This is a genomic window from Streptomyces blattellae, from assembly GCF_009709555.1.
Taxonomy (GTDB): Bacteria; Actinomycetota; Actinomycetes; order Streptomycetales; family Streptomycetaceae; genus Streptomyces; species Streptomyces blattellae.
In genome coordinates this window covers 169,931-227,057 of the sequence record NZ_WJBG01000106.1, presented here as the reverse complement: position 1 = coordinate 227,057, position 57,127 = coordinate 169,931, and the positions used below count along the sequence as shown (strand labels likewise).

49 protein-coding genes and 3 pseudogenes (1 of these 52 only partly in view) are annotated in these 57,127 nt (G+C 71.1%); 28 read left to right on the top strand and 24 right to left on the bottom strand.

The features are described from left to right. The 4 genes and pseudogenes from glgC to GFH49_RS03760 form a co-directional block, all read left to right on the top strand. Positions 1–459 carry the final stretch of a glucose-1-phosphate adenylyltransferase gene (gene glgC / locus GFH49_RS03775; RefSeq protein WP_155054294.1) on the top strand. The gene continues 762 nt to the left of window position 1, outside the view, so the window shows 459 of its 1,221 coding nt (coding positions 763–1,221); its start codon lies beyond the left edge, outside the window; the stop codon is at positions 457–459. Then, positions 455–679, top strand: a pseudogene (locus GFH49_RS41375) (zinc ribbon domain-containing protein); the annotation flags it as partial. The gene glgC and the pseudogene GFH49_RS41375, both read left to right, overlap by 5 nt. A 492-nt stretch (positions 680–1,171) precedes the next feature. Continuing rightward, positions 1,172–2,515, top strand: a complete 1,344-nt coding sequence (locus GFH49_RS03765) for a wax ester/triacylglycerol synthase family O-acyltransferase (RefSeq protein WP_155054293.1) — start codon at positions 1,172–1,174, stop codon at positions 2,513–2,515. Between the two features lie 583 nt (positions 2,516–3,098). Beyond that, positions 3,099–4,592, top strand: coding sequence for an SDR family NAD(P)-dependent oxidoreductase (locus tag GFH49_RS03760; RefSeq protein ID WP_155054292.1), 1,494 nt, complete (start codon positions 3,099–3,101; stop codon positions 4,590–4,592). 24 nt (positions 4,593–4,616) lie between these two features. Here GFH49_RS03760 and GFH49_RS03755 read toward each other — a convergent pair whose 3' ends face one another. Next, positions 4,617–5,066: a hypothetical protein gene (locus GFH49_RS03755; RefSeq protein ID WP_155054291.1), complete on the bottom strand. Its 450-nt coding sequence runs from the start codon at positions 5,064–5,066 to the stop codon at positions 4,617–4,619. Positions 5,067–5,496: 430 nt separating this feature from the next. Here GFH49_RS03755 and GFH49_RS03750 point away from each other — a divergent pair, with 430 nt between their 5' ends. Continuing rightward, positions 5,497–5,670 carry a hypothetical protein gene (locus tag GFH49_RS03750; protein WP_107472678.1) on the top strand — a complete coding sequence of 58 codons (174 nt, stop codon included), beginning with the start codon at positions 5,497–5,499 and terminating at the stop codon, positions 5,668–5,670. A gap of 88 nt (positions 5,671–5,758) precedes the next feature. Here GFH49_RS03750 and GFH49_RS03745 read toward each other — a convergent pair whose 3' ends face one another. Beyond that, positions 5,759–7,102: an amidase gene (locus tag GFH49_RS03745; protein WP_155054290.1), complete on the bottom strand. Its 1,344-nt coding sequence runs from the start codon at positions 7,100–7,102 to the stop codon at positions 5,759–5,761. A 316-nt stretch (positions 7,103–7,418) separates the two neighbouring features. Between GFH49_RS03745 and GFH49_RS03740 the strand changes: the two genes are divergently transcribed. Continuing rightward, positions 7,419–9,257 (top strand): glycoside hydrolase family 20 protein, encoded by a 1,839-nt coding sequence (locus tag GFH49_RS03740; protein WP_155054289.1) that lies wholly within the window; start codon positions 7,419–7,421, stop codon positions 9,255–9,257. 65 nt (positions 9,258–9,322) lie between these two features. On the opposite strand, the gene GFH49_RS03735 is transcribed toward GFH49_RS03740, so the two are convergent. Together GFH49_RS03735 and GFH49_RS03730 are read right to left on the bottom strand one after the other, a co-directional pair. After that, positions 9,323–10,348: an alpha/beta hydrolase family protein gene (locus GFH49_RS03735; protein WP_155054288.1), complete on the bottom strand. Its 1,026-nt coding sequence runs from the start codon at positions 10,346–10,348 to the stop codon at positions 9,323–9,325. Between the two features lie 43 nt (positions 10,349–10,391). Continuing rightward, positions 10,392–10,559: pseudogene (locus GFH49_RS03730) on the bottom strand (LacI family transcriptional regulator); the annotation flags it as partial. Positions 10,560–10,764: 205 nt separating this feature from the next. On the opposite strand from GFH49_RS03730, the pseudogene GFH49_RS03725 reads away from it, so the two are divergent. Further along, positions 10,765–11,083 (top strand): annotated as a pseudogene (locus GFH49_RS03725) (glycosyl hydrolase-related protein); the annotation flags it as partial. Between the two features lie 15 nt (positions 11,084–11,098). Here GFH49_RS03725 and GFH49_RS03720 read toward each other — a convergent pair. Beyond that, complete coding sequence (locus GFH49_RS03720; RefSeq protein ID WP_155054287.1) at positions 11,099–11,800, bottom strand: FadR/GntR family transcriptional regulator; 702 nt, start codon at positions 11,798–11,800, stop codon at positions 11,099–11,101. 222 nt (positions 11,801–12,022) lie between these two features. Between GFH49_RS03720 and GFH49_RS03715 the strand changes: the two genes are divergently transcribed. The 8 genes from GFH49_RS03715 to GFH49_RS03680 are packed head-to-tail and all read left to right on the top strand — an operon-like array spanning position 12,023 to position 19,939. Further along, complete coding sequence (locus GFH49_RS03715; RefSeq protein ID WP_230396143.1) at positions 12,023–13,075, top strand: sugar ABC transporter substrate-binding protein; 1,053 nt, start codon at positions 12,023–12,025, stop codon at positions 13,073–13,075. Next, positions 13,072–14,676, top strand: coding sequence for a sugar ABC transporter ATP-binding protein (locus GFH49_RS03710; protein WP_155054285.1), 1,605 nt, complete (start codon positions 13,072–13,074; stop codon positions 14,674–14,676). Before GFH49_RS03715 ends, GFH49_RS03710 begins: the two co-directional genes overlap by 4 nt. Then, complete coding sequence (locus tag GFH49_RS03705) at positions 14,669–15,694, top strand: ABC transporter permease (RefSeq protein ID WP_155054284.1); 1,026 nt, start codon at positions 14,669–14,671, stop codon at positions 15,692–15,694. Before GFH49_RS03710 ends, GFH49_RS03705 begins: the two co-directional genes overlap by 8 nt. Before the next feature lie 37 nt (positions 15,695–15,731). Next, the gene (locus tag GFH49_RS03700) at positions 15,732–17,084 is read left to right on the top strand and encodes an L-fuconate dehydratase (RefSeq protein ID WP_155054283.1); all 1,353 of its coding nucleotides are present in this window, start codon (positions 15,732–15,734) and stop codon (positions 17,082–17,084) included. Further along, entirely contained in the window at positions 17,081–17,836 is a 756-nt protein-coding gene (locus tag GFH49_RS03695; protein ID WP_155054282.1) for an SDR family NAD(P)-dependent oxidoreductase, read from the top strand. The genes GFH49_RS03700 and GFH49_RS03695 overlap by 4 nt, the downstream gene beginning before the upstream one ends. Beyond that, positions 17,833–18,801, top strand: a complete 969-nt coding sequence (locus GFH49_RS03690; protein ID WP_155054281.1) for an aldo/keto reductase — start codon at positions 17,833–17,835, stop codon at positions 18,799–18,801. The genes GFH49_RS03695 and GFH49_RS03690 overlap by 4 nt, the downstream gene beginning before the upstream one ends. Continuing rightward, positions 18,798–19,112 carry an L-rhamnose mutarotase gene (locus tag GFH49_RS03685; RefSeq protein ID WP_155054280.1) on the top strand — a complete coding sequence of 105 codons (315 nt, stop codon included), beginning with the start codon at positions 18,798–18,800 and terminating at the stop codon, positions 19,110–19,112. Before GFH49_RS03690 ends, GFH49_RS03685 begins: the two co-directional genes overlap by 4 nt. After that, the gene (locus GFH49_RS03680) at positions 19,109–19,939 is read left to right on the top strand and encodes an amidohydrolase family protein (RefSeq protein WP_155054279.1); all 831 of its coding nucleotides are present in this window, start codon (positions 19,109–19,111) and stop codon (positions 19,937–19,939) included. Before GFH49_RS03685 ends, GFH49_RS03680 begins: the two co-directional genes overlap by 4 nt. Here GFH49_RS03680 and GFH49_RS03675 read toward each other — a convergent pair. Further along, a complete protein-coding gene (locus GFH49_RS03675; RefSeq protein ID WP_155054278.1) occupies positions 19,927–21,348 on the bottom strand; it encodes a lipase maturation factor family protein in 1,422 nt (473 codons plus the stop codon). The two genes, GFH49_RS03680 and GFH49_RS03675, sit on opposite strands and share 13 nt — an antisense overlap. 207 nt (positions 21,349–21,555) lie before the next feature. Here GFH49_RS03675 and GFH49_RS03670 point away from each other — a divergent pair, with 207 nt between their 5' ends. Together GFH49_RS03670 and GFH49_RS03665 are read left to right on the top strand one after the other, a co-directional pair. Next, positions 21,556–23,631: a SpoIIE family protein phosphatase gene (locus GFH49_RS03670; protein ID WP_155054277.1), complete on the top strand. Its 2,076-nt coding sequence runs from the start codon at positions 21,556–21,558 to the stop codon at positions 23,629–23,631. A gap of 31 nt (positions 23,632–23,662) precedes the next feature. Further along, complete coding sequence (locus tag GFH49_RS03665) at positions 23,663–24,526, top strand: Fpg/Nei family DNA glycosylase (RefSeq protein ID WP_155054276.1); 864 nt, start codon at positions 23,663–23,665, stop codon at positions 24,524–24,526. Positions 24,527–24,568: 42 nt separating this feature from the next. Here the strand turns inward: GFH49_RS03665 and GFH49_RS03660 are convergent, their stop codons facing one another. From GFH49_RS03660 to GFH49_RS03650, 3 genes are all read right to left on the bottom strand, one after another. Next, the gene (locus GFH49_RS03660) at positions 24,569–25,219 is read right to left on the bottom strand and encodes a zf-HC2 domain-containing protein (protein ID WP_155054275.1); all 651 of its coding nucleotides are present in this window, start codon (positions 25,217–25,219) and stop codon (positions 24,569–24,571) included. Between the two features lie 151 nt (positions 25,220–25,370). Then, positions 25,371–25,886, bottom strand: coding sequence for a hypothetical protein (locus GFH49_RS03655; RefSeq protein WP_155054274.1), 516 nt, complete (start codon positions 25,884–25,886; stop codon positions 25,371–25,373). A 148-nt stretch (positions 25,887–26,034) separates the two neighbouring features. Further along, positions 26,035–26,583, bottom strand: coding sequence for a sigma-70 family RNA polymerase sigma factor (locus GFH49_RS03650; protein ID WP_155054273.1), 549 nt, complete (start codon positions 26,581–26,583; stop codon positions 26,035–26,037). A 211-nt stretch (positions 26,584–26,794) separates the two neighbouring features. Between GFH49_RS03650 and GFH49_RS03645 the strand changes: the two genes are divergently transcribed. Beyond that, complete coding sequence (locus tag GFH49_RS03645; RefSeq protein WP_155054272.1) at positions 26,795–27,946, top strand: CapA family protein; 1,152 nt, start codon at positions 26,795–26,797, stop codon at positions 27,944–27,946. 243 nt (positions 27,947–28,189) lie between these two features. Beyond that, complete coding sequence (locus GFH49_RS03640; RefSeq protein WP_155054271.1) at positions 28,190–29,026, top strand: polysaccharide deacetylase family protein; 837 nt, start codon at positions 28,190–28,192, stop codon at positions 29,024–29,026. 28 nt (positions 29,027–29,054) lie between these two features. Here the strand turns inward: GFH49_RS03640 and GFH49_RS03635 are convergent, their stop codons facing one another. Beyond that, on the bottom strand, positions 29,055–29,717 hold the full coding sequence (locus tag GFH49_RS03635) for a class F sortase (RefSeq protein ID WP_155054270.1): 663 nt from the start codon (positions 29,715–29,717) through the stop codon (positions 29,055–29,057). A 334-nt stretch (positions 29,718–30,051) separates the two neighbouring features. Between GFH49_RS03635 and GFH49_RS41370 the strand changes: the two genes are divergently transcribed. Next, positions 30,052–30,828 (top strand): hypothetical protein, encoded by a 777-nt coding sequence (locus GFH49_RS41370; protein WP_155054316.1) that lies wholly within the window; start codon positions 30,052–30,054, stop codon positions 30,826–30,828. 94 nt (positions 30,829–30,922) lie between these two features. On the opposite strand, the gene GFH49_RS03625 is transcribed toward GFH49_RS41370, so the two are convergent. The 3 genes from GFH49_RS03625 to GFH49_RS39825 form a co-directional block, all read right to left on the bottom strand. Further along, positions 30,923–31,426 (bottom strand): hypothetical protein, encoded by a 504-nt coding sequence (locus GFH49_RS03625; RefSeq protein ID WP_155054269.1) that lies wholly within the window; start codon positions 31,424–31,426, stop codon positions 30,923–30,925. 220 nt (positions 31,427–31,646) lie between these two features. Beyond that, complete coding sequence (locus GFH49_RS03620) at positions 31,647–32,411, bottom strand: bestrophin-like domain (protein ID WP_155054268.1); 765 nt, start codon at positions 32,409–32,411, stop codon at positions 31,647–31,649. A 16-nt stretch (positions 32,412–32,427) separates the two neighbouring features. Then, entirely contained in the window at positions 32,428–32,565 is a 138-nt protein-coding gene (locus tag GFH49_RS39825) for a hypothetical protein (RefSeq protein ID WP_230396139.1), read from the bottom strand. Between the two features lie 776 nt (positions 32,566–33,341). Between GFH49_RS39825 and GFH49_RS03610 the strand changes: the two genes are divergently transcribed. The 3 genes from GFH49_RS03610 to GFH49_RS03600 all read left to right on the top strand — a co-directional run bounded on the left by GFH49_RS03610 (position 33,342) and on the right by GFH49_RS03600 (position 37,601). Further along, on the top strand, positions 33,342–34,334 hold the full coding sequence (locus GFH49_RS03610; RefSeq protein WP_155054315.1) for an SCO0930 family lipoprotein: 993 nt from the start codon (positions 33,342–33,344) through the stop codon (positions 34,332–34,334). Between the two features lie 313 nt (positions 34,335–34,647). Continuing rightward, positions 34,648–35,460, top strand: coding sequence for an SAM-dependent methyltransferase (locus GFH49_RS03605; protein ID WP_155054266.1), 813 nt, complete (start codon positions 34,648–34,650; stop codon positions 35,458–35,460). After that, positions 35,457–37,601, top strand: a complete 2,145-nt coding sequence (locus GFH49_RS03600; RefSeq protein ID WP_155054265.1) for a putative bifunctional diguanylate cyclase/phosphodiesterase — start codon at positions 35,457–35,459, stop codon at positions 37,599–37,601. Before GFH49_RS03605 ends, GFH49_RS03600 begins: the two co-directional genes overlap by 4 nt. Before the next feature lie 204 nt (positions 37,602–37,805). Here GFH49_RS03600 and GFH49_RS03595 read toward each other — a convergent pair whose 3' ends face one another. Then, on the bottom strand, positions 37,806–38,690 hold the full coding sequence (locus GFH49_RS03595; RefSeq protein ID WP_155054264.1) for a LysR family transcriptional regulator: 885 nt from the start codon (positions 38,688–38,690) through the stop codon (positions 37,806–37,808). Between the two features lie 120 nt (positions 38,691–38,810). Here GFH49_RS03595 and GFH49_RS03590 point away from each other — a divergent pair, with 120 nt between their 5' ends. The 4 genes from GFH49_RS03590 (at position 38,811) to GFH49_RS03575 (ending at position 46,063) form a co-directional block, all read left to right on the top strand. Then, positions 38,811–39,482 (top strand): succinate dehydrogenase, encoded by a 672-nt coding sequence (locus GFH49_RS03590; RefSeq protein WP_155054263.1) that lies wholly within the window; start codon positions 38,811–38,813, stop codon positions 39,480–39,482. Beyond that, positions 39,482–41,428, top strand: a complete 1,947-nt coding sequence (locus GFH49_RS03585; RefSeq protein WP_155054262.1) for a fumarate reductase/succinate dehydrogenase flavoprotein subunit — start codon at positions 39,482–39,484, stop codon at positions 41,426–41,428. Before GFH49_RS03590 ends, GFH49_RS03585 begins: the two co-directional genes overlap by 1 nt. After that, positions 41,425–42,174 carry a succinate dehydrogenase/fumarate reductase iron-sulfur subunit gene (locus GFH49_RS03580; protein ID WP_155054261.1) on the top strand — a complete coding sequence of 250 codons (750 nt, stop codon included), beginning with the start codon at positions 41,425–41,427 and terminating at the stop codon, positions 42,172–42,174. The genes GFH49_RS03585 and GFH49_RS03580 overlap by 4 nt, the downstream gene beginning before the upstream one ends. Before the next feature lie 406 nt (positions 42,175–42,580). Beyond that, positions 42,581–46,063, top strand: coding sequence for a S8 family peptidase (locus GFH49_RS03575; protein WP_155054260.1), 3,483 nt, complete (start codon positions 42,581–42,583; stop codon positions 46,061–46,063). Between the two features lie 66 nt (positions 46,064–46,129). Here GFH49_RS03575 and GFH49_RS03570 read toward each other — a convergent pair whose 3' ends face one another. From GFH49_RS03570 to egtA, 6 genes are all read right to left on the bottom strand, one after another. Continuing rightward, a complete protein-coding gene (locus tag GFH49_RS03570) occupies positions 46,130–47,137 on the bottom strand; it encodes an LLM class flavin-dependent oxidoreductase (protein ID WP_155054259.1) in 1,008 nt (335 codons plus the stop codon). 64 nt (positions 47,138–47,201) lie between these two features. Continuing rightward, positions 47,202–47,417, bottom strand: a complete 216-nt coding sequence (locus GFH49_RS03565) for a dodecin (RefSeq protein ID WP_155054258.1) — start codon at positions 47,415–47,417, stop codon at positions 47,202–47,204. A gap of 83 nt (positions 47,418–47,500) precedes the next feature. Next, on the bottom strand, positions 47,501–48,463 hold the full coding sequence (gene egtD / locus GFH49_RS03560) for an L-histidine N(alpha)-methyltransferase (protein WP_155054257.1): 963 nt from the start codon (positions 48,461–48,463) through the stop codon (positions 47,501–47,503). Beyond that, positions 48,460–49,245, bottom strand: coding sequence for an ergothioneine biosynthesis protein EgtC (gene egtC / locus GFH49_RS03555; RefSeq protein WP_155054256.1), 786 nt, complete (start codon positions 49,243–49,245; stop codon positions 48,460–48,462). The genes egtD and egtC overlap by 4 nt, the downstream gene beginning before the upstream one ends. Continuing rightward, positions 49,245–50,555 carry an ergothioneine biosynthesis protein EgtB gene (gene egtB, locus GFH49_RS03550; RefSeq protein WP_155054255.1) on the bottom strand — a complete coding sequence of 437 codons (1,311 nt, stop codon included), beginning with the start codon at positions 50,553–50,555 and terminating at the stop codon, positions 49,245–49,247. The genes egtC and egtB overlap by 1 nt, the downstream gene beginning before the upstream one ends. Next, complete coding sequence (egtA, locus tag GFH49_RS03545; RefSeq protein WP_155054254.1) at positions 50,552–51,865, bottom strand: ergothioneine biosynthesis glutamate--cysteine ligase EgtA; 1,314 nt, start codon at positions 51,863–51,865, stop codon at positions 50,552–50,554. The genes egtB and egtA overlap by 4 nt, the downstream gene beginning before the upstream one ends. A 279-nt stretch (positions 51,866–52,144) precedes the next feature. On the opposite strand from egtA, the gene GFH49_RS03540 reads away from it, so the two are divergent. Beyond that, positions 52,145–52,948 carry a TIGR02452 family protein gene (locus tag GFH49_RS03540; protein WP_196217835.1) on the top strand — a complete coding sequence of 268 codons (804 nt, stop codon included), beginning with the start codon at positions 52,145–52,147 and terminating at the stop codon, positions 52,946–52,948. Between the two features lie 72 nt (positions 52,949–53,020). On the opposite strand, the gene GFH49_RS03535 is transcribed toward GFH49_RS03540, so the two are convergent. From GFH49_RS03535 to GFH49_RS03520, 4 genes are all read right to left on the bottom strand, one after another. Further along, positions 53,021–53,467 (bottom strand): type II toxin-antitoxin system PemK/MazF family toxin, encoded by a 447-nt coding sequence (locus GFH49_RS03535; protein WP_155054252.1) that lies wholly within the window; start codon positions 53,465–53,467, stop codon positions 53,021–53,023. A 130-nt stretch (positions 53,468–53,597) separates the two neighbouring features. After that, positions 53,598–54,992, bottom strand: coding sequence for a flotillin family protein (locus tag GFH49_RS03530; RefSeq protein ID WP_155054251.1), 1,395 nt, complete (start codon positions 54,990–54,992; stop codon positions 53,598–53,600). A 160-nt stretch (positions 54,993–55,152) separates the two neighbouring features. After that, positions 55,153–55,371 (bottom strand): NfeD C-terminal domain-containing protein, encoded by a 219-nt coding sequence (locus GFH49_RS03525; protein WP_216869437.1) that lies wholly within the window; start codon positions 55,369–55,371, stop codon positions 55,153–55,155. A 142-nt stretch (positions 55,372–55,513) separates the two neighbouring features. Further along, complete coding sequence (locus GFH49_RS03520; protein WP_155054250.1) at positions 55,514–56,938, bottom strand: amidase; 1,425 nt, start codon at positions 56,936–56,938, stop codon at positions 55,514–55,516. Positions 56,939–57,127: the final 189 nt, after the last annotated feature.

The following is a 57,127-nucleotide window of genomic DNA, read 5'->3' as shown; positions in this document are numbered from 1 at the left end:
ACCACCCGCGACCAGGGCTACTGGCGTGACGTCGGCACCCTCGACGCCTACTACGACGCCCACATGGACCTCATCGCCGAGCGCCCCGCCTTCAACCTCTACAACCGGCAGTGGCCCATATACACCCACTCCGGCCAGCTCTCCCCGGCCCGCTTCAACGCGGGCGGCATCGCGGGGGAGTCCATCATCAGCGCCGGGTGCCTGATCCGCGGTCAGGTCACGCGGTCCGTGCTGTCGCCGGGCGTCGTGGTCGATCCGGGAGCGGTCGTCCAGGGCTCGGTGCTGCACGACAACGTGCACATCGGCCGGGGCGCGGTCGTGCGGGGCGCCGTGCTGGACAAGAACGTCGAGGTACCGCCGGGCGCGACGATCGGCGTCAACCCGGACCGGGACGCGGAGCTGTACACGGTGTCCAAGGGCGGGGTGATCGCGCTGGGGAAGGGGCAGCACGTCTCGTAGGGCCCGGGACATGGCGATCTCGGTGATCAAGATCGACGAGGAGAGCGGCTGGCTGCCCAAGTGGGGCTACGGCACCGTCGAGACGAACATCATGACCGGCGACCCGGTGACGCGCCGCTGCTCGGTCTGCGGCCATGTGGACGGACCCAAACCCCTCCACGTCAGGCGGTGGAACTGCCCGGCCTGCGGCACGCACCTGGACCGTGACGTGAACGCCGCAGTGAACGTGGAGAACGCCGCTGGGCGAGCGGTGCACGCCTGTGGAGCACCCGGAAGACCATGTCCGAAGGCCATGGCGGGGTGCGAAGAAGCAGGAAGCCAAGGAATCCATGCCGAAGCCCACGCCGCGTAGCGGCGCAGACTCCGGACCGGAAGGCCAGAATCCTCTCCCTCCAGGGAGAGGTTGCACGTCAAATCCAGTCGGCCCGGACGGACGGGGCGGACTACGGGCGGACGTATCTGACCACCGCCGATCTGCGGTCCCTGCGGTCGCTCGATTTCACGGTCGGCTCGCGCCCGTCTGAGTGGGGAACGTCGGCGGAGGCGGCGCCGCCCGCACTGAAGTAAACCCAGACACCTCATGAGTCCCGCCGCTTTCACGAGCGGCGGGACTTAATCTCTTGTTAACTGTGCGTAGCCTGATCGTACTTGACCGTAATTGGTTGGGGGCGGTTGACTGCAGACTCACCCATCGTCGACGCGAGGCAAGCCATTGACTTCTGACCTGCTCGCACCTCTCGACCTGGCGTTCTGGAACATCGAGTCCGACCGGAACCCCATGCACCTGGGCGCGCTCGGCGTCTTCGCCGCGAACTCGCCCACCGCCGGTGCCCACGCGGCCGATCTGCTCGCCGCCCGGGCCGCCGCCGTGCCCGGACTGCGGATGCGGATCCGGGACGTCTGGCAGCCGCTCACGTTCCCGCCGACGCCCGCGTCCGCCTTCGGTGGCGCCGCCCGTGTGCCCGTCGCCGACTTCGACCCCCTGGACCACATCCGGCTGCATGCCCCGGCCGCGGACTTCCACGAGGTGGCGGGGCGGCTCATGGAGCGCCCGCTGGACCGCTGCCGCCCGCCGTGGGAGGCGCATGTGCTGCCGGGGGAGGACGGCGTCTCGTTCGCGGTGCTGTTCAAGTTCCACCACGCGCTGGCCGACGGGCTGCGGGCGCTGACGCTCGCCGCCGCGGTCCTCGACCCGATCGACATGCCCGAGCGCCGGCCGCGCCCCGAACCGCCCAGGCGCGGCCCGCTCCCGGACGTGCGCAGGCTGCCGGAGCTGCTGCGGGGCGCCCTGTCCGATGTGGGCCGGGCCCTCGACATCGGCGCCTCCGTCGCCCTGTCCAACCTGGGCGTGAGTTCCTCGCCCGCGCTCACCACCGAGCCCAGCGGCACCCGCAGCACCGCCGGTGCCGTCGTCGACATCGACGATGTGCACATCGTCCGCAAGGCCGTCGGCGGCACCGTCAACGACGTGCTGATCGCCGTCGTCGCCGGCGCCCTGCGCCGCTGGCTCGACGAGCGTGGCGACGGCAGCGAGGGCGTCGCGCCCCGTGCCCTGATCCCCGTCTCCAAACGCCGTCCGCGTACCGCCCACCCGCAGGGCAACCGGCTCTCCGGGTACCTGATGAGGCTCCCCGTCGGCGACCCCGACCCGCTCGGCCGGCTCGGTACGGTCCGCGCGGCCATGGACCGCAAGAAGGACGCCGGACCGGGCCGCGGCGCCGGTGCGGTCGCGCTGCTCGCCGACCACGTCCCGGCGCTCGCCCACCGGCTCGGGGGACCCCTGGTCAGCCAGGGTGCGCGCCTCTGGTTCGACATCCTCGTCACCAGCGTCCCCCTGCCCGGCCTCGGCCTCAAGCTCGGCGGACACACCCTCACCGAGGTCTACCCGTTCGCCCCCCTGGCCCGAGGCCAGTCCCTCGCCGTCGCCATCTCCACCTACCGCGGCCGAGTCCACTACGGCCTCGTCGCCGACGCCCAAGCCGTCCCGGACCTCGACCGCCTCGCCACCGCCCTGACCGAGGAGGTAAAGACCCTGATCACCGCTTGCGCGCCGTGACCGGCGGGAGTGGGGGCTGCTTGCGCGCTGTGGCCGGTGGGAGTGGGGGGCTGCTTGCGCGCTGTGGCCGGTGGGAGTGGGGGCTGCTTGCGCGCTGTGGCCGGTGGGAGTGGGGGGCTGCTTGCGCGCTGTGGCCGGTGGGAGTGGGGGGTGCTTGCGCGCTGTGGCCGGTGGGAGTGAGGGGACTGCTTGCGCGCCGTGGCCGGTGGGGGATCGTCGCATGCGGTCTGTGGCGGGGGCGGGTGTGGTCGTTGTCTGTGCGTCGTGGCGGCGTGGACGTGATCGTCCTGTGGTTCCTGACCGGCGGGGGTGGGATTGCCGTTCCTGTGCCGTGTACCGGGCTGTGTGATCGTCGTCCGTGCGCCGTGTCCCCGGCGATGTGGTCGCCGTCCGCGCGTCGTGCACCGAGGTGGGTGCGAGCGTTGCCCGTGGTTCCTGGGTGCCGCGGATGCGATCACCGGTCGCCGGGCGGAAGCCGTGATCAGCGCAGGTTTGGCGTGCGGGCCGGTGCTCCGTAAAATTCCTCGTTCGAAAGCGGACTCGACCGGAGCGCCGCGCGGTGGATCAGGAAACGGCAGCGGCGATGACGGTGACAGAGGACGGCGCGGCGACCACGGACGAGGTCGTGTACGGGCCCGGCATCGACCCTGAGCGGCTGGCCGTCTGCCTCGGCGTGCTGGAGGAACTCGACAAGCTGGAGGTCGACCACCCCGACGCGATCGCCGTGCGGCGGGCCACCGCGGGCATCTACCGCACGGTCAAGCAGCGCCGCCGCCAAGAGCGCCGGGCCGCCAAGACCGCGCACGACAAGACGGTCACGGAGGCCACGGCGACCGGTTCCGCCGAGCGGATCGACGACGAGACCGAGGGCCTCCTGCCGTCCTCGCGGACCGAGGAGGGCAGGATCGCGGGGATACTCCAGCGCCCGCGCTCCTGCTACACCTGCAAGACCCGGTACGTCGAGGTCGACTACTTCTACCACCAGCTCTGTCAGAAGTGCGCCGCCGAGAACCGGGCCCACCGCGACTCCCGCGCCGACCTCACCGGCAGGCGTGCTCTGCTCACCGGCGGCCGCGCCAAGATCGGCATGTACATCGCGCTGCGGCTGCTGCGGGACGGCGCGCACACCACGATCACCACGCGGTTCCCGAAGGACGCCATCCGCCGCTTCAAGGCCATGGACGACTCGGCGGACTGGATCCACCGCCTGGAGGTCGTCGGCATCGACCTGCGCGACCCCGCCCAGGCCGTGGCCCTGGCCGACCAGATCGCCGGGCAGGGCCCGTTGGACATCCTGATCAACAACGCCACCCAGACGGTACGCCGCCTGCCCTCCGCGTACGCCGCGCTGGTCGAGGGAGAGAGCGCCCCGCTGCCCGCCGGTGAACTGCCCGCCCACCACGTCATCGGCGCCTTCGGCTCCGGCGCCGTCGACGGCCTCGCCGCACTCCCCGTCGGCGTCACCGGCCTCGATGCGCAGAAGGTGGCCGATCTCGCCCTGGTCGCCGGCAACGCCAGTGTGGAGCGGCACCGCGACGGCACCGCCATCGACGCGGGCGGCCTGGTCCCCGACGTCGTCGACTCCAACACCTGGGTCCAGTCCATCGAGCAGATCTCGCCGGTGGAGCTGCTGGAGACGCAGCTGTGCAACTACACGGCGCCGTTCATCCTGATCAGCAAGCTGCGGCCGGTGCTGGCCGACGCCGCGCGCAAGGCGCCCAGCAAGCGCGCGTACGTCGTCAACGTCTCGGCGATGGAGGGCGTGTTCGGCCGGGGCTACAAGGGCGCGGGCCACCCGAACACCAACGCCGCCAAGGCCGCGATGAACATGGTGACGCGGACCAGCGCCCAGGAGATGTTCCAGACCGACGGCATCCTGATGACCTCCGTCGACACCGGCTGGATCACCGACGAGCGCCCGCACTACGACAAGCTGCGCCTGGCCGAGGCCGGCTTCCACGCGCCCCTCGACCTGATCGACGGTGCGGCCCGCGTCTACCACCCGATCGTCAGCGGCGAGCAGGGCGAGGACCTGTACGGCGTCTTCCTGAAGGACTACGCGCCGGGCAAGTGGTGAGGCCGGCGGACGAGGAAGGGGCCGTCAGTCGACGGCCCCCAGGGGTGAGTTGCGCGCGGCCACCAGCTCCAGCACCGTGCGCCAGTCCTCCAGCACCCCGGCGTCGAACCCCGCGCCGCGGCCCTCCTCCTCGGCCTGACGCAGGCTGACCAGGTCGTCGTCCGCGGGAGTGCCGAGCCGGGAGTGGCGGCGTATGAGGCGGGAGACCCGTTCACCGAGCAGGCCCCGCACCGCGTCGGCCGTACGGTCGTCGTGCCCGGCCGTGTCACCGGGCCACAGCAGCTGCCCGACGGGCTGCACCAGGCCCGCTACTTGGAGTTCCTTGTCGGCGGGGCGGCTGCGGCGCAGCAACGCGGCGGTCCGCAGGGCGTGATCGTGCAGATCGACGCGGTCACCGGCGCGCTGCCGGGTGTCCCATGCGCCCCGGCACGCATACAGCAGATCCATCAGCTCCTCGACGCTGCGCAGTTCCATGCGTCAGTCCTCCCGCGAGACAGCCGTATTCTCACGGGAGCAGATCATGGCGAGCTTTCGGCACAGCCAACGGGACTTGAACTGCGCGACGACTGACACGGCTGTCTCGAATACGTCCTCACCGTTGTAGGCCGAACGAGTGATATTCGCGCAGGGCATCTCATGGCAAAACAGGGCATATCATTACCCAATGAACACGGGTGACTTGTGACGGTTACGCCAAGCTTTCAGCCCCATCGAGCGGACCCCCGCTCATTTGGTTACTCTGGTGGGGACGGGCAGCAGTACGGGGTCCTACCCACACCCATCGTCCGTTGCCGGCGCCACCGCGTCCGAACTGATCTCGACCCAGACCCGAGCGGGCGTCAGGCGCACAGCAGCAGAGTGGCCGGCACGCCCCGAGGGTGACCCGACACATGAGGAGTGCGCGGTGACACCGGAGAAGACGAATCGCGAACAGCGCCCCAAGGAACGCCCGGAGCGCGCGGGCCGGCGGCCCGGAGAGATCGGCAGTCTCGACGTGTGGGCCCGTTCGGCCCCCATCCGCCTGGCCGGCTACGAGGACGACCTCGCCGAGCCCCACATCCTGCCCAGCGTCGACTGACGACCCGAGCCAGGCCCCTTCGCGATCGCAGCCGCAGGGGGCGCGTGAATCCCGCGCCCCCTGAACTCCGCGCCCCCTGAAACCCGCCCTAGTCGAGGGGAGCCGTCCGCCGCCACGGACGCAGCTTCTCCATCTGCTCCGCCAGTTCCAGCAGCACCGCCTCCGTGCCTGGGGGTCCCGCGAGTTGTACGGCGCAGGGGGCGCCCGAGGGCAGGGAGCCGAACGGGACGGCCAGCGCGGGCCAGCCGGTGAGGTTCCACGGCGGAGTCAGCGGGGAGTAGTTGGTGTCGGCGAGCACGTTGCGCAGCCAGCCCCGCTCGTGCCAGGCCACGGCCTTGGGGGAGCGGCGGGCCAGCGCCGGGGTGAGCACCACGTCGTGCTCGGCGAAGAACGGCTCCAGCCTCCTGCGCAACTGCTCCCTGCCGTCACCGGAGGTGACCCGGCCCACGAAGCGCCGCCCCACGGCGGCGTGCACCCGGGTGCGCCGGGTCAGCTGACGCGGATCAAAATCCCTGGCGTCCACCGCCGTTCCCGCCGTCCAGTGCGCGAGCGAGGTGAAGCCCAGCGACAGGGGGTACGGCGGGTCCGCGCGCCGGACCTGGTGACCCGCCTTGGCCAGTACCCCGGCGGCCTCCCGGGTCGCCTCCGCATACGGCTTGCTGATGGTGACGCCGGCGAGCGGGCTGCGCAGGGACACGGCGACCTTGCGTGAGGCCGGCTCGTGCGGTCGTACGGCATCGGTGTCGGCGAGGACCGACAGCATCAGACGGGCGTCCGCGACGGTCGTCGCGAGCGGACCGTTCTCGGACATGCCGAACCAGTCGCCCTCGCCGATCCCCGCGGGCACCACGCCGTGGCCCGGCTTGATGGTGACGAGGCCGCAGTTGGCCGCCGGGATGCGCAGCGAGCCCATGCCGTCGTTGCCGAGGGCGATCGGCACCAGCCCGGCGGCGACCGCGGCGGCGCTGCCGCCCGAGGAGCCGCCCGCCGAGCGCGTCGTGTCCCACGGGTTGCGGGCCGTGCCGTGGACGCCCTCGCTGGTGCCGAAGACACACAACTCCGGCACGTTGGTCAGACCCACCACCACCGCGCCGGCCGCCCGCAGCCGGGCCACGGTGACATGGTCGTGGTCGGCGGGGGTGTCCGGGGTCGCGGCCGAGCCGTTGCGGTTCGACTCGCCCCGCACGGCGAGGTTGTCCTTGACGGCCACCGGCACACCGGCGAGCGGCAGTTCGGCCAGGTCCCCGCGCGCCGCCACCTCCTCGGCCTCGGCGAGCGCCGCCTGAGCGCGCACCACACGGAACGCCCCGACACGGCCGTCGAGCCGCTCGATCCGGGCCAGGTGCTCGGCCACCACCTCCCGGGGGGTGGCCCGCTTCTCCCGTACGGCGGCGGCGATCTCGACGGCGGTCCTGCCGGTCCAGTCGGTCACGTGCGCTCCTTCACAGTGCGTGTACCGGCGAATATGTAGGGAGAACTGTGCCCGGGACCGGGCGGCTCGTCGAGAGGGGGCGTGGCTCGGACATTCGGGCGGAGGTTCCTGGACTTTTCGTGCCGGTGTGCCCAGGAGTCCCCCGCTGAACAGCATGTCCTCCGATCAATCCCTCAACTATCCTGCCGTTCCGCCCCATTGACAGGGTCCGGGGCCCGCTCAATCATCGGACATCCGATGAATGGGAGCCGCTCACGGGTACGTATCCACGCACACCGACGATCAGTGGCTTTCTCGGTTTTCAGGGTGGAGTGGAATGGCTGAGCGAAGGAAGAGACGGTTCGCACTGACCGGCCTTGCCGCCGTGCTGATGCTCTTCGGAGTACCGGCGCAGGCGACGGCGCAGCAGCAGGCGGCGCCCCCGGTCACCGTGCCCGCGCTGACCAACTGGACGGCGGAGGCGGGCAGTTATGACTACGGGGACGGGACTCGTCTGGTCGCCGACTCCGAGGCCGAGCGCCGGGTCGCCCAGACCCTCGCCGACGACCTGAGGGACGCCGGACACGGCACGGTTCCCGTCGTGGGCGACGGGGCGCGTGCCGGTGACATCGTTATCGGCGTACAGTCCGGCAGGACCTCGCTGGGCAGCGAGGGCTACGAGCTCCACGCCGGCCAGCGGCTGTCGGTGACCGGAGCGACCGAGACCGGCGCCTTCTACGGCACCCGGACCGTCCTGCAACTCCTCGCGCAGGGCGACCAGATCCCCGCCGGACGCACGATCGACATACCGCGCTATCCGGAGCGGGGCGTCGGCGTGTGCGCCTGCTACATCCACGTCTCGATGCCCTGGCTGGAGAACCTCGTCCGCGAGATGGCGTACAACAAGGTCAACCAGCTCCTCCTCGAACTGAAGGTGCAGAGCGACGCCCACCCCGAGGCCAACACCTGGGGCTACTACACCAAGGACGAGATACGCGACCTCGTCGCCCTCGGCGCCAAGTACCACGTCGAGATCATCCCCGAGATCAACTCCCCGGGCCATATGGACCCGTGGATAGAGAACCGCCCCGACCTGCAACTCACCGACACCGACGGCAACAAGCAGCCCTCGCGACTCGACATCACCCGGCCCGAGGCCTTCGACTACTACACGAGCCTGATCGACGAATACGCGCAGGTCTTCACGTCCACGTCCTGGCACATGGGCGCCGACGAGTACATGCTCGGCTCCGACTTCGCCAGGTACCCGCACATCGTTCAGTACGCGCGGGAGAAGTACGGCCCCGGCGCCACACCCCAGGACGCGTTCGTCGACTTCGTCAACCGCGTCCAGGCCTACGCGGGCGCCCAGGGCAAGGAGCTGCGCATCTGGAACGACGGGCTCACCGGCGCCAACACCGTGCCCGTGGCGGCCGGCACCACGGTCGAGCACTGGCTGAACGTGGCCGTGAAGCCGAGTCAACTCATCGCGCAGGGCTACCCGGTGATGAACGCGGCGTACGCCCTGTACCTGGTCCGCGGCGGTTTCCACTCCGACACCCGGGGCCTGTACGAGCAGAGCTGGGATCCCCGCAGCTTCGAGGGCGAGAAACTCACCTCGGCCGACGGCATCACCGGCGCGAAGATCAGCCTCTGGCCCGACAACGGCCGCGGGGAGACCGAGAACGAGGTCGCCGAGCGGCTGTGGCCCGCGCTGCGCCATATCGCCCAGGCCACCTGGGGTGATCCGCAACCCGACGCCACATACGCCGAGTTCACCGCGCGCGGCACCGCTGTGGGGCACGCGCCCGGGTGGCGGGATCTGACGCGCACGCCGGTGGCCGACGGGACGTACACCTTCCGGACGGACGGGCTGTCGTTCACGGCCCAGGTGCAGCGCACGGCCGACGGCTATGTGACCCTGCGGACCGCGGACGGCTGCCTGGAGGTGCGCGGCGGCAAGCTGACGCTCAACGTGCCGCTCCAGCCGGGCGTCGCGGCGACCGCGCAGGCCTGCGCCGCCGCGAACACCCTGCAGCGCTGGCAGTTGGAGCCGGACGCCGGCGGCTACCGGCTCGTCAACGCCATCACCCAGATGACCCTGAGCCCGGACGACGGCCGGCTCGTGCAGTACCCGCCCGACCGGCTTCCGTCCGCCGTCTGGCATGTGAGCTGAGGCACGTGAGCTGAGGAGGAGGCTCACCGTGGCCACCAGGGCATCGGCGACCTGGTGGCCACCGCTCAGCGCAGGTTCTCCTCGAAGAAGTCCATGGTGGTCTCCATCGAGCGCGGCCACTGCCCGTAGAAGGTGTGGCCCTCGCCGCGGTAGGTGCGCAGCTCCACGTCCTTGCCCGCCTTCTCGAACGCGTCCACGGCGTTCCGGGTCCAGGAGATGGGGCAGGTCTCGTCCTCGGTGCCGTGGTGGATCAGCAGCGGCTCGGTGACCCGGTCGACGTAGGTGAGCGGCGAGAGCCCGTTCCAGAACTCCGGGTTCTCCTCGGGTGTGCCGTGCTCGGCCTCGACCTCGGCGCCGGCTGACTCCTGTCCGGGCAGCCGGAACTGGTCGAAGTTCTCATCCGGGCGCGGGCTGACCGGAGCGAAGGCGACAGCGGCGTCGAACAGGCCCGGGGCCACTGCCAGGACGTTGTAGACGACACCGCCGCCCAGCGACCGGCCCATCAGCCCGATGCGGTCGGCGTCGATCTCCGGCCGCCCGGACGCCTTCAGCGCCTTCGCCGCGCCGATGACGTCCTCGGTGTAGCCGAGCCGCAGGTTGCCGTTGTCGTCCGGGTCCTTGTCCGACCCGGCGTGGTTGCGGTAGTCGGTGTGCAGGACGACATACCCGTTGCGGGCGAGGCGGTCCTGTTCGCGGGCGAATCCCCTGCCGGTGGTGTAGACCTCCGGGTCGATATAGCCGTGCGCCAGGACCAGCGCCGGGAACGGCCCCTCGCCTTCGGGGATGTTCATGAGCCCCGAGATCGTCAGCCCGTTCGACTCGTACGTCACCTCGTAGCTGGTGTAGGCGTCGTTGCGGTCCACGACGGTGCCGAGCTTCAGGTCGGAGCCGGTGTACTCGCGCTGGATCAGGGCGGGGAGCGACACGGGCTCGACCGGGCTCGGGGAAGACGATGGCGTGGGATCCGCGGCGCGGGTCGTCGACGGTGGGCTGGTGCGCGCCGAGTCGTCGTCGCTGTCGCTCGACGTGCAGCCCACGGCGGCCGACAGCGCAAGGGCGAGCACGACACGGACTGTTCCCTTGAACCACATGGGACCATTGTGCCCATTGGGGCTCACCCTGTCCCCGCCGGGGTCATTCTCGCCCCGCGCCCGTACGGTCCCGCACGATCAACCGCGGCACCGGCACCCGCACGGTGCGCGCCGGGCCGCCGTCCGGCAGGGCGGTCGGTTCCGTCGCCGCCGTGCGCCCGAACTCCACGCTGTCCCGGGACAGGGCGGACAGCCACGGCCTGACCATGCGCACCCGGCGGGCCCAGGGGAGTGCTTCGAAAGTCCCGCCTGCCGCGCGGCGTCAGGCACGCACGCTCGCGGGGTTGCCGGAGCCCGCCCTTCGGGCGGACGGCGGCACTTTCGAAACACACCGTGCTTCGTCGGCGGCCTGCCGCCCGAGCAGAGCGAGCAGGCCGCGCGGTTCGAAGTGGGTGCCATGGGGGAGCTCTACACCTCGTCGGCACCTGCCCGAGCGGCGGATCACCGGCGGGTCCGAAGTGGCGCCGCTGGTGAGCGTGGACCGGGACGCGGTGGTCGTCACCGCGGTCAAGCTCGCCGACGACGGCAGCGGTGACGTGGTGGTCCGGTTCCACGAAGCCCACGGCGGTCGCGCCCGCGCGACGCTCACCGCGGGGTTCGAGGTCGAGGACGTCGCGGTGACGGACCTGCTGGAACGGCCGCTGCGGGAGACCTCGCCGCAGCGTGACGGCACCGGGATCACCGTACGGCTGGGGGCCGTTCCAGCTGATGACCCTGAGGTTGCAGCGGGCCTGACCTGACGGTGCGGGCTCAGCCGGCCAGCTGGGCCCGCAGCCACTCCTCCACCTCTCCCACATGCGCGGCCGCCGCCGCCCGTGCCGCCTCCGGGTCGCGGGCGGCGAGGGCGCGGTGGATCGCGGCGTGTTCGCGGCGGGTGCGCGCGAAGGCGCCCTCCTCCTGGTAGCCGCGCCAGACGCGGGCGCGGAAGGTGCGGGAGGAGAGGCCCTCCAGGATGGCGGCCATGGTGTCGTTGCCGGCGGCGACGGCGATCTCGCGGTGGAAGGCGAGGTCGTGGGCGAGGATCTCGTCGGGGTCGTCGGTCGCGTTCATCGCCGTCAGGTGCTTCTCCACCTCGGCGAGCTGGTCCGCGGTGATGCGCGCGGCGGCCAGCGCGGTCGCCGTGGACTCCAGGATGCGGCGGACCTCCAGCAACTCCACGAGGCGCGGCCCGCGGGACAGGTCGGCGACCACACCGAAGGTCTCCAGCAGGTCGCCGGCCTGGAGCTGGGTGACGTAGATACCGGAGCCGTGCCGCGCCTCCAGGACGCCGAGCACCGTGAGCGCGCGGATCGCCTCCCGCATCGAGCTGCGGGAGATGCCCAGCTGGACCGCGAGATCGCGCTCGGTCGGCAGCCGCTGGCCCGGCTCCAGCCGGCCCTCGGCGATCATCGTCTTGATCTGCTCGATGGCGCGTTGCGTCACCGTGCCCTTCTGCGGGGCGGTCTCGTCCACGCCACTCCTCCTGTCGCCGGTGCGCCCGCAGTCTAATCTTCGATGTGGTCGGACCACTATGGCCGGAAACCGTGAATATTTGCTGCGAGAGGGTGTTGTCGGCGCGAAGTGGTCTGATAAATATGCGGGCAACTGCTCGATCACGCTCGATGACGCTCGATGAGGAGCCGGCAGATGGCGGACGGATCCATGCGGAACGGACGGTGGCGAGTTACCCCGCGGATGGTGCGGATTTCCCCGCGGGCGGTGCGCGCGGCGGCGGTGGCCGTCTGCGGCGCCCTTGTGCTCACGGCATGCGGCAGTACCGAGGACTCCGGGTCCGGCAGTGCCGGAGCCGACGGCAGCGGCAAGGTCGGGGTGATCCTGCCCCTGCTGACCTCGCCGTTCTGGCAGTCGTACAACGACTACGTACCGAAGATGGCCGAGTCCGAAGGCGTGGACGCGCTGAAGACGGTCAACTCCAACAGCGATCCCTCCCAGCAGATCACCGACATCAACAACCAGCTCAACCAGGGCGTGAAGGGCCTCGTCGTGGCCCCGCTGGACAGCGCGGCCATCGAGGCGGGACTGGACCAGGCCGAGCGCAAGAACGTGCCCGTGGTCGCCGTCGACGTGGCCCCCGAGAAGGGCAAGGTCGCCATGGTCGTACGCGCCAACAACGTCGCGTACGGCGAGAAGGCCTGCGAGTACCTCGGCCAGCAGGTCCCGTCCGGCAAGGTCGTGCAGATCATGGGCGACCTCGCCTCGGTCAACGGCCGTGACCGCTCCGAGGCGTTCCGCGACTGCATCAAGAAGAACTACCCCGACCTGACGGTCCTGGAGATACCGGCCGACTGGGAGTCCGACACCGCGGCCTCCAAGCTCGACACGCTCCTGAACGCCAACCCGGACATCAAGGGCATCTACCTGCAGGCCGGCGGTGTCTACCTCGCGCCCACGCTGCAGACCCTGAGGTCCAAGGGGATGCTGAAGAAGACGGGCGAGGAGGGGCACATCACGATCGTCTCCAACGACGGCATCCCGCAGGAGTACGACGCCATCCGCAAGGGCGAGATCGACGCCACCGTCTCCCAGCCCGCCGACCTGTACGCCAAGTACGGCATGTACTACATCAAGGCGGCGATGGAGGGGAAGACCTTCGAACCGGGCCCGACCGACCACGGCTCCGAGATCGTCAAGCTGCCCAGCGGCATCCTGGAGGACCAACTGCCCGCGCCGCTGGTCACGAAGGACAACGTCGACGACCCCGAGCTGTGGGGCAACACGGTCGGATGAGTACCCCACTTGTCGAGGCGCGTGGCATCACCAAGCGGTACGGCCCCACCACCGCCCTGTACGACGGCCGACTCACCGTGTTCCCCGGCGAGTCCCACGCCCTCGTCGGCCGCAACGGCGCCGGAAAGTCCACCCTGGTGAACATCCTCACCGGACTCCAGCCCGCCGACGAGGGCACGGTCCGCTTCGACGGCGAGCCCGCACCCCCGCTCGCCGACCGGGACGCCTGGCGCCGCAAGGTGGCCTGCGTCTACCAGAAGCCCACGCTCGTCCCTGAGATGACGGTTGCCGAGAATCTCTTCCTCGCCGAGATCCACGCCGCCACATCAAAGAGGCTGGGCGTCAAAGGCGTCAAAGGCGTCAGGGGCGGCCGGGGGTCCGGGGGTTGTCCTCCGGATGGACACAGCATCAACCGGCAGCCCGTGCGGCGCGGCTTCATCAGCTGGCGCACCCTGAGGTCCGAGGCCGCCGCGCTCCTCGACACCTGGGACGTGCGCGTCGACCCCGAGGCCCGCACCGCCGACCTCAAGGTCGAGGACCGTCAAATGGTGGAGATCGCCCGCGCGTTGAGCTTCGGCGCCCGGTTCATCGTCCTCGACGAACCCACCGCCCAGCTCGACAACCGAGAGATCGAGCGGCTCTTCGTCCGCATGCGCGCGCTCCAGGACTCCGGCGTCACCTTCCTGTTCATCTCACACCACCTCCAGGAGGTCTACGAGGTCTGCCAGACCGTCACCGTGCTGCGCGACGCCCGCTGGATCACCACCGCACCGGTCACCGAACTGCCGCGGCAGGCCCTGGTGGAGGCCATGGCCGGGGAGTCCATCGACACCATCGCCGAACAGGCCGTGGCCCCCGGGGACGTCGACCACGACGCCCCCGTCCTCCTCGAAGCCCGCGGGCTCACCTCCCCGGCGTACCAGAACATCGACCTCACCGTCCGACGCGGCGAGGTCGTCGGACTGGCCGGCATCAGCGGCAGCGGCAAGATCGAACTCGCCGAGTCCTTCACCGGACTGCACACCCCGACCGGCGGAACCGCCCGACTGGACGGCGCACGGCTCCCGTTCGGCGATGTGCAGGCGGCCCTCAAGGCGGGCGTCGGCTGCGTGCCCCGTGACCGGCACGAGCAGGGCCTGGTCGCCGGCCTGAGCATCGGCGACAACGCCACCATGAGCGTCCTGAACAGGCTCGGCCGGTACGGCTTCGTCGGCACCGGCAGCAAGCGCCGCTTCGCCACCGCCCTCATCGACCGCCTCGACATCCACACCGAGGGCCCCGACCAGCCCGTCTCCGACCTGTCCGGCGGCAACGCGCAGAAGGTCGTGATGGCCCGGGCCCTCGCCTCCGATCCCACGTTCCTGGTCCTCATCAACCCCACCGCGGGCGTCGACGTGAAGTCCAAGGAGTCCCTGCTCGCCAGGATGGACAGCGCACGCGAGGACGGCACCGCCGTGCTCGTCGTCTCCGACGAACTCGACGACCTGCGGCGCTGCGACCGCGTCCTCGTCCTCTTCCACGGCCGTGTCGTCGCCGAACACCCGGCGGGCTGGCGCGACCACGAGCTGATCGCCTCCATCGAAGGAGTGGACCATGGCTGACACCAAGGCTCCGCCGGTGAAGCAGCCGCGGGTGCCCGACGCGCGGACCGCGCGAGCCGTGCTGCACCGCCGGGCCCGCGAACTCGCCCTCCTGCCCGCCTTGTTGGTGGTGATGGTGATCGGCGCGTTCGTCAATGACTCCTTCCTCACCGAGAACAACATCATCTCGATCCTCGGGTCGTCGGCCGCGCTGGCGATGGTGGTCCTCGCCGAGGCGCTGGTTCTCATCACGGGCAAGTTCGACCTCTCTTTGGAGTCGGTCGTCGGCATCGCGCCCGCGGTCGGCGCGCTGCTGGTGCTCCCGGCGGCGAAGGCGGGCTTCGGCACCGAACTGCCGACCCCACTGGCCATGCTGGCGATCCTGCTGGTCGGCGCCGCGGTCGGCCTGCTCAACGGCGTCCTCGTGGTGAAACTGAAGCTCAACGCCTTCATCGTCACGCTCGCGATGCTGATCATCCTGCGCGGTGTCCTCGTCGGGGCGACCGAGGGCAAGACGCTCTTCGACATGCCGGACGCGTTCTTCACCATGGCGACCACCACGTTGCTGGGGGTCCCGGTCTCCGTGTGGGTGGCGGCCGTGTCCTTCGCCGTCGCGGGCGCGGTACTCCGCTACCACCGAGTCGGCCGCTCGCTCTACGCGATCGGCGGCAATCGCGAGGCGGCACGTGCGGCCGGTATCCGCGTGGACCGGGTGATGCTCGGCGTGTTCGTCACCGCGGGCGTGCTCGCGGCGGTGGGCGGCCTGATGCGGACGGGCTACGTCGGTGCCATCAACGCCAACCAGGGCCAGAACATGATCTTCACCGTGTTCGCGGCCGCCGTGATCGGAGGGATCAGCCTCGACGGCGGCAAGGGCACCATGTTCGGGGCCCTGACGGGCGTTCTGCTCCTCGGAGCCGTCGACAACATGCTCACCCAGGCGCAGGTCCAGGCGCACTGGATCCAGGCCATCTACGGCGGAATCATCCTGGTCGCCCTCATGCTCGCCCGAGTGACGACGGGCCGCGCCCAGGACTGAACCCGCCCTGTCCCTGCCAGCTACCGAAAGGCCCTCTGTGTCCCAGACGCCCGTCCGCATCACCGCGGTCGATACCCATGACATCCGTTTCCCCACCTCGCGCGAGCTCGACGGCTCCGACGCGATGAACCCGGACCCCGACTACTCGGCCGCCTATGTCGTGCTGCGCACGGACTCCGACGGCGCCGAGGAGGGTCCGCAGGGGCACGGTTTCACCTTCACCATCGGGCGGGGCAACGAGGTGCAGGTCGCCGCGATCCACGCGCTGCGCCACCATGTGGTCGGACGGTCCGTCGACGAGCTGTGCGCCGACCCCGGAGCGCTGTTCCGGGATCTGATCGGCGACAGCCAACTGCGCTGGCTCGGGCCCGAGAAGGGGGTGATGCACATGGCCATCGGCGCGGTGACCAACGCCGTGTGGGACCTGGCCGCCAAGCGGGCGCGCAAGCCGCTGTGGCAGTTCCTCGCCGACGCCGAGCCCGAGTGGCTGCTCGCCCAGATCGATTTCCGCTACCTCACCGACGCCCTCACCCCCGAGGAGGCGCTGACCCTCCTGCGCCGCGGCCGGGACGGGGCCGAGGAGCGCAGCGCCCGGCTCCTGGAGCGCGGCTACCCCGCCTACACCACCTCCGCCGGCTGGCTCGGCTACGACGACGAGAAGCTCACCCGGCTCGCCGCCGAGGCGGTCGCCGACGGCTTCCGGCTGATCAAGCTGAAGGTCGGCGCCGATCTGGAGGACGACATCCGGCGCTGCCGTGTCGCGCGGTCCGTGGTCGGCCCGGACATCCGCGTGGCGATCGACGCCAACCAGCGCTGGGACGTCGACGAGGCCATCCGCTGGACCAAGGCGCTCGCCGAGTTCGACCCGTACTGGATCGAGGAGCCCACCAGCCCCGACGACATCCTCGGGCACGCCGCGATCCGCCGGGCCGTGGCCCCGGTGAAGGTCGCCACGGGAGAGCACGTCCACAACCGGGTCGTCTTCAAACAGCTGCTCCAGGCCGGCGCGGTCGACATCGTCCAGATCGACGCGGCCCGGGTCGCCGGCGTCAACGAGAACCTCGCGATCCTGCTGCTCGCGGCCAAGTACGGGGTGCCGGTGTGCCCGCACGCGGGCGGCGTCGGCCTGTGCGAACTCGTCCAGCACCTCTCGATGTTCGACTACGTGGCCGTCTCCGGCACGACCGACGACCGCGTCATCGAGTACGTCGACCATCTGCACGACCACTTCCTCGACCCGGTGGTGATCCGCGACGGTCACTACACGGCACCCACCGCGCCGGGCTTCTCGGCGGCCATGCGGCCCGAGTCCATCGCCCGGTACACGTTCCCCGGCGGCGCCTTCTGGGCAGCCGACCTCCAGACCCAGCAGAAGGGGCAGGCGGCATGAGCGACTTCGAGGGCCTGAGGGCCCTGGTGACGGGCGGTGCCTCCGGCATCGGCCGGGCCACCGCGCAGCTCCTGGCCGCGCGCGGCGCCCAGGTCGCCGTCCTCGACCTGGACCCGTCGTCCGTGGAGAAGCCGCTGCTCGCCCACCGCGCCGACGTCACCGACGACACCTCCGTCCGCGAGGCCGTCGCCGCCGCGGTCGCCGAGCTCGGCGGACTCGACATCCTGATCAACAACGCCGGCATCGGCGCCCAGGGCACCGTGGAGGACAACGACGACGCCGAATGGCATCGCGTGCTGGACGTCAACGTCGTCGGCATGGTCCGCGCGGCCCGCGCGGCCCTTCCGCACCTGCGCAAGTCGTCGCACGCCGCGATCGTCAACACCTGCTCCATCGCCGCCACCGCGGGCCTGCCGCAACGCGCCCTCTACAGCGCGACCAAGGGCGCCGTGTACTCCCTCACCCTCGCCATGGCCGCCGACCACGTCCGCGAGGGAATCCGCGTCAACTGCGTCAACCCCGGCACCGTGGACACCCCGTGGGTCGGCCGCCTCCTCGACGCCGCCGCCGACCCGGCCGCCGAACGCGCCGCCCTTCAGGCCCGCCAGCCCACCGGGCGCCTGGTCAGCGCGGCCGAGGTCGCGGGCGCCGTCGCCTACTTGGCGAGCCCGCTGTCCGGCGCCACCACCGGCACGGCACTGGCCGTCGACGGCGGCATGCAGGGTCTGCGGCTGCGCCCGGCGGGCCGGTGAGCACCCTCGGCAGGAGCGGCGTCGAGGTCACCCCGCTCGCCCTCGGCGCCGCCCCGATCGGCAACCTGTTCACCGAGGTCACGGACGAGCAGGCGGACGAAACCGTCGCCGCCGCCTGGCAGCGGGGCATCCGCTACTTCGACACCGCCCCGCACTACGGCCTCGGCCTGTCCGAACGCCGCCTCGGCGCCGCCCTGCGTGCGCACCCGCGGGAGGCGTACACGATCTCGACGAAGGTCGGCCGCCGTCTGGAACCGGCCGGCACGCCGGGCGACGACCTCGCGAACGGCTTCGCGGTGCCCGCCTCCCACCGCCGCGTCTGGGACTTCAGCGCCGACGGCATACGACGCACCCTGGACGCCTGCCTGGAGCGGCTCGGCCTCGACCGCGTCGACGTCGTCTACCTCCACGACCCCGACGACCACGCCGAACAGGCCTTCCGCGAGGGCTATCCGGCGCTGGAGAAGCTGCGCTCCGAAGGCGTCGTCCGCGCCATCGGAGCGGGCATGAACCAGGCCGGGATGCTGACCCGCTTCGTCCGTGATACGGACGTCGACGTGGTCCTGTGCGCGGGCCGCTACACGCTGCTCGACCAGAGCGCGCTGACCGGACTGCTGCCCGCCGCCCTCGCGCGCGGCACGTCCGTCGTCATCGGCGGCGCCTTCAACTCCGGCCTGCTGGCGGATCCGAAGCCGCAATCGACGTACAACTACGCCCAGGCGCCACAGGAGTTGCTGGACCGCGCCCTGCGCATGAAGTCCGTCGCCGACCGCCACGGCATCACCCTGCGGGCCGCCGCCCTCGCCTACTGCGCCGCGCACCCGGCCGTCGCGAGCGTCCTCGTGGGCGCGCGGTCGGCGGCCGAAGTCCGGGACTGCGCCGAGCAGTTCGCGGTGGCGGTCCCGGAGGCGTTCTGGGGCGAGCTGAGAGAGACCGGCCTGCTGTCCGACGAGGAGCCGTCATGAGAGTCGCCCTGCACACCAAGGTCCGCCCGGACCGGCTCGCGGAGTACGAGGCCGCGCACCGCGAGGTCCCGAAGGAGCTGACGGACGCCATCCGCGCCGCCGGCGCCACCTCCTGGACGATCTGGCGCAGCGGCACCGACCTCTTCCACGTCCTGGAGTGCGCGGACTACGCCCGGCTCCTCGCCGAGCTGGAGCGGCTGCCGGTCAACGTCGCCTGGCAGGCCCGGATGGCACAGCTCCTCGACGTGGTGCACGACTACTCCGACGAGGGAGCCGACGCGGGCCTGCCCGTGGTGTGGGAGCTGCCGTGACCGTCGACGCCCACCACCACGTCTGGGACCTCTCGGTACGCGACCAGGACTGGATCACCGGAGACGAACTCCGGCCGATCCGGCGGAACTTCACCGTCGCCGACCTGGAACCCGAGGCGCGGGCCGCCGGAGTGGACCGTACCGTCCTCGTCCAGACGGTCACCGTGCCGGAGGAGACCCCTGAGTTCCTCGCGCTCGCCGCCGCGCACGACCTGATCGGCGCGGTCGTCGGGTGGACCGACCTCACCCGCCCGGACATCGCCGACGAGCTGGCCCGGCTGCGTGAACTCCCCGGCGGCGGCCGTCTGAAGGGCATCCGCCACCAGGTCCAGGGCGAACCCGACCCGGAATGGCTGGTGCGTCCCGATGTCCGCCGTGGACTCGCGGCCGTCGCCGCCGCGGGCCTGGTCTACGACCTCGTGGTCCTGCCCCACCAGCTGCCCGCCTGCGCCAAGGCCGCCGCGGACCACCCGGACCTCACCTTCGTCCTGGACCACCTCGGAAAACCGCCCATAGCCTCCGGCCGGCGGGAACCGTGGGCGAGCGCCGTGCGCACCCTCGCCGCGCTGCCCAACACGGTCTGCAAGGTCTCCGGCATGGTCACCGAGGCCGACCCGGGGTCCTGGACGGTCGACGACCTCCGCCCGTACACCGACACCGTCCTCGACGCGTTCGGCCCGGACCGCCTGATGTTCGGCTCGGACTGGCCGGTGTGCACGCTGGCGGCGACCTACGGTGAGGTGCTGTCGGCGGCACAGGAGCTGACAGACGCGAGCGACCGCTCCCGTATCTTCGAGGCCACCGCCACCCGCGTCTACGACCTCTGAGCCGACCTCGTCAGCCGGGTCGGCGGCAGGTACTCCCGCACATACGTCCGCTCCCAGCACGCGCCCGTCTCCCGCAGCTCACGCCAGGTGGTGTAGCGGTAGCGGAAGAGGCGGGCGCGGACGAACCGCGGGGGCTCGCCGGGCGGGAAGGGCGAGCGGCGCAGCAGCTTCAGCGTGGCGCGGTCGCTCTCCAGGAGCCGTTCCACCAGGGCGCCGAACCAGGAGCCGGCATAGGCGGGCGACAGCGCGGCGAACCACATCATCCAGTCGAGCCGCAGATGGTACGGCGCGAACTGGCGCGGCCAGTGCCCGGGCTCGCCCGGCTTGCCCTTGAACTCGTACTCCCGCCAGTCCGAGTCCTCGTGCGGTACCGGGTCGGCCGTGCCCTCGACGACCACCTCGTAGCGGATCCGGCTGACGCTGCCGAACGCCCCGTACGTGTTGACCAGGTGGAGCGGGTCGAAGGAGCGGTTCATCACCTGGCGGCGGGAGATCATGTTGCGGACCGGCTGGTAGCTCAGGCCCACCAGCAGCGCGGCGACGGCGAGGACGACGATCTCGTACCAGAGCGGGGCGTCGGCGACGGACGGCGGTGTGGTGGGGAACTCGATCGCCGACAGGGCCAGCACGATCGTGATCCAGTTCAGCCAGGAGAAGTTGCCCGACAGCACGAGCCACAGCTGGGTGACGATCATCAGGGACGCCGCGGCCGTCGCGATCGGCTGCGGGGTGAACAGCAGCACCGGCACGACGAGCTGGGTGACGTGGTTCGCCGCCACCTCCGCCCGGTGCAGGGGGCGGGGGAGATGGTGGAAGAACCAGCTCAGCGGTCCCGGCATCGGCTGGGTCTCGTGGTGGTGGTACAGACAGGTCAGGTTCCGCCAGCAGGCGTCGCCGCGCATCTTGATCAGGCCCGCGCCGAACTCCACCCGGAACAGGATCCAGCGCAGCAGGAACAGGACCACGATCGGCGGGGCCACTTCCTCGTTGCCGAGGAAGACGGCGAGGAAGCCTACCTCCAGGAGCAGCGACTCCCAGCCGAAGCCGTACCAGGTCTGGCCGACGTTGACGATCGACAGATACAGCACCCACGGCACCAGCCACAGCAGCATGCCGCCCCACAGCGGCAGCAGCGAGTCCAGCCCCGCCACCAGCGCCGCCGACACCGCGCAGCCCGCCCAGGCCGAGGCCGCGAAGAACCGGTCCGAGTAGTGCAGTTGGAACAGGCTAGGGGCCCGCTTGAACGGCACCCGTGCGACGAACCGCGGGATCGGCAGCATGCCGCGCTCGCCCAGCAGCGCCCGGAACTGCAGCGCCGCCGTGAGGAACGCCACCAGATACAGAGCGGCCAGGGCCCGCTGGAAGACCAGCCGGCTCAGCCAGTAGTCGGGTGCGGTGAACCATTCCACGGGCGGGCACCCTTTTTGCGGCTAAACCGCCGCCGCTCTCGCGGACGTGGTTCAGCGCCGTCGTGGTTGCTCAATTGATGGTTTCGGTATGTGTCGTTTACATCATGGGTGCTTTCCGTGGTGTGTACCACATGGGCGTGGGGGCATCATCGGGGGATTCTTCGCTCACGGGTCGAAGAATCGGTGGAATCCTGGCAAGGTAGGCGCATGGTTGATCGGGGAGCGAGCGCCCTGTCACTCCCGGACGACTGGCCCGCCCACCCGGACCCGATCTTGGCGCTCAATCGCATGGGCAGCTTCGACTGGGACCTGGACACCGGCCTCCTGCACATGGACGCCCAGGCCCACGAGGTCTTCGACCTGCGCCCCGACGAATACGACGGCCGCCCCGAGACCCTGACCGTGCGGGTCCCGCGCCCGGAGGCCCACCGGATCGACGCCCTGGTCGCCCAGGCCATGAAGGACGGCAGCGAGAACTACGGCGCCTACTTCCGCATCCGCCGCCGCGACGGCGACCTGCGCTGGACCCACACCCAGGGCTCCATCCGCCGCGACGAGACCGGCCGGCCGCGCCGCATCATCGGCATCGTCCGGGACGCCACCCAGGAACTCTCCGAGATCGAGGCCCGCCGCGACGAGGCAGCGCAGGACGAGGCCCGCCGCCGGCAGACCAACGTCGTCCAGCTCACCACTGCCGCCCTCGCGTACGCCCGTACCGTGCAGGACGTCATCGACGTCCTCAAGGACACCAACGGCCTCACCCACCTCGGCGCCACCAGCCTGGTCATGGGCCTGGTCGAGGCCGGCCGGATCCGGCTGGTCGCCGAGGGCCCGGCGGGCAGTTTCGTGCCCGGCACCCTCATCACCCGCATCGACGAGCGCTACCCCATGAGCGAGGTCGTGCGCACGCTCGCCCCGCGGTTCATCGAGTCGCCGGAGGAGTTCGCCGAGGGCTACCCGATCCTGTGGCCGCACATCACCGACCTGAACATCACGTCGGCCGCCTATCTGCCGCTGATCGCGCAGGCGAAACCCATCGGCGCCGTGGGCCTGCTCTACAGCGACCGCCGCGGCTTCACCCCCGACGAGCGCAACGTCCTGGTCGCCCTCGGCTCCAGCATCGCGCAGAGCCTGCAGCGGGCCATGTTCTACGAGCAGGAGAAGGACCTCGCCGCCGGCCTCCAGCAGGCCATGCTGCCGCGCACCATCCCCAGCGTGCCCGGCGCCGACGTCGCCGTCCGCTACCGCTCCGCCGCCCTGGGCCGGGACATCGGCGGCGACTGGTACGACCTGATCCCGCTGCCGGGCGGCCGGGTCGGCGCCGTCATCGGCGACGTCCAGGGCCACGACACGCACGCCGCCGCCGTCATGGGACAGCTGCGCATCGTCCTGCGCGCCTACGCCGCCGAGGGCCACACCCCCGCCACCGTGATGGCCCGCGCCTCCGTGTTCCTGCACGAACTCGACACCGACCGCTTCGCGACCTGCCTGTACGCGGAGGCCGACCTGTCCACCGGAGTCGTCCAGGTGGTCCGCGCCGGCCATATCGACCCGCTGGTCCGGCAGACCGACGGGACCTGCCGCCGCATCGCCGTGGAGGGCGGACTGCCGCTCGGTCTGTCCGCCGAGTTCGGGGGCCTCGAATACCCCGTCAGCACCATCGAGCTCGATCCCGGCGACACCCTGCTGCTGTGCACCGACGGCCTGGTGGAACAGCCCGGCGCCGACCTCGACGACGGCATGCAGACCCTCGCGGCCATGATCAAGACCGGCCCGGACGACGTACGCGACCTCGCCGAACGGCTCATCGACGTGGCCGAGGAACGCGGCGGGGACGACGACGTGGCCCTGCTCCTGCTGCGCCGCCGCAGCCTGGACAGCCCCAAGCCCGCGGGCCGGCTCCAGCAGCACGTGGCACCCGGCGACCCCGAGGCCCTCATCCAGGCGCGGCACATGATCCGCGCCGCCGTCCAGGCCTGGGGCGTCGGCGAGCGGGCCGACGAGATCGAGCTCGTCGCCGACGAACTGATCACCAACGCCCTGATGCACACCGAAGGCTCCGCCGTGGTCACGCTGCGGCACCTGGCCGGCTCCGACCGGCGGCTGCGTGTCGAGGTGGAGGACTCCTCCAGCGCCCTGCCCCGCCGCCGTGACGCGGGCGAGTCGGGTGTCTCCGGGCGCGGACTGCTCCTCGTCGACCTGCTCACGGACGTGTGGGGCGTGGAGGCGCGGGGCGGCGGCAAGTGCGTGTGGTGCGAGTTCGTGGTGCGGGAACGGAGCTGAGCGTGTCGGTCCCGGATGGCACTCTGGACGTATGCCGGAACTGCCCGAGGTGGAAGCGCTCAAGGACTTCCTGACCGAGAACCTGGTCGGCCACGAGATCGTCCGGGTGCTGCCCGTCGCGATCAGCGTGCTGAAGACGTACGACCCTCCGCTCACGGCGGTCGAGGGCCGCGAGGTCACCGCCGTGCACCGGCACGGCAAGTTCCTCGACCTTCAGACCGACGGCGGCCCGCACTTCGTCACCCACCTCGCCCGGGCCGGCTGGTTGCACTGGAAGGACAGGCTCCCCGACGGCCCGCCCAGGCCCGGCAAGGGCCCGCTTGCGCTGCGCGTCGCCCTGGAGACCGGCGAGGGCTTCGACCTGACGGAGGCCGGCACCCAGAAGCGGCTCGCGGTGTATGTCGTACCCGACCCGCAGGAGGTACCCGGCATCGCCCGCCTCGGCCCGGACCCTCTCGCCGACGACTTCGACGAACCGCGCTTCGCGGCCCTGCTGGGCGACGAGCGGCGGCAGCTCAAGGGCGCCCTGCGCGACCAGAGCCTGATCGCCGGCGTGGGCAACGCCTACAGCGACGAGATCCTGCACGCCGCGAAGATGTCCCCCTTCAAACTGGCCGCCTCTCTCACCCCGGAGGAGACCACCCGCCTGTACGAGGCCCTGCGCAGCACGCTCACCGAGGCCGTCGAGCGCTCCCGGGGACTCGCCGCCGGCCGCCTCAAAGCGGAGAAGAAGAGCGGCCTGCGCGTGCACGGCAGGACGGGCCGGCCCTGCCCGGTGTGCGGCGACACGATCCGCGAGGTCTCCTTCAGCGACTCCTCGCTGCAGTACTGCCCGACCTGTCAGACCGGGGGCAAGCCCCTGGCCGACCGGAGGATGTCCCGGTTGCTGAAGTGAGGTGCGCGGGGTCACCGCGTCGGTGAGGTGCGGCGGGTCGGGCTACTTCGCCTCCAGTGTCACCAGATGCTCGCCGTCCGTGGTGCGGACCTCGTACCGGTCGATCTGGCTGGTCTGCATCGACGAACTGCCGTGCATGGTGTTGGGGCGGGCGTCATGGCGGGGCGTCATCCAGTTGGTGACCGTCTCCTCCGAACCGTCGAGGCCCAGGACGACCAGACGGCAGGGGCGAGGCCCGGCCCCGTCCTTCACCTTCAGCTCGATATGGCTGCCCGAGGCGCCGTTCTCGGCCGTGACCTGAGCCCATACGCCCGACCGCTCGTCGGTCGCGGTGAGGCGTACGGCACTGTCGCCGCCGCCCGCGCTCATCGCGACCGCCGGCGCGGCGACAGCGATCGCCACGGAGGCGGCGACGGCGTACAGCACCCGCCGGCGCCCGACCCGCCGCCGTGCCGTCACCTCGCCGAGCAGCCGGTCAAGGAGCCGGGTGCCGGGCTGGGTCAGGGGGTTCACAAAGCGCGGTGTGGCCCGCCGGTACAACATCAGCTGCCGGGTCACCGGCCCGAACTCGGTCACGTGTGCCGTACAGCTGGGGCACTCCATGAGGTGGTCCTCGAAGCGGAAGGCATCCGCCTCGTCCAGCACGCCGAGCGCGTACGCGGCGACGTCGCGATGCCTCTCCAGGGACCTCATGCCGAATCCTCGTGCCGTTGGGTGCGGGTGGGGTTACTCCTTGCTCCCACCGGTACGCACCAAGCCGCTGAATCACTCAAGCCCCTGCCGAATCGCGACCAAAGGATTCGGAGCGGCTCGGGCCGAGGATTGGTCGGATCGGCGCCGAATCTCAAAAAAGATGGATGGCGAGATGCCCCAGCGGCAGCCCCAGCTGCCAGGCCGGGGTCCACACCTTCGGTCCCTCGTCCTCGCCGGCCGCCGCAGCGCCCCCGGGCACCGCGTTCAGGTCGGGCGCGAGCAGCTCGGTCTCCTCCAGCCAGCGCCAGGCCGCCTCCGCCAGCTCCAGGTCGGGCGCGGGGCCCCCCGACTCGATCGCCTCGGCGGCGAGCATCGCCAGCCGCTCGCGCACCCAGTCCTGCCACGGCTGGTCGTACGCCGTCAGCGAAAGCCAGGTCTCCAGCTGGGAGACGACCCGGATGCCGGACAGCTCGCCCTCGGTGTCGGACAGGAAGATGGTCAGCGCCAGCGCATCCCGTCCGGCGCGGAACTCGAAGGACGTCGGCGGCATCAGATCGCCGGTCCGCAGCAGCTCGTCGGCGATGTACTCGGCGTACAACCACGCCATGGGGACGGTCAGTTCACCGCCGCCGGTGCCGTCCGTGCTCTCTTGACCTCTGTGCAGCATCCCTTCCTGCCTTCCTCCGGTGCGTGCGCGTCGCCCGAACCCGGGCCCTTGGGCCCCGGCCCTATCCGGAACACGGATGAAGACAGCTGATTGCTCAACGGGGGTCTTCAGCAAGGCGTTTTACGGAGGCTTGACTCATCCATTGGTTTCACCGCAGGTCGGCCGCGTATCCCGGAAGCACCCTGCGCAGGGCGCGCAGCGCGTAGTACGCGCGGGACTTCACCGTACCGGGCGGAATTCCGAGCGTCGCCGCGGCCTCCGCCACACTCGCCCCGTGGAAATACACGAGCACCAGGACGTCACGGTGCTCCGGAGTGAGTGTCTTCACAGCCTCGCGGACATCGAGCGCCGCCGCGGCCCGCTCGGCATGGTCGGCCATCACGCGGGCGTTCTCCAGAACGGCGTCCCCGACCTCGGCGGGCCGCGCCTGCCGGGCCCGCCGTGCGTCTATGGCGAGCCGCCGTCCCACGGTCAGCAGCCACGGCCGTACGGAGTCGAAGTCATCGGCACGCAGCGCCTCGGGATGCTGCCAGGCGCGTACGAGCGTCTCCTGTACGAGGTCCTCGGCGCGCTGCCGGTCGCCGTCGCAGAGCCGGAGCAGCAGCGCGAAGAGAGGCCGGCCGTGCTCCCGCTGCACTGCGGCGAGCTCGTGCTCGGCGGTCGTCGTCCCGTTCGAGAGGGTTGTTCCGGCCGTCATGGCCGTATGGCATCGCAGGGTGTGCCTTTCGGACAGGGAGCGCACACGGATCTGCGGCGGACGGTCGATCGAGTCGACGAACGGTACGACGAACGGTCCTTGCGCCACTCCCGTGCGCGCCGGACGGCCTAACGAAACCAGTCGGATTGTTTGCGGAAGCGTGCAGACTCGTACTTATTTATCTGGAAATATGGTCGCAACGGGGTGAGCGATGATTGCACGCAGACAGCAGGTGGCCCTGGCCCTCACGGCCGTTCTCGCCGCAGGCGCCGCCTGCCAGGCCGAGGCCCGCGACGACGCCGCCCTGTCGGGGCGTCAGGCCCCCTCCGCCGCTGACGGATTCACACTCGTCGCCTCCGGCGACATCCTGCCGCACCACTCGATCACCGAGCGGGCGCGCTTCGACGCGGGCGGCACCGGCTACGACTTCCGGCCGATGTTCTCCGGGGTCGAACCCGCGGTCTCCCGCGCCGAACTGGCGCTGTGTCACATGGAGACGGTGTACGGAGAGAGCGGCGGGTACACCGGCCACCCCGCCTTCAAGTCCCCGCCCGAGTTGGCCACGGGCCTCGCCGCGACGGGCTACGACGGCTGCTCCACCGCCTCCAACCACAGTCTGGACGAGGGCGCGGACGGTGTCCGCCGCACGCTGGACACCCTCGATCGGGCGGGCGTACGGCACGCCGGATCGGCGCGCAACGAGACCGAGGCGCGCACCCCCACCGTCCTGCCCGCGGGGAAGGCGAAGGTCGCCCACCTCGCCTACACGTACGACACGAACGGTTTCTCACTGCCGCCGGGACAGCCCTGGGCCGTCAGCCTGATCGACGAGCAAGAGATCATCGCGGACGCGCGCGCGGCCCGGCGGGCCGGTGCCGACGTGGTCGTGGTGTCCCTGCACTGGGGCACGGAATGGCAGGACGCTCCCGACCGGCGGCAACAGTCCCTGGCCCAGGTCCTCACCGCCGCCCGCACCGGGGGCCGCCCGGACATCGACCTGATTCTCGGCACCCACGCCCATGTCCCGCAGGCGTACGAGAAGGTCAACGGCACCTGGGTGGTCTACGGGATGGGCGACCAGATCGCGGGCCCCATGCTCAACCACCAGGGCGTGCAGGACCCGCGGGGCAACGAGTCCACCCTCGGCCGCTTCACCTTCGCCCCGCCCACGAGGCCCGGCGGCCGGTGGGAGGTGACGAAGGCCGAGTTCGTCCCGCAACTGTTCGACATCGACGCCGGCCGGGTGGTGAATCTCAACGAGTCGCTGGCGAAGGGCGCCGAGGTACAGGGCGTACGCGACCGCATCCGAGACGTGGTGCTCAGCCGGGGCGCGGCGAACGACGGGCTGGTGATGGCACGGTAAGCGGCGCAGCGCCCCAAGGGGCGTGCGGCTGTAAGCGCTGGGGCGGGTGCCGCTGTTCGGTCACGCCTGGGAGGCGGTCCAAGACGCAGGTCCGCAGTCGTTGCCGAGACCCTGGGCGATACGGCCACCGGTGGTACACCTGCCGCCCTCCGGGCGGCCCGTCATGCGCCGCCCGGGTGGAATCATGCCGCCGCTGCGGTGTCGGCGTGGTGCGTCGGGGCCCGGAGGGGCGACTGATGAGTCATGCAGAAGGATCAGTCGCTCACCCGGCGCCGGGCGTTGGCCATCGGCGCCGCCGTCGCCGGGGCAGCCGGCACCGCCGGACTGCTCTCCGTGCACGCGGGGGACCAGCCGGTCCGGCCCGCCGCCGGCGTCGCGGGCCCGCAGACGCGCCGCGCCCTCAAGCCCTCCGCCTACCGCCTGCAGCCCCTCACCGGCCACGGTCCGCCGCGGGCCGCGGCGCGGCGCCTCCTCGTGCGGCGCGAGCCCTTTCTGCGTGTCTCCGGCCGCGGCCGGACCATGGTGCTGACCTTCGACGACGGCCCGGACCCCCGCTACACCCCGGACATCCTGGACACGCTGCAGGCGTACGACGTCCGCGCGATGTTCTTCGTCTGCGGCGAGATGGCCGCCGAGAACCAGGACCTGGTGGAGCGGATGGCCGACGAGGGTCATGTCATCGGCAACCACACCTGGTCCCACCCGCTGCTCACCCGCCTCACCCGGCGGCAGATCCGCTCCGAGATGAAACGCACCTGTGAGGTCGTCGAGGACGTGTCAGGCGAGTGGCCCCGCTGGTTCCGCGCCCCCTACGGCGCCTGGAACCGAGCGGCCTTCCAACTCGGCGCCGAACTGGGCATGGAGCCGCTGGCGTGGACGGTCGACACCCTCGACTGGACCGAGCCCGGCGCCCGCACCATCGTCGACCGGGTCGAGGACGGCGCCGCCCCCGGCGTCGTGGTGCTCTCGCACGACGCCGGGGGCGACCGCAGCCAGAGCGTCCGGGCCCTGCGCGACTATCTGCCTCAGCTGCTGGACGACGGCTATCACATCACCGTCCCGCGCCGGCGGCACGTCTGAAGGGCCGCGCCCGCCCGGCCGGGAACGCTCAGTGCACCTCGACCAGGCGGGCGAAGACGACGACGTTCCCGTCGTAGCCGTTCTGCTTGGAAAAGCCGCCCCCGCAGGTGATGACCCGCAATTCGGGGCTGCCCTTGGAGGCGTACACGCGGTCCCCGGGGAAGTTGTTCTTCTCGAAGACCTCGATGCCGTAGATCTCGAATACGGCCGTCTTCGCGTCCTTACGTGCGACCTCGACCCGAAATCCCTTCTTGAGGGCCCCGAGTCCGTAGAACACGGCGGGGCCCTGAGTGTTGTCGACATGGCCGACGATCACCGCGGTGCCCTTCTCGCCGGGGGAGACGGCGCCGGTGAACCAGCCGGCGAGATCAGGGTCCTCCGGCGGCGGCGCGTCCACCCAGCCGGCCGCGTCCAGGCCGACCGGCATCATGGGCGCGTCGACCTGGATCGCCGGGATCCTGACCCGGTCCGGCACGGCGTACGGCAGCGCGTCCGGGGCCCGCAGGAAGGCGCCCTGCGATGGCCGGGCCTCCGCGGCCGCCGCCGAGGCGGGCTGCGGGGGCCCCTCGTCGAACTCCCCCGAACCATTCCGAATGAGAGCGAGGCCGGTCAGCAGAACAAGCGCTATCACGCCCCAAGGAGCGCGTTTCTTCCGCTGCTCCTCCTCTTCGGCCACCTCGTACCCAGACATTCGACTTCCCCTCTCGACGCGGCCGTCGCCACGTCAATGGCGCATAGGAGAACGCTAAGTCCCACCGGCACCGCCAGCGACGGGGCAGCAGCGAACGGGTGGCCCGAACGCCGATTCGGTGAGCCATCCGAGTCGCCGCGAACAGGAATTTTCTGACGGTGCGTGACCTGCGGCAATATCCGATTGTGTGGTTTTCCTTGGGCGTGTCTTCTCACCAGGACGGACCATTCCCGAAATGCGGGCCCGAGCAGGGCATCTGAGGGTCTTTCTTGGAGGCCGCTTTCTCGCCGATCGACCGGGGACGGGTCCCGGGGCGTCTTCCGCGGAGGATCACATGCGTACTACTCGTTCCCTGGCGGTCTCGGCCGCCGCGGTCGCCGTCCTCGGGCTCGCCGCTCCCGCGGCCGTCGCCTGGGACGGCATGAACGACGCCGACAGCAGCGGGGGCTACGGTGACGGGTTCGGTGGCGACGGCGGCGACCGCGATGGCTTCGGCGGAAACGGCGGCTTCGGTGGCGACGGCGGTCGCTTCGGTGGCGACGGGGGTGATTTCGGTGGTGACGGGCGTGGTTTCGGTGGTGGTGGCGGTGATGGGTTCGGTGGCGATGGCCGTGGCGGCGATGGCGGCCGTGGTGGCGATGGCGGCCGTGGTGGCTTCGGCGGAAACGGCGGCAGCCACGGCGGGCGCTTCGGCGGCGACGGCCGGTTCTTCCCGAGCAATATCGTCGTGATGCCCAGGGTCATCCCCCGGGGCGGTCAGCTGACGGTCACGGTCGACGGCTGCCCCAACGGCGGCCACATGACCTCCCGTGCCTTCCCGCGGGCCAGGCTGTCGCCGATCAGAGGCCCCCGCGACACAGCGAGAGGCACCGCGATCGTCCACAACAACGCCAGGCCCGGCCCGTACGACATCACCGTCAACTGCTCCGGCTCCACCCTGACCCGGCCGGACGCCTTCACCGTCCTCGGTGGTGTCCGTGGCGGTATCGGCGGCAGCAGCACCACCGGGGCGACCCCGACCGACATGGTCATCGGCGGGGGTCTCGTGGCCGCGGCCGTCGTCGGCGGCGGGGTGTTCTGGATGCGGCGCCGGTCCGAGAAGCGGATCTGACGTCGCCTGTCGGTTCATTTCCAGGAGCGGATTCGCCCCGGACCCTTCGAAGGGTCCGGGGCGAAGGTCTGTGCGGGGCGGGGGAGGGGCCCGGTCAGGCGCCGTCCTCGTCCGTGCGGCGCCGCGAGAAGTGGTACGCCGCGCCGATCGAGCCGGTGATGAGCGCGAGGCCCAGCCCGATCTCCTTGAGGTCGAAACCGCCGAAGCTGCCGCCCTCACCGGCGTGCACGCCCCGCGGCGGGACCCGGTGGTCCGGCCGGCCCGAGGCGATGGTGAGGTCCACCTCCTGCCAGAAGGTGCCGCAGCTGAACTTCACCGCGTACACGGCGCCCTCCCGCGCGTCCCGGTCGACCACCGCCGTGGCCGAGTACTGGCCGCTGCGGATCGTCACCGTGTCGAAGACGCCCGAGGAGACGTACACGTCCCGGTCGCAGCCGGTGACGCGCAGGGACACCTGCCCGCCGGCCGCGATCGTCGTCGGCAGCACACTGGCCCGGAAGCCGATGTGCTCGTCACCGCGGGCGTGGGCGGCGGGGGAGGCCAGGGCCAGGGCGGTGACGCCCAGCAGTGCGGCCGAGGCGACGCGTATCGCGCGCATGGTGGAACCTCCGGTCCCCGAGGAGCAGCCGCGGACTTTTTCCGCTTGCGCCAGAAATGCACCTCGATGATCGAAACGCTAGAAAGGTGCACGCGGTGGCGCGATCGCAGTAGCGCGAACGGGTCAACCGCTGGGCCGCGCGGGGGACGGTGCTACCGCGAACGGGGGACAGCCGCGGTGTGGCGGCCGTCCCCCGAGGAATGTCCTGGCGCGGGGCCCGTCAGCCGCCGATGTGCGGGAAGAGCTCCAGGAACGGATCGGCCGAGGCCGTGACCCCCCGGCTGTAGGGGGCGTCGAAGTCCCAGATGAGGAAGAGCAGGAAGGCGATCAGCGCCGAGAACAGTCCGGCGAGGATCAGCTCGCGTGCCGTACGCCGGATCTGCAGGGCGAAGATCATCCCGATCGTGACCACAGCCCCGGAGCCCAGCCCGAACCACACCACTCCCGGCATCGTCTCCCCGGTCGAGCTGGCGCGGGCACTGCGTGCCTGGTCCGCCGCGGTGACCTGGTCGACGAGGGGCTGGTAGGCCTGCGCCTCGAAGTCGGTCTTCGGCTCGTAGTCGGTGACGTCCGCACGGATGCGGTCGAGGAGCTCGGTACCGCGCTCGGTGACCTTGCCGTCGTCGGACATCGCCTTCCACTCGGTGTCCACGACGTGTCCGACATAGGTGTTGACATCGTCGCGAATACGGTCACGAACGTCGGCGGGATAGACCCGGACCCGCTCCGAGATCTCGTGCAGGGCGACCGCCTCGGCCTGCACGTGGTCCTGCGCGGCGCTGCGCCCCTCCCAGACACCGGCGATGGCCAGGCCGAGGACGATGGCGTACACCACACCGATCCACATCGTCATGTACTCGATGACGTCGGGAGTCTCGCTGGGATCCTCGTCGTCCGCCGCCGTCCGATGGCGAACGAGGGTGATGATGACCACCACGACGCAGACAGCCAGCATCGCGAGGATGAGAACAAGCCATTCCGGCAAGAGGTGCCTCCAGAAATCAGCGCGGACGCAGCGCGGCGACTGCGGCCACCGCGGGCACGGTGATGAGCAGGACGAAGGTGAGCGGCGACGGAGCACTGTGCGTCGCCCGTTTGCGCGGTGCGGGGTGGTACGCCGGATAGCTCACCGAGGTCACGGACGGACGCGGGGTCGGCTCGGCCGACCGGGTCGGTGTCGGTGTCTGTACCGGCGCCTGTGTCGGTGTGGGGCTGGGCGTGGGCGCCGGCCGCGGGACCGCGGGCTGCGGAGCCGGTGGGGGCGGTGTGGGCCGTGGCTTCGCCGGCGGCTTCGGTGGGGGCGTCGGGTCCGGGGTGGGGGTGGGCTGCGGAGGCGTCGGTGTCGGTGTTGGAGTCGGTGTCGGTGTCCGGGGCGGGGTCGGCGTGGGAGTCGGTGTGGGCGTCGGGCAGGCGGGGTGGGTAGGCCAGGTGGCGGGAGTGGGCCAGGTGGCGCTCCCGACGACCGCCACCGCCTCCGTGCCGCCGGGGCCGGTCGAGGCGTACGCGCAGACATCGGCCGCCGCCGTGCCCGCCGGGACGCCGACACACATCCATGCCAGCGTGACCAGGGACAACACCCGTATGGCGACGGTGCTTCGGGTCGGTTCGGGTCCATGCACGACGAAGATCATGGGTCTTGGCGCACCGGCGTGCGCCCGAGCGACGTGGGAATGCCCCGAAGGAGGGACTTGGGGGCGTTGTTGGTTTGATCCGCAACACGTTCGCGTGTCCGGGGATACGCACGCGCTTACGAGCGGCGACGCGGCAGGGGCGCAGGTCGCGGGCCGGGGTGGCACAGGTTTCGGAAAGAAATCCGCGATGCGGTTGAACACAACGGCGGGCACCGCTCGTACCTAGGACCGTGCGCGGCGCAGCAGGGCGCTGCAACATCCTTGCGATGATCGGGGAGTTGACGATGAAGACCTCCTGGCGGAGCGCCTCACTCGTGGCGAGCGCTGCGGCTGTGCTGGCGCTGACGACGGCGTGCGGTCAGGAAAGCAGCCCGGCCTCAAGTCAGAACGTGGGCGCCACGGCCCCGGCCGGTGGCTACGGAACGGCAGGGGTCGATACCGGAGCCGGCGCCCAGAATGAGCAGAGCGGCGCCGACCAGGCCTCCACCGCGGGCCAGTTGGCCGTCTCCGCCAACGCGGAAGTCGGCAACATGGTGACCGACGGTGCGGGCATGACCCTGTACCGCTTCGACCAGGACACCGCCGAGCCGCCGAAGTCGAACTGCGACGGCGACTGCGCCACGACCTGGCCGCCGGTGCCGGCGGACGACGCCACGGCCGGCGCCGGCATCGACACGGCGCTGCTCGGCGAGGTCACCCGCGCCGACGGCACCAAGCAGCTCACCGTCGGCGGCTGGCCGGCCTACCGCTACGCGCAGGACACCACTCCCGGCGACGTCAAGGGCCAGGGAGTGGGCGGCAAGTGGTATGCGCTGGCGCCGGACGGCAAGAAGGCCCAGGAGGGCGGGCAGGCCGAGCAGGGCGGGGAGGCTGAGCAGGCCGATCTGCCCGGGCTGTCCACCCGTAACGACCCCGAACTGGGGGAGATCGTGGTCGACAAGAACGGCCACACGGTCTACCGCTTCATGAAGGACTCGCCGTGGCCGATGAAGACGGAGTGCACCGGCGACTGCGTGGAGAAGTGGCCGGTCGTCGACCCGGTCGCCGCCGAGGACACCGAGGGCATCGATCTGAAGGGGTCCGGTCCCCGGGGGCAGGGTTACGTGGTCTTCGACCGGCCCGACGGACTGAAGCAGCAGACCATCGACTGTGTGCCGATCTACACCTTCTCCGGTGACGAGAAGCCCGGGGACACCAATGGCCAGGGTGTGGGCGGCACTTGGTACGCGGTCGCACCCGACGGAAAGCCCGTGGGCGCCCCGGCCGGGACGAACTGAGCCAAGTCTTCCGGCGTCCGCCACGAACCCCGGTCCGCCCCCTCCGCACCGCACGGAGGGGGTGGACCGGTTTTGCCGTAATTCACCGCATGTCTTCGCACTCTTCGTGACTCTTCACCATGGGTCAGAACTCCTGAGAACTCTCCGAAACGCCTCGGACACTTTTAGTGGAGGCGATGCAGGGAATCAATTCGGCACGTGCCGCTGGCAGTGACCGGGAACGGATGGTCAATTTCCGTTTCGGCTCGCTCCTTTGGCGGGCGATCAGTAGCCTCAGCTCGAACACCGGATCGCCTACGCCTTGGAGAGATTGATGGAGCGTCCCGCCTGGGCCCCACGGAACATCGACATCTCGGTGCCGAGCGTGTCCCGGATCTACGACTTCTACCTGGGCGGTTCGCACAACTTCGAGGTCGACCGCGAGGCAGCCCGCAAGGCCATGGAGTTCTTGCCGGGGCTCCCCAAGATCATGCAGGCGAACCGGGCGTTCATGCGCCGCGCGGTGCGTTTCGCCGTCGCCGAGGGCATCACCCAGTTCCTGGACATCGGCTCCGGCATCCCGACCTTCGGCAACGTCCACGAGGTGGCCCAGGAGGCAAGCCCCGGCGCGCATGTCGTCTATGTCGACCACGACCCGGTGGCCGTGGCGCACAGCCAGGCGGTACTCAAGGGGAAAACCGGCACCGACGTGGTCGCGGCCGACTTCCGCAAGCCCCAGGAGATCCTCGCCGCCTCTCAGGTGCGGCGACTGATCGACCTGAACCGCCCGGTGGCGCTGCTCCTCGTTGCCATACTGCACTTCGTGGAAGACACGGACGACCCGTACGAAGCGGTGGCCGAGCTGCGCGACGCGCTCGCGCCCGGCAGCCTGCTGATCCTCACACATGCCTCGTACGAGGGAATCCCGCTTCCGCCAGAGCAGACCGAGGGCACGGTGGGCGTATACAAGGACATTCGCAACCCGCTGATCATGCGCTCGCGCGACGAGATCGCGCGGTTCTTCGAGGGGTACGACATGGTGGAACCCGGACTGGTGGCGATGCCGCACTGGCGGCCGGACACCGCGCCGGAGGACGAGGATCCTTATGCCTTCTCCGGTTTCGCCGGCGTGGGGCGCACGGCGTGAGCGCGGAGCCGGACGGGCCGGAGGACAGACTGCGCCGGTTCGCGACGATCTGGAGCCGGGCGGTGTTCCCGGTGACCTCGACCTCGCTGACCCGGCCCGAGCTGGAGGAACAACTGCTGCCGCTCGCCCGGCGGTTGAGTGAGGCGCTGCGGGCCAGGACCTTCGAGGCGGACGAGGCGCGGGCCGTGGGCGCCGCGCTGATCGCCGTGCACTGCACCGACCCGGAGGCGCTCAGCCGCACCCTGGACTGCGTGGACGCCTACCTGGTGCTGTACTGCGGCGGGGACGGCGCGCAGGACCAACTGCGCACGCGTGCCTCACGGTTGCAGCACGCCATGGCCGCCGGGTTCGCCACGGCGCTGCGTGAGCGGACCCTCGCCGAGCAGGAGGCGATCTCCTCGGCCGCGCTGAAGGCGCAGGGTGTGGTGGCTCAGGCCCTGCACGCGACGGAGGCCCGCTTCCGCGCGGTCTTCGAGGGCGCCGCCATAGGGATCGGGATCGCCGACCTGGAGGGCAACATACTGCAGGTCAACCGGGCGATGGTGCGCATGTTCGGCGGCGCCGAGCAGACGGTGCGCACCCGCAACGTCCTGGAGTGGACCCACCCCGAGGACGCGCCCCAGGTCTGGCGGCTGTACGAGGAACTCGTGCGCGGCGAGCGCGAGCACTACCACGTCGAGAAGGCGTTCTACCGTCCCGACGGAACGGTCCTGTGGACCAATCTGACGGTCTCGCTGCTCCGTGACGCGGACGGCAACCCGCAGTACCAGCTCGCCCTCATGGAAGACACCACCGAGCGGCGGCTGCTCAACCTCCGGCTGCGCTACGAGGCGACGCACGACGCGCTCACCGGACTGCCCAACCGCACGCTGTTCTTCGAGCGGTTGGAGAAGGCCCTCACCGCGAGCGACGGCCAGCGCTTCGGGCTGTGCTATCTCGACCTCGACGGCTTCAAGACCATCAACGACAGCCTCGGCCACGCGGCCGGCGACCGGCTGCTCGTCGAGGTCGCCGACCGGCTGCAGTCCTGCGCGACCGCGCCCGGCGAGATGGTCGCCCGGCTCGGCGGCGACGAGTTCGTGGCGCTGACCACCGGCCCCGACACCGAGCGCGAGGTGGACGAGCTGGCCATGCGCATCATGAACGCGCTGGTCGCCCCGGTCAGCGTCGAGGGCCGGGAGCTGACCGTGCGCGGCAGCATCGGCATCGTCGAGGGGCCGGCCGGGGAGCGCAGCGCGGCCGAGGTGCTGCGCAGCGCCGACATCACCATGTACCGCGCCAAGTCGGCGGGCGGCAACCGCTTCGAGATGGCCGACGCCGAGGCCGACGCGCGTGCCATCACCCGGCACGGGCTGACCACCTCGCTGCCGACGGCCCTGGACCGCGGCGAGTTCTTCATCGAGTACCAGCCGCTGGTCCACCTCGGCGACGGCAGCGTCCGCGGCGCCGAGGCCCTGGTGCGGTGGCTGCATCCGCAGCACGGCGTGCTCGGCCCGGACCGGTTCATTCCGCTCGCCGAGCACACAGGACTGATCGTTCCGCTGGGCCGCTGGGTGCTGGAGCAGTCGGTGCGCCAGGCCCGTGAGTGGCGCGAGCGGTACGGCGTGACCGGGGCCGGTGGCCCGCTGCGCATCAACGTCAATCTCTCGCCCTGCCAGCTCACGCATCCCGGACTGGTCCAGGACACCGTCGACATCCTGGAGCGCGCGGGCGTCGAACCCGACGCGCTGTGCCTGGAGGTGACCGAGTCGGCGCTGATCGGCGCCGACGACGATCTGCTCAAGCCGCTGCGCCGGCTGGCCGAGATGGGCGTCGACATCGCCCTGGACGACTTCGGCACCGGCTACTCCAACCTCGCCAACCTGCGCCGGCTGCCGGTGAGCATCCTCAAGCTGGATCGGTCCTTCACCCAGAGCATGCAGCGGTTCCCGGCGGACTCCGTCGACCTCAAGATCGTCGAGGGGATCGTTTCTCTCGCCCACGGCCTGAACCTCTCGGTGACGGTGGAGGGCGTGGAGACGGGCGCCCAGGCCGAGCAGCTCCGGATACTGGGCTGCGACACGGCCCAGGGCTGGTACTACGCCCGCCCGGGCCCACCGGAGCGGCTGCACGAGCTGACCCTGGTGGACGCGACGGGGTGAGGCTCCAGGGCCGTACGGCCTCGGTGGGGCAGGGCCGGTGTCGTGCGGCCTCGGCGGGCTGGGGCTCCGGACGTACGGCCTCGGCCATCGTCGTGGCGACTCGGGCCGGCACCGCCGCCGTGGCCGTCGACCGGGACTGCCGCGGCCAGGCGATGACGACGCCCGCGGACCGACAACGGCCGATCGCCCGCGCCCCGCGCAGCGTCAACGCTCCAGCAGCATCCGCTGCAACTCCCTTGCCGCGCGCGGCGGAGCCACATCGCTGCGGTGCGCCAGGGCGATGGTCCGGTGCAGGCCGGGACGGGCCAGCGGGGTGACCCGCAGGCCGCGCCCGGACCGGGCGGCCACCATGCGCGGTACGACGGCCAGCCCCAGCCCGGCCCGTACGAAGCCCAGGACCGCGTCCATCTCCCCGCCCTCCACCGCGAAGTCCGGCTCGAACCCCTCGGCACGGCATGCGGCCACGGTCAGTTCGCGCAGGTCGTAGCCGTGCCGGAACATCACAAGACGTTCGCCCTCCAGGTCGGCGATGCGCACCGCCCGCCGGCCGTGGCCGGGCTTGGGCGCGTCCGGCGAGGAGACCACGACCAGGTCCTCGCGCAGCAGCTCCACCGAGGTGAGCGCCGGGGAGGGCGTCGGCAGCGGCAGGACGATCAGCGCGAGGTCGAGGGCGCCGCGCGCGAGTTCCCGTACGAGATCGTGCGAGCCGCCCTCCTCGATCATCAGCCGGATGCCGGGATACCGGTCGTGGAAGGCGCGCAGCACGTCCGGCAGCAGACCGGTGCACACGCTCGGGGTCGCTCCCAGCCGGACCCGGCCGCTGCGCAGCTGCACCAGCTCCAGCACCTCGTGCCGTGCGGTGTCCGCGTCGGCCAGGATGCGCCGGGCCAGCGGAAGCAGGGCCTCTCCGGCGTCCGTAAGCGTGATGTTGCCGCGCGCCCGCAGGAACAGGTCCGCGCCCAACTCCCGCTCCAGCGCCTTGATCTGCTGCGACAGCGAGGGCTGCGCGACATGCACCAGGTCGGCGGCCCGGGTGAAGTGCCGGGTCTCGGCGACCGCCACGAAGTACTGGAGCTGCTGGAACTGCATGGAGACATCATAGGCAAGGGCTATCGAAACGAGCCGGACCATGTCTTGGACCGATGGGGCCGTTCGGCCCTAGCGTCCTGTGCCATGGCTCTGGCAACGCGGACGGACCGACGGCCGTCCATGGCACGCACGGTGTGGGACAGCTCCGTCGGCAAGAAGACCGTGATGGCGGTCAGCGGTCTGATCATGCTGCTGTACCTGGTCGTCCACATGATCGGAAACCTGAAGATCTTCTTCGGGCCCGGCGAGTTCAACGACTACGCGCACTGGCTGCGCACCATCGGCGAGCCGTTCATGCACTACGAGTGGACGCTCTGGCTCATCCGGGTCGTCCTCGTGGCCGCGGTCGTCGCCCACGCCACCTCCGCCTACCAGCTCAGCCGCCGCGACATCAAGGCCCGCCCCAGCAAGTACGTGCACAAGAAGCCCCGGGCCGACTACGCGACGCGCACCATGCGCTGGGGCGGGATCATCCTCGGCCTGTTCATCGTCTGGCACATCCTCGACCTCACGACCGGCACCGTGCACCCGGGCGGCTTCCAGGAGGGCCACCCGTACCAGAACGTCGTGGACACCTTCTCCACCTGGTACGGCAACGTCGTCTACATCGTCGCGATGCTCGCCCTCGGTCTGCACATCCAGCACGGCTTCTGGAGCGCCGCCCAGACCCTGGGCGCAGGCAGCCGCACCCGCGACCGCGCCTTGAAGACCACCGCCAACGTCCTCGCGCTGCTGCTCACGGTGGGCTTCCTCGCCGTACCGGTGGGTGTCATGACTGGAGTCGTGAGCTGATGACCTACACCGACTACGAGACCGGCGAGCCGGTCCTTGACACCAAAGCCCCGTCCGGGCCCGTCAACGAGCGCTGGGACAAGCGCCGTTTCGAGGCCAAGCTGGTCAACCCCGCCAACCGCCGCAAACACACCGTCATCGTCGTCGGCACCGGACTCGCCGGCGGCGCCGCGGGCGCCACGCTCGCCGAACAGGGTTACCACGTCGTCCAGTTCTGCTATCAGGACTCCCCGCGCCGCGCCCACTCCATCGCCGCGCAGGGCGGCATCAACGCCGCGAAGAACTACCGCAACGACGGCGACTCCGTCCACCGGCTGTTCTACGACACCGTCAAGGGCGGCGACTTCCGCGCCCGCGAGTCCAACGTGCACCGGCTCGCGCAGATCTCCGTCGAGATCATCGACCAGTGCGTGGCGCAGGGCGTGCCCTTCGCGCGGGAGTACGGCGGCCTGCTCGACACCCGCTCCTTCGGCGGTGTGCAGGTGTCCCGTACCTTCTACGCCCGTGGCCAGACAGGGCAGCAGCTCCTCCTCGGCGCTTACCAGGCCCTGTCCCGGCAGATCGCCGCGGGCAACGTCGAGATGCACCCGCGCACCGAGATGCTCGACCTGATCGTCATCGACGGGCGGGCGCGCGGGATCGTGGCCCGGGACCTGATCACGGGCAGGATCGACACGTACTTCGCGGACGCCGTCGTACTGGCGAGCGGTGGGTACGGAAACGTCTTCTACCTGTCGACCAACGCGATGAACTCCAACGCCACCGCGATCTGGCGGGCGCACCGGCGTGGCGCGTACTTCGCCAACCCCTGCTTCACCCAGATCCACCCGACCTGCATCCCGCGGACCGGCGATCACCAGTCCAAGCTCACGCTGATGAGCGAGTCGCTGCGCAACGACGGCCGGATCTGGGTGCCGAAGGCCAAGGGGGACACCCGGCCCGCGAGCCGGATCCCCGAGGACGAGCGCGACTACTACCTGGAGCGCATCTACCCGTCCTTCGGCAACCTCGTCCCGCGTGACATCGCCAGCCGCGCCGCGAAGAACGTCTGCGACGAGGGCAGGGGAGTGGGCCCCGGCGGGCAGGGGGTGTACCTGGACTTCGCCGACGCCATCCAGCGGATGGGCCGGGGGGCCGTCGAGGCGAAGTACGGCAACCTCTTCGACATGTACCAGCGGATCACCGACGAGGATCCGTACGAGGTGCCGATGCGGATCTACCCCGCCGTGCACTACACGATGGGCGGCCTGTGGGTCGACTACGACCTCCAGACCACCGTCCCCGGCCTGTTCGCGATCGGCGAGGCCAACTTCTCCGACCACGGAGCCAACCGCCTGGGCGCCTCGGCCCTGATGCAGGGCCTGGCCGACGGCTACTTCGTGCTCCCGGCGACCATCAACGACTACCTCGCGCGCAACCCGCACCAGGAGTCCGCCACCGCCGGACACCCCGCCGTACAGGAGGTGCTGGCCGAGACGGAGGACCGGCTCAACCTTCTCCTCTCCGTCGACGGCGACCGCACACCCGACTCCTTCCACCGCGAGGTCGGCGAACTCATGTGGGAGTTCTGCGGCATGGCCCGCACCGACGCCGGACTGCGCAAGGCCCTGGAACGCATCCCGCAGATCCGCGAGGAGTTCTGGCGGCGGATCAAGGTGCCCGGGACCGGCGAGGAGTTCAACCAGTCGTTGGAGAAGGCCAACCGCATCGTCGACTACCTGGAGCTCGCCGAGCTGATGTGCCTCGACGCGCTGCACCGCAGCGAGTCCTGCGGCGGCCACTTCCGCGAGGAGTCCCAGACCCCCGACGGCGAAGCCGCCCGCAGGGACGACGAGTTCACCTACGCGGCCGCCTGGGAGTTCACGGGCACGGGCCGGGCCCCGGCCCTGCACAAGGAAGACCTGGTCTTCGAGTACGTCCACCCCACTCAGCGGAGCTACGCATGAAGCTCACCCTGCGCGTCTGGCGGCAGCAGAACGCCGACGCCGAAGGCGCGATGTCCACATACGAGGTGGACGGCATCTCCTCCGACATGTCCTTCCTGGAGATGCTCGACACGCTCAACGAGGAACTCATCCTCAAGGGCGAGGACCCGGTCGCCTTCGACCACGACTGCCGCGAGGGCATCTGCGGCGCCTGCTCGCTGGTCATCAACGGCGACGCCCACGGGCCCGAGCGCACCACCACCTGCCAGCTGCACATGCGGTCCTTCAAGGACGGCGACACGATCGACATCGAGCCGTGGCGGGCCTCCGCCTTCCCGGTGATCAAGGACCTGGTCGTCGACCGGACGGCCTTCGACCGGATCATCCAGGCCGGCGGCTACATCACCGCCCCGACCGGCGCCGCGCCCGAGGCGCACGCCACGCCCGTACCGAAGCCGGACGCCGACTTCGCCTTCGAGCACGCGGAGTGCATCGGCTGCGGTGCCTGCGTGGCCGCCTGCCCGAACGGTGCGGCGATGCTGTTCACCTCGGCGAAGATCAACCACCTGAACGTGCTGCCGCAGGGAGCGCCCGAGCGGGAGACGCGGGTGCTGGACATGGTGGCGCAGATGGACGACGAGGGTTTCGGTGGCTGCACGCTGACGGGGGAGTGCGCCACCGCGTGCCCGAAGGGCATCCCGCTGGTGTCCATCACCAGCATGAACAAGGAGTGGCTGCGTGCGACCCGGAAGGTCGCCAGGCGCTGAGCGCTCCGCCGGCTGTGCCGAGTTCGTCCGCGTAGCAGCCGCAGCTCAAGGAACGTTCGCCGACAAGGTGCGGACGGGCGGGACCGGGGTGGTGCTCAGCCCGGTCCCGCCAGGCATCCCTGGCGCGATTCCTTTGTGGGACAAGGGAGTTGGGGCCTTGGAAGGGGTTCATCTTTTCGGTATCTTCACGACGGGTTCATTGGTCACACCCGCATCTCCTTCAACACCCCCCACTTCGAGCGGAGTTCGCGTGACAAGACGTCGTCATTCGGCATGGACGGGCAGCGCGCTGGCGGCTGTGCTGCTCCTCACCACCCAGAGCGGCTTATCCGCCGCAGCCACGCTCACCCCCCCGTCCGCCCCGTCTCCCACCACCGAGTCCAGCTCCACCTCTTCCTCCGCATCCTTGACCGCCCTCCAGGGCAAGCGGTTCACCCTTGTCACCGGTGACGTGGTGACCGTCGGCACGGCGAACGGTGAGCCCCACATCGACGTCGAACCCGCCAAGGGGCGTGAAGGCGTCGGCTTCCTGCAACGGGGCAACGGCACCGATTTCAGCGTCATACCCATGGACGTCGCACCACTCGTGGACTCCGGTCAGGTCGACGACCTGCTCTTCAACCTCAATGCCCTGGACCGCTTCGGTCTCGACGGCGAGTCGACCGACGACGCCGGGCTCCCGCTGATCATCCGGCACCGCGGCCAACGGCTGCCCGCCACCACCCGTGCCGAGGCCGTCCCCGGGGACACGTCGTCGCTGGAGTCGATCGACGCCACCGCCGTGACCCTGGCCGAGGACGACGCCGGCGCACTGTGGCAGACCCTCACCGAACCCGCCGAGGGCGCGGAAAGCGAACTCCGGCCCGCCATCCGGACGGTGTGGCTGGACACGCCGGTCGAGCTCACCGACGGGGGCGGCACGGCGGACGATCCGGAGACCACCCCCCAGGGCGACGTCGCCGTCTCGAACCTGGTCGAGCAGGTCAACGCGGACGGTCTCAGGGAGCGCGGTCTGGACGGGACGGGCGTCCGGGTCGCCGTCATCGACACCGGCGTGCGCGCCGACCATCCCGACCTGAGGGACCGGGTCTCCAAGTCCGAGAACTTCATCACCTGGGACAACGAGACGGGTGACGTGGACGGACACGGCACCCACGTCGCCGGGATCATCGCCGGTACCGGCGCCGCGTCCGGCGGCAAGTACACGGGCGTCGCACCCGGCGCGGAGATCCTCAGCGCACGGGTGCTGTCCGGTCCGCTCAGCGACCTCTCGCACATCATCAACGGCATGGAGTGGGCGGCCGACGAGGGTGTCGACATCGTCAACATGTCCCTCGGGTCGACGGTGCCGAGCGACGGCACCGACCCCTGGTCGCTGGCCACCGACGCACTGCTGGAGCGCGGTGTGCTCCCGGTGGTGTCGGCGGGCAACGACGGCCCGGGCGCCTTCACGGTCTCGCCGCCCTCGGCCGCCGAGGGAGCGCTGTCCGTGGGCGCGGCCGGCGGCGACGACGCGGTCGCGAGCTTCTCCAGCCGCGGCCCGCTCTACGGTGACTACAGCGTCAAGCCCAACATCAAGGCCCCCGGCGTCGCCGTGACGGCGGCCCGCGCCAAGGGCACAGAGGTCGGTGACAGCGACCCGGCCGGTCCGGGTGGCCCGGTCGACGACAACTACACCCGGCTCTCCGGTACGTCCATGGCGGCGCCCGCCGTCGCCGGAGCCGCCGCCCTCGTCATGCAGGCCCACCCGGACTGGACGCCCCAGCAGGTGGCCCAGGCGCTGGTCTCCAGCGCCCGTCCCAGCGCCGACGAGACCGTGTACGACCAGGGCTCCGGCATGGTCGACGCGGAGCGGGCCGTGGACCAGCCGGTCAGGGCCACGACGTCCACCGCGGACTTCGGCCGCCTGACCTGGCCCCGCGATGACGCGGACAGCGACCGCGAGGTGACCTTCACCAACGACTCGGACCAGGACGTCACTCTGGACCTCGCCCTCGACGTCACCTCCGGCCGCGGCGACCTGCCCACGTCCCTGCTCGGCCTGGCCCAGGACCGGCTGACCGTTCCCGCCGGGGGCACGGCCTCCGTGGCCGTCGAGTTCCGGGACAACGGCATCCGCTCCGGCGGTACTCTGGCCGCCCTGCTGACCGCCACGGCCGGCGACGGCGCGACCACGGTGGGAGTGCCGGTCGGCCTCACCCTCGAAACCGAGAGCTACGACCTCAAGCTCAACCTCCGCGACCACCTCGGTCAACCGGCCAGCGGCGTCTCCGTCGTCGACGTCATGCCCATCGGCCGGGACCTGGAACCGTTCGAGAACCCGCACCACATCACCGTCGGCTCGACGATCACGGTCCGGGCGCCCGCCGGCCGCTACGGCATCTCCGCGCTCGTCGCGCGCCGTGACGTCAGCGATGACCCCTATTGGCTCCACAGCGACGAGCTTCTCGCCGGGGAGCCGCTCGTACGGGTGGACGGGGCGGCCGAGATGACGCTCGGCGGCTCGGCGGCTCGGCGGCTCGGCCACACGGTGGACAACGACAAGGTGGAGCGCATCTACCACCAGGTCGGCGTCATCCAGCAGCAGAGCGAGACGCCGCCCGGGGCCGCGAGCCCGTTGAGCGCCACCACCTCCGTCTCGTACGGGCACCGGCCGCCGCAGTTCTGGGCGGTGCCGTCCACCACCCGCAGCACGGAATCCACCTACACGACGTACTACCGGGAGGACCTGGCCGAGGGCTACCGGACCGGCGCTCCGGAGGGTGCGCCCAACGACCCCGGCTACGACTACCCCACCGCCACGGGGCCGGTCTACTACCTCGCCGCCATCCGCGAGGGCGGCATCCCGGCCGACCTCACCCCCCGGGTCAGGGACTCCCAGCTCGCCCGGATCGAGGCCCGCTACGGCGCCTCCCAGGAGACCCGCGGCGGGCCGTCCTCGCTCAAGTCGAAGCTGGCCGTCCCGACCCTCAAGGGCATCCCGGCCGGCGGACGCCGCATCAACGTGGAGTCGCCGGGAACCCGTACGGAGTTCTACACGGCCTCCAGGGACATCACCTGGTCCCAGGAGCTGCGCGCGTCCTGGCAGAACGCGGACGCCCTGGACGCGCTGCCGCATCGCGCCCTGTACACGGAGTCCCGGGCCTACCGGCCCGGCAGCCGTACCGAGTACTGGAACTACCCCGTGGGCGCCCCCGCCCTGGCCGACGACGGCCGGCAGCTGACCCGTGCCGGCGACACCATCACCGTCGACCTGCCGATGGGCGGTGACTCCGACAGCCGGCACCTGTTCACCAGCGACGAATTCTTCGCCAGCTACGACTACACCCTGAGCCGGGACGGCGAGAAGCTCGCCAAGAGCAGGAACGGCGCCACGGAGAGTCCGCGCGACAGCGCGCTCGCCGCCTGGAACGTTCCGGCCGACACCGGCACGTACACCCTCAGGGCCCATGCCGACCGCAGTGCGTGGAACAGCGTGAGCACCGACGTCGAAGGCGTGTGGACCTTCCGTTCCGGTCCGGCCGCCGAGGGCGGGACGACCGCGCTGCCCCTGACGAGCGTGCGGTTCAAGCCGCCGGTCGACGAGTTGTCGCGGGCGGAGGACGACCGTACGGTCGCCGTCCCGTTCACCCTCCAGCGGACCGGCGACCAGAAGCGCGGCAAGGTGCGCGACCTGACCGTCCAGGCGTCGTTCGACGGCGGTACGACCTGGCAGCGGGTGCCGGTGGTGAACAACCGCGCCCTGGTCCCGCATCCGGCGGTCGAGAGCCTGCCGGCCGAGCACGTCGACAGCGACGGGCACGGATATGTCAGCCTGCGGGTCACGGGGGAGGACCGGGCCTCCACCTTCGACGTGACGGTGAAGCGGGCGTACAAGCTCAAGAAGTGACGTCGTGATGCCGAGGGCTGCGCCGACGACAGACGTCGGCGCAGCCCTCCGGCATATGGGCGATGCTCACCCCGTCCGGCCGGCGAAGATCCCGGCGAGCCGTCGGTACGAGTCCGTCAGGGCCGCCCGGTCGTAGGTGCTGGTCGTGACCAGGACCTCCTGTGCCGCGGTCTCCTTCAGCAGGATCTCAAGCTGGTGCGCGACCTGCTCCTCGGTGCCGGCGATGTGCCCGGAGAGTCCGGACTCGTAGAAGCCGCGCTCCCTCGCCGTCATGGTGAGCGCCTCGACGTGTTCGGCGGGCGGGAGGGGCGGGAAGGTGCCGTGGGTGCGCGCATACGCCATCGACCACGCCTCCGGGATCAGCAGGCGCCGGGCTGCTTCGGGGGTGGCGGCGACGGCGACCGTGCCGGAGACGACGACGTACGGTTCGCTCGCCCGGGGTGACGGGCGGAAGTGGGCACGGTAGTGGTCGATGCCGCGCTGCATCCTGTCGCGGTCGCGGAGGTCGCCGATCACCATCGGCAGGCCCGCGCGGGCGGCGATCGCGGCGCCCTCGCCCATGGCCAGTACGAACGGCGGGACGGCGAGGCCTTCCGCAGGACGTGCGTGCACTCCTGTCGGGGAGGTGCCGTCGAACCAGCCCAGCAATTCGTCCAGTTGGGCCGCGAAGTCCTCGGCGTCGTCCTTGTCGCGTCCCAGTGCCCTGCGGACGCCGTCCGTGAAGCCGACGGACCGGCCGAGCCCCATGTCGATCCGGCCCGGGAAGAGGGACTCCAGCACTCCGAACTGCTCGGCCACGACCAGGGGCCGGTGATTGGGCAGCATCACGCCGCCCGTCCCGACCCGGATCGTCCGGGTCGCCCCCGCCACGGCCGCGGCCAGCACGGTGGGCGCGGAACCGGCGACACCCGGGACACCATGGTGTTCCGAGACCCAGAAACGGTGGTAGCCGAGCCCCTCCAGGCGCTGCGCGAACCGTACGGTGTCACGCAGCGCCTCGGCGCTGGTGCCGCCCTCGCGGGTGCGGGAACGGTCGAGCACGGAGAAGCGGGTCGAGGCGATCAGCGAACTCATACCGGTTTCAACACCCGGGTGAGGATGGCATTCCCGCCCTCACCCGGCGTCGGGGCCCGGTGCGTCAGTCGGAGTCCTCCAGGCGGAAGCCGACCTTCAGGCCGACCTGCCAGTGCGCGATCTCACCGTCCTCCAGCTGGCCCCGGACCTGTGTCACCTCGAACCAGTCCAGGTTGCGCAAGGTCTGCGAGGCGCGGGCGATGCCGTTGCGGATGGCCTGGTCGACGCCTTCGGGCGAGCTGCCGACGATCTCGGTGACCCGATAGGTGTGGCTCGGCATGCGGGTGCTCCTCTCCGCGCTGACGACATGGCTGTCACACGTCACTCCACCGTGCCTCAGCTCGCGGCGGAGTGCGAGCGGTGTCAGCGGACCACGCTCAGTGACAGCGCGAACCGGCCGTCGCCGTCCGTCCACCAGTGGGCCAGATCGAGCCCCGCCGCGGACAACTCGGCGCGCACGCCCTCCTTCCGGAACTTCGCCGACACCTCCGTGCGCAGCTCCTCACCGGCCGTGAAATCGACGGCGAGATCGAGTGCGGGCACCTTCACGGTCTGCGTGAGAAGGGAGCGCAGCCGCATCTCGATCCATTCGTTCTCGGTGTCCCAGAGCGCCACGTGCTCGAACGCCTCGGGGTCGAAGTCGGCGCCCAGCTCGCGGTTGACGACGGTCAGGACGTTCTTGTTGAACGCGGCCGTCACCCCGGCCGCGTCGTCGTACGCCCGCACCAGCACCCGCTCGTCCTTGACCAGGTCCGTGCCGAGCAGCAGCGCGTCACCGGGGCAGAGCAGGGCGCGGACCGAGGCGAAGAAGGCCGCGCGTTCCGCCGGGACCAGATTGCCGATCGTGCCGCCGAGGAAGGCCAGCAGCCGGGGTCCCGGCGTGTCCGGCAGCTCCACCCGCGTGGTGAAGTCGGCGATCAGCGCGTGCACGCTCAGCCCCGGCCGCTCCGCGATGAGGGCGTGCCCGGCCTGGGCGAGGGCGCTGTCGCTGACGTCGACCGGGACGTACGTGCGCAGGCCGGTGAGCGCGTCGATGAGGTAGCGGGTCTTCTCGGAGGAGCCGGAGCCGAGTTCTACCAGGGTGCGGGCATGGGTCGCGGCGGCGATCTCATCGGCCCGGCTGATGAGGATCTCCCGTTCGGCGCGCGTCGGGTAGTACTCGGGCAACTCGGTGATCTGCTCGAAGAGTTCGCTGCCGTGGGCGTCGTAGAACCACTTCGGCGGCAGGGTCTTGGGCGTGCGGGTCAGGCCGTGCAGGACGTCGGCGCGCAGGGCGGCCTCGGTGGCGTCCTCGGGCAGGGTGCGGGTGACAACGAACGGGCTCACGTACGGGGCTCCTTCAGGGGTGCCGATGCCATGTCGTCGCTCGGGTCCTTGAGCGGGGTGAGCAGCACGTCGGTGCGGCTCGCGGTCAGGAGGGTGCGGTCGGGGACCTCCTGCCAGTGCGGGTCGTCGTCGTAGGGCTCGGAGGCCACGACCGTGCCGGGGCCCGGGAGGTACCAGAGGGTGTCGCCCCAGGCCGTCGCGGCGATCGTCGCGCCGTCCGTGAGCAGCAGGTTGAGCCGGGAGCCGGGGGCCGCCGCGGCGACCTCCGCGGCCGTGTCGGCGAGCGCCTGGCCCGCGGCGTCCCCGGTGCGCAGCCGGTTCAGCACCAGCGCCCAGACCAGTGCCGAGTCGCAGCGGGCCTCCAGGGACAGCAGGTCCACCGCCGGCAGTTGCCGGGCGAGCCGGGCGAGCGAGCCGGGCCAGCCCTTGACGGCGCCGTTGTGGCTGAACAGCCACCGGTCCGCGGCGAACGGCGCCGCCGCCGCCTCCCCGTCCGCGCCCGCCTCGGTCGCGTCCCGGACCGCGGCCAGCACAGACGTCGTACGGACGACCCGGGCGAGGTCCGCGAAGGACAGGTCCGCCCAGATGGGCCCCGTCCGGCGGTAGCGCGCCGGGACCGGGTCCCCTTCCGCGTACCAGCCGACGCCGAAACCATCGGCGTTGACGGTGCCGTACCGCTGCCGCCGGGGCGCCCACGACTGGCGGAACATACCGTGCGGCGGCTCCACCAGGAGTCGGCCCACCGGCGACAGCGGTCCGACATAGGCCAGATGACGGCACATCAGACATCCCCCGAGCGGGCCGTACGGAACCCGGAGAAGATCTGCCGCCGGATCGGGTAGTCCCAGTTGCGGAAGGTGCCCCGGCACGCGACCGCGTCCACGGCGAACGCGCCGCCGCGCAGCACCTTGTACTCGGGGCCGAAGAACACTTGCGAGTACTCCTTGTACGGGAACGCCTGGAACCCCGGGTACGGCAGGAAGTCGCTCGCCGTCCACTCCCACACGTCACCCATCAACTGCCGTACGCCCAGCGGCGATTCGCCCGCCGGGTAGCTGCCGGCCGGGGCCGGGCGCAGATGCCGCTGGCCGAGGTTGGCGCGCTCGGGCCCCGGGTCGGCGTCGCCCCACGGGTAGCGCATCGAGCGGTCGCCGGCCGGGTCGTGCCGGGCGGCCTTCTCCCACTCCGCCTCCGTGGGCAGCCGCCGCCCGGCCCAGCGGGCGTAGGCGTCCGCCTCGTACCAGCACACGTGCAGCACCGGCTCGTCCGGCGGCACGGCCTCGGTCGTGCCGAAGCGGCGCCGCAGCCACTGCTTGCCGTCACGGCGCCAGAACAGCGGCGCGAAGACGGAGTTCTTGCGGATGTGCGCCCAGCCCTCGGGCGTCCACCAGCGCGGGTCGTCGTAGCCGCCGTCCTCGATGAACGCCTGGTAGGCGCCGTTCGTCACCGGCGTCGTGTCGATGTAGAAGGGCGCCACCTCGCGCCGGTGCGCGGGACGTTCGTTGTCCAGCGCCCAGGGCTCGGTGGAGGTGCCCATGGTGAACGGGCCGCCGGGGACGAGGACTTCGGCCGGACCGGTGAACAGCGGGGCCGGCTCCGGGTCCGGGGCGGTGAGCGCCTGCGGGCCAGTGCGGAGCTGATGGGTGATCAGCATCGTCTCGTCGTGCTGCTGTTCGTGCTGCGCGATCATGCCGAAGGCGAACCCGGCCTCCGTGAGCCGCGTGCCGTGGAAGGCGGTGCTCTCCAGCACGTCCATGACCCGCCCGCGCACCTCAGCCGCATACCGCCGGGCCTCGTCGGGCGGCAGCAGGGGCAGCGAGGGGCGCTCGGCGCGCGGGTGCTCGAAGGCGTCGTACAGGCCGTCGATCTCGGGCCGCATCGCCTCCCGCCCCGCGACGGTCCGCAGCAGCCACTGCTCCTCCTGGTTGCCGATGTGGGCGAGGTCCCACACCAGCGGGGACATCAGCGGCGAGTGCTGCGCGGTGAGGTCGGGATCCTCGACACAGGAGGTGAGGAGCGTGGTGCGGTCGCGGGCCGTGGTGAGGGTGGCCAGCGCCTGCTCCCGGAGCTTGTCTTCGTCGGGGGCGGTCATGTGCGGATGTCCTTCCCGTGTGCGGGCCCGGGTGAGGTGGGGGGCGTGCCGTGCAGCCCGTCCAAGAGGTCGTCGGCGGGACTGCGGCCCTGGCTGACATAGCGGTCCAGATACGCCCGGACGGCGTCCGTGACCTCGGTGCCGGCGCCGAGCCGGGGCAGGGCGTCCAGCGCGGCGGTGAAACAGACGACCGCCGCCTCGTGCAGCTCGGGGTCGGCCAGGCCGTGCCGGGCCGCGTCGAGCCAGAGCGGATTGTGCGGCGCGGGCAGCGCCAGGGCGCGCTCGGCCAGCGGTTTCACGGTCCGGTAGGCGGTCTCGGCGGCCTCCGCGTCGTCGAAGAGGGCCGTCGTCACGGCGAGCGGCACGATCCACCCGTCGTCGCCGGGCTGCGCGTCGATCATCCGCAGTTCCAGATGGCCACGCGGTCTGACCGGCGGGAAGAGGGTCGTGATGTGGTAGTCCAGATCCTCGTGGGTCGGTGGCCGCGGCGCGGCCGATCTGGTCCACTCCCGGAAGGTCAGCCCGTCCGGGACGTCCCAGGGGCCGCCGTCCCGCCGTACGCACATCACCGGCGCGTCCAGCACATGCCGGGCCCAGGCGGTTCGCGGGTCCCCGTCCAGCGGGGGCGCCCCCGCGCGGCCCGCGCCGATCTCGACCCACTGCAGCTGCCGGCTGGAGCGCCAGCCGGTGGACCGCCGTGCGGCGAGCGGGGAGTTGGCGAACGCGGCGAGGAGCACCGCGCCCAGCTGATGCGCCAGCCACCAGCGCCGCCCGTGCCCGAGCGGACCGGGCTCCTCGTATCCCGCGTCCAGGCAGACCTGCACCGATGCCGAGGTGCACATCATGGCGCGGCCGGCCGGGCCGGTGCGGTCGAAATAGGTCTCCATGGCTTCGTAGCGCGGTTCGTGGAGGAACCGGCGGGGCGAGTGCCAGGGATCCTGGCCGACGCCGACGAGGCCGAGGTCGCTCTCGGCGAGCACCGCGCGGACGGCGTCGAGGTCCGCGGAGACGGTACCGATGACTTCCGTCAGGGAGGCGGCGGGCGGCGAGCTGAGCTCCAGCTGGCCGCCGGGCTCGACGGTGAGCGCCGACCTCAGGGGCACGGTACGCAGTGCGGCGTAGGCCGCTTCGAGTCGTTCGGGTGTCACGGGGAGCTGCGGTGTCCGCAGCTCGTGGACGAGCCATTCCACTTCGACCCCGAGGCTGCGGGGCGGGCCGGTCTTGAAGCAGATGCCGCGGACCAGCGCCTCGACCTCTGCTTCGGAGACGGCTGTACGAGGCCTCGTACAGCCATGTGCCGAATCGGACATGTCGGGATCCTCCTGAGATTCCACCATGCCACCGGTCCGGCTTCCGGGTGGGCCGGAGGTGGCACACCCGATCCACCCAAGACCCTCGCGTCGCTTCGCACAAGGGTGCGTACCGGCACGTCCGGGACCCGTCATCTCCGCGTCCCGGGCGCTTGTCCGAGCGTTTCCGGGGGCGGAAACCCTGTTGCACCGCATGACCAGCATCGCTCACGATGCGTGCATGAGCACGACGGGGGAGCGCGCGGGGCGTGCGCTCATGACGCCCACGGGGGTGGCGCCATGAGCGCACGCCTCCGTGGCATCGCGCGGGAGACGGCGCAGATCGTGACGGCGGGCGCGTACCGCGCCGCGGACGGCAGCGAGATCTCCCTCACCGCGGCGATCGAGGCCGCGCGGGACGGCACGCGGATGTACGGGCCGGACCCGGTGCCGGTGGCTCCGCCGCTTTCGGTGGACACGTTCTTCGAGGTCACCGGCGAGAGCAGCCTGGAGGCCGCCCGCCGGCTCGCCCCCGAAGTCGCCGTCCTGAACTTCGCCTCCGCCCGAAACCCCGGCGGCGGCTTCCTCAATGGCGCGCAGGCCCAGGAGGAGGCCCTGTGCCGGGCCTCCGCGCTGTACACCTGCCTGTCCGGAGTGCGGGAGTTCTACGACCACCACCGCGCCCACCGCGACCCGTTCTACACCGACCGTGTCATCCACTCACCGGCCGTACCCGTCTTCCGCGACGACGACGGCCGTCTGCTGGACGAGCCGTACACCGCCGGTTTCCTGACGGCCGCGGCGCCCAATGCCGGTGTGGTCCTGCGTACGGCGCCGGAGCGCGCGGGGGAGCTGCCGCGGGCCCTGGCGGTCCGGGCCGAGCGGGTGCTGGAGACGGCCGTGGCCAACGGCTACCGGCGGCTGGTGCTGGGCGCCTGGGGCTGCGGCGTGTTCCGCAACGATCCGGCGCAGGTGGCGGGGGCGTTTCGGGGGCTGCTGGTCGACGGACGGTTCAAGGGCCGGTTCGAACGCGTCACCTTCGCGGTACTGGACCGGGCGACGCATGCGACGGTCCGCGGCGCGTTCGAGCGGGCCTTCGCCTGAGTGTCCCGTAGGGGCACGGAGCAGCCGAGCGAGCGGAAGCGACCCGCCACAGACGGCCCGCGGCATGCTGCATCACGTCCAGCCGTACCGCAACCGCAGCCGGTGCACGACGGAGTTGAACCGCATCCGGTCCAGTGCGCACGCCTCCCGGCGCATGCCCTCCTCGTGCAGCCGCAGCACCCGGTCGACATCGACCCACGAGTCGCGCCCCGACGTGTCCCACGGCCCGTTCCCGATCGGCACCCACTCGCGGTGCCCGTCATGCCGTTTGCTCGACAACTGCACCGCGAGAAAGGTGCCGCCGGCCTCGCGCGCCACCACCAGTACCGGACGGTCCTTGCCCCGCCCGTCGTTCTCTTCGAAAGGCACCCACGTCCACACGATCTCCCCGGGATCGGGGTCGCCGTCGTGCGCGGGCGAGTACTCGGTGCGCACCCGCCCGACATCACCCGGCTCGGCTTCAGTGGTGGCGGTGGGCCCGTAGCGCCCCGGCACATCCTGCTCGGCAAAGGAAGTCACGCCCTCACGCTAGTGCCGCGACCCGCGCCCCCGTCAGGGGGCCCGGGGTACCGCGCGATCAACCACGTACCACCCGCAGTTGGCCGCCACAGCCGAAGCCATGGCGCTACGACTCCTTGTCGGCCTGCACCTATTCCACAGCGACCTTGTCACCAGGCATCCCATTGACCCCGGCCGAGCCGTCGGCAGGCACGGGCGCCCCGTTCATGGACGACAGCAGCTGCCGAGCCAGCCCCAACCCGGTCCCACCCATCGTGAGCGCCTTGGCGAACATGTCCGCCATCCCGTCCGCCCCGTTGAGCAGAACCATGTTGTCGACGTTGCCGAACGCGGACGCCCCGGCCTCCACGATCTCCGGCCACCGTTCGGCCAGTTGCTGCGCGATCACCGCCTCCTGGTTCTCCGCCAGCGCAGCGCTCCGTGCCTTGATTCCCTCGGCCTCCGCGAGCGCCTTCGCCCGCGCCGCCTCGGCGACGGCGAGCCCCTTGGCCTGCCGGGCGGCGGCCTCGGCCTCACCGGTGACCTGCGTCGCGGTTGCCTCGGCCGCGGCCGCGAGCTCGGTCTCCTTGGCCTTGGCCTGCGCCGCGGAGATACGGGCGTCGCGCTCGGCCTCGGCGAGTGTCCGTTTCTCGTAGGCCTTGGCGTCGGCCGGCTTGCGGACGTCAGCCTGGAGCTGTTGCTCGCGCCGGGCCGCCTTCAACTCCGCGACCCGGGTCTCCTGGACGACGACCTCCTGCCGGGCGGCGGCCTCGGCGAGCGGACCGGCCTGCTTGGCGCGCGCCGAGGCGTCGTCCCGCTCGGCCTGGTAGCCGGCCTGGAGGATCTCGCTGTCCCGGGTGGCCTCCGCCATGCGCGCGGCGGCCTGCTGCTCGGCCTCGGTGGCGAGACGGTTGGCCTCGGCCTGGGCGATCCGGGCGTCCCGCTGGACGGCCGCCGCGTGCGGCATGGCCAGGTTCTTGATGTAGCCGGTCGGGTCCTCGATCTCGTGGATCTGCAACGAGTCGACGATCAGCCCCAGTTTCTCCATCTCCGTACCGCACGCCGCCCGGGTCTGGCCGGTCAGCTTCTCGCGGTCCCGGATCATGTCCTCGACCGTCAACCCGCCCACGATGGACCGGAGATGACCGGCGAACACATTGTGCACCCGCTCCGAGACCCGCTTCTGCTGGCCCAGGAAGCGGCGGGCCGCGTTCGCGATGGACACGAAGTCGTCGCCCACCTTGAAGATGACCACGCCCCGGATCTTCAGCGGAATGCCCTGGAAGGTCACGCACTCCACGGCCAGTTCGGTCTGGTTCAGATCGAGGGACAGTTTGCGCACCGCCTGCATACCGGGCAGCACGAGGGTGCCGCGCCCGGTGACGATACGGAAGTTCATGCCCTCCGTCAGGCCCTCCATCTTGTGCTTGGAGCCCGAGATGATCAGGGCCTCGTTCGGTTCGGCCACGCGCCACATCAGTTTGAACAGAGCGATCAGTACCAGAGCGACCGCTGCGGTCGCTGCCGCGATGACGCCGATGGACATCGGCACACCCCCCTTGGACAGGTGCCCTTTCGGCACCGAACGTCGGGAGTTTCCCGCGCGGTCCGGCGGTGGTACAGATACCGGGGGACCGTTGTTGCAGTCCTGATGCCAACCGGTGGCGGAAGGCCGACGCACGGCGATCGAATTACCCGACGGACCGTCAACTGTCGTACGCCGCCGACACATAGACGGTGCGCGGCGGCAGATACTCGATCACCATCACGAGCGTCCCCGGCTCGATCCGGTCCTTCGCGGAGGCGGGGTACGCGAGAAAGTGCTCGGCGCCGCCCCGCACCCGGACGATCACCTCGCCGACGAGCCCGGGACCGACCGCACCGGTCACCCGTCCCATCAGCCCGACCATCGACGCTTCGTCCATGGTCACAGCGTACGGGTCACATCCCGGCCCCGAACCCGCTCACAAGGCCGCACCGGATCCGCTCACGCGCCGGGACGCGAACCCGCTCACGCGAACCCGCTCACGCGAACCCGCTCACGCGAACCCGCTCACGCGAACCCGCTCACGCGGCGGGCGCGTCCGCGGTCTCCTGGTCCGGCGGCCACAGCTCGTGCCAGCGCTGGTCCGCCTCCAACTGCGCGGCCAGCGACAGCAGAAGGGGTTCACTGTTCGCCGGGCCGAGCACCTGCGCGCCCACCGGCAGCCCGCCGGCCACGAACCCCGCCGGGACGCTGACCCCGGGCCAGCCCAGCACGTTCCACGGCCAGGCGTACGGGCAGGCGGCGATCATCGCGCGGTCGGTGGCCAGGCCGCCGAGGTTCAGCATCGAGCCGATGCGCGGCGGGGGAGCGGCCGTCGTGGGCGCGAGGATCACGTCGTACGACTCGAAGAACCCGCCGATACGGCGGTGCAGGACTGCCTCGGCCCGCCGCGCGGCACGCAGCGGGGGCCCGCCCAGCAGCCTGCCGAGCCGCGCGGCGTCCCGGGTGCGCCGGTCGAGGAGGTCGGGGAAGGGCACGTCGCGGACGCGCTCGGCGATCCCTGCGGTCGCGCGGGGGAGGAAGGCCAGGCCGATCTGGCCGTACGGCGGGTGGGCCTCCTCGACGGTGTGCCCCAACCGGCCGAGTCTCTCGGCGAGTTCGACGACCCGGGCCCGCACCTCCGGCAGGAGCCGTGCGGGCAGGGCGGTGAACGGCGGCTTCAGGGAGAGCGCGATACGCAGCCGTCCGGGGTCGCGGCCCACCGCCTCGGACATGTTCAGGGCGGGCGGCCGGTGCGGGTCCTGTGCGTGGTTGCCGCTGGCCGCGTCGAGGAGCAGGGCGGCGTCGGCGACCGTGCGGGCGAGGGGGCCGTTGACGGTGATGCCCTGGAAGGACTCGCCGAGCGGCCAGGTGGAGATGCGCCCGCGCTGTGGCTTGATGCCGATCAGATGGGTCCAGGAGGCCGGGATCCGCACCGAACCGGCGCCGTCCGAACCGAGCGCGGCGGGCACCAGGCCGGCGGCGACCGCGGCCGCGGAACCGCCGGACGAGCCGCCCGGGGTGTGCTCCGGGTGCCAGGGGTTGCGGGTCGCGCCGAAGGACGGCCCCTCGGTGAACGGCCACTGCCCCAGTTCGCAGGTGTTGGTCTTGCCGACGATCACGGCCCCGGCCGCGCGCAGCCGCCGTACCGCCTCACCGTCCTCGGCGACGGGCGGGAACTCGCCCGGACATCCGAACGCGGTAGGTTCCCCGGCCACGTCCATGTCGTCCTTGACGGCCACCGGCACTCCGAGCAGCGGCCGGCGCCCACCGGAGGCCAGTTCCCGGTCGGCCGCGTCCGCCTCCGCGAGCGCGGCCTCGGCCCGTACGATCCGAAAGGCGTTCAGCGATCCCTGGCTCGCCCCGATCCGGGCCAGGGCCTCGGTCACCATGGCCCGGGACGTCACCTCCCCGGCGGCCAGCGCACGGGCGGACTCCGCGAGGCCTGCGGCACGGTCGAGCGTCATGGGGGACACCTCCGAAGCACATTGTCTACCGAACGGTAACGTCCGCGGGGCGCTGACGGAACGCCCCTGGCCTGACAGCCGCTTCCCGGACTTCACACAGGCCTCACCTGGTCGCGTCCAAAGCATTGACGGCCCTACACCTCGCCCTTACCTTCTGACCGACTTTCCGAACTTTGTTCGGCATGTCGT

What these genes read in the sequence shown, in the direction of transcription:
- GFH49_RS03760 (WP_155054292.1), top strand. Translation starts at nt 3,099, where the DNA reads ATGACGGTGACAGAGGACGGCGCGGCGACCACGGACGAGGTCGTGTAC.
- GFH49_RS03755 (WP_155054291.1), bottom strand. Translation starts at nt 5,066, where the DNA reads ATGGAACTGCGCAGCGTCGAGGAGCTGATGGATCTGCTGTATGCGTGC.
- GFH49_RS03740 (WP_155054289.1), top strand. Translation starts at nt 7,419, where the DNA reads ATGGCTGAGCGAAGGAAGAGACGGTTCGCACTGACCGGCCTTGCCGCC.
- GFH49_RS03735 (WP_155054288.1), bottom strand. Translation starts at nt 10,348, where the DNA reads ATGTGGTTCAAGGGAACAGTCCGTGTCGTGCTCGCCCTTGCGCTGTCG.
- GFH49_RS03715 (WP_230396143.1), top strand. Translation starts at nt 12,023, where the DNA reads ATGGTGCGGATTTCCCCGCGGGCGGTGCGCGCGGCGGCGGTGGCCGTC.
- GFH49_RS03710 (WP_155054285.1), top strand. Translation starts at nt 13,072, where the DNA reads ATGAGTACCCCACTTGTCGAGGCGCGTGGCATCACCAAGCGGTACGGC.
- GFH49_RS03705 (WP_155054284.1), top strand. Translation starts at nt 14,669, where the DNA reads ATGGCTGACACCAAGGCTCCGCCGGTGAAGCAGCCGCGGGTGCCCGAC.
- GFH49_RS03695 (WP_155054282.1), top strand. Translation starts at nt 17,081, where the DNA reads ATGAGCGACTTCGAGGGCCTGAGGGCCCTGGTGACGGGCGGTGCCTCC.
- GFH49_RS03685 (WP_155054280.1), top strand. Translation starts at nt 18,798, where the DNA reads ATGAGAGTCGCCCTGCACACCAAGGTCCGCCCGGACCGGCTCGCGGAG.
- GFH49_RS03670 (WP_155054277.1), top strand. Translation starts at nt 21,556, where the DNA reads ATGGTTGATCGGGGAGCGAGCGCCCTGTCACTCCCGGACGACTGGCCC.
- GFH49_RS03665 (WP_155054276.1), top strand. Translation starts at nt 23,663, where the DNA reads ATGCCGGAACTGCCCGAGGTGGAAGCGCTCAAGGACTTCCTGACCGAG.
- GFH49_RS03660 (WP_155054275.1), bottom strand. Translation starts at nt 25,219, where the DNA reads ATGAGGTCCCTGGAGAGGCATCGCGACGTCGCCGCGTACGCGCTCGGC.
- GFH49_RS03655 (WP_155054274.1), bottom strand. Translation starts at nt 25,886, where the DNA reads ATGCTGCACAGAGGTCAAGAGAGCACGGACGGCACCGGCGGCGGTGAA.
- GFH49_RS03650 (WP_155054273.1), bottom strand. Translation starts at nt 26,583, where the DNA reads ATGACGGCCGGAACAACCCTCTCGAACGGGACGACGACCGCCGAGCAC.
- GFH49_RS03645 (WP_155054272.1), top strand. Translation starts at nt 26,795, where the DNA reads ATGATTGCACGCAGACAGCAGGTGGCCCTGGCCCTCACGGCCGTTCTC.
- GFH49_RS03640 (WP_155054271.1), top strand. Translation starts at nt 28,190, where the DNA reads ATGCAGAAGGATCAGTCGCTCACCCGGCGCCGGGCGTTGGCCATCGGC.
- GFH49_RS03635 (WP_155054270.1), bottom strand. Translation starts at nt 29,717, where the DNA reads ATGTCTGGGTACGAGGTGGCCGAAGAGGAGGAGCAGCGGAAGAAACGC.
- GFH49_RS41370 (WP_155054316.1), top strand. Translation starts at nt 30,052, where the DNA reads ATGCGTACTACTCGTTCCCTGGCGGTCTCGGCCGCCGCGGTCGCCGTC.
- GFH49_RS03625 (WP_155054269.1), bottom strand. Translation starts at nt 31,426, where the DNA reads ATGCGCGCGATACGCGTCGCCTCGGCCGCACTGCTGGGCGTCACCGCC.
- GFH49_RS03610 (WP_155054315.1), top strand. Translation starts at nt 33,342, where the DNA reads ATGAAGACCTCCTGGCGGAGCGCCTCACTCGTGGCGAGCGCTGCGGCT.
- GFH49_RS03605 (WP_155054266.1), top strand. Translation starts at nt 34,648, where the DNA reads ATGGAGCGTCCCGCCTGGGCCCCACGGAACATCGACATCTCGGTGCCG.
- GFH49_RS03595 (WP_155054264.1), bottom strand. Translation starts at nt 38,690, where the DNA reads ATGCAGTTCCAGCAGCTCCAGTACTTCGTGGCGGTCGCCGAGACCCGG.
- GFH49_RS03590 (WP_155054263.1), top strand. Translation starts at nt 38,811, where the DNA reads ATGGCACGCACGGTGTGGGACAGCTCCGTCGGCAAGAAGACCGTGATG.
- GFH49_RS03585 (WP_155054262.1), top strand. Translation starts at nt 39,482, where the DNA reads ATGACCTACACCGACTACGAGACCGGCGAGCCGGTCCTTGACACCAAA.
- GFH49_RS03580 (WP_155054261.1), top strand. Translation starts at nt 41,425, where the DNA reads ATGAAGCTCACCCTGCGCGTCTGGCGGCAGCAGAACGCCGACGCCGAA.
- GFH49_RS03570 (WP_155054259.1), bottom strand. Translation starts at nt 47,137, where the DNA reads ATGAGTTCGCTGATCGCCTCGACCCGCTTCTCCGTGCTCGACCGTTCC.
- GFH49_RS03565 (WP_155054258.1), bottom strand. Translation starts at nt 47,417, where the DNA reads ATGCCGAGCCACACCTATCGGGTCACCGAGATCGTCGGCAGCTCGCCC.
- egtC (WP_155054256.1), bottom strand. Translation starts at nt 49,245, where the DNA reads ATGTGCCGTCATCTGGCCTATGTCGGACCGCTGTCGCCGGTGGGCCGA.
- egtB (WP_155054255.1), bottom strand. Translation starts at nt 50,555, where the DNA reads ATGACCGCCCCCGACGAAGACAAGCTCCGGGAGCAGGCGCTGGCCACC.
- egtA (WP_155054254.1), bottom strand. Translation starts at nt 51,865, where the DNA reads ATGTCCGATTCGGCACATGGCTGTACGAGGCCTCGTACAGCCGTCTCC.
- GFH49_RS03540 (WP_196217835.1), top strand. Translation starts at nt 52,145, where the DNA reads ATGAGCGCACGCCTCCGTGGCATCGCGCGGGAGACGGCGCAGATCGTG.
- GFH49_RS03530 (WP_155054251.1), bottom strand. Translation starts at nt 54,992, where the DNA reads ATGTCCATCGGCGTCATCGCGGCAGCGACCGCAGCGGTCGCTCTGGTA.
- GFH49_RS03525 (WP_216869437.1), bottom strand. Translation starts at nt 55,371, where the DNA reads ATGGACGAAGCGTCGATGGTCGGGCTGATGGGACGGGTGACCGGTGCG.
- GFH49_RS03520 (WP_155054250.1), bottom strand. Translation starts at nt 56,938, where the DNA reads ATGACGCTCGACCGTGCCGCAGGCCTCGCGGAGTCCGCCCGTGCGCTG.